Annotated in this window: 52 protein-coding genes and 1 pseudogene (1 of these 53 only partly in view); 35 read left to right on the top strand and 18 right to left on the bottom strand. The window is 46.5% G+C overall.

The annotated features are described in order from the left end of the window. Positions 1-111: 111 nt before the first annotated feature. Positions 112-1,191 (top strand): galactokinase, encoded by a 1,080-nt coding sequence (galK, locus tag QUA62_RS05505; RefSeq protein WP_333402854.1) that lies wholly within the window; start codon positions 112-114, stop codon positions 1,189-1,191. Here galK and QUA62_RS05500 read toward each other — a convergent pair. The 3 genes from QUA62_RS05500 to QUA62_RS05490 form a co-directional block, all read right to left on the bottom strand. Continuing rightward, the gene (locus QUA62_RS05500; protein WP_333402852.1) at positions 1,181-1,555 is read right to left on the bottom strand and encodes a signal peptidase I; all 375 of its coding nucleotides are present in this window, start codon (positions 1,553-1,555) and stop codon (positions 1,181-1,183) included. The two genes, galK and QUA62_RS05500, sit on opposite strands and share 11 nt — an antisense overlap. Before the next feature lie 185 nt (positions 1,556-1,740). Further along, positions 1,741-2,433 (bottom strand): SRPBCC family protein, encoded by a 693-nt coding sequence (locus QUA62_RS05495; RefSeq protein ID WP_333402850.1) that lies wholly within the window; start codon positions 2,431-2,433, stop codon positions 1,741-1,743. 18 nt (positions 2,434-2,451) lie between these two features. Next, a complete protein-coding gene (locus QUA62_RS05490; RefSeq protein ID WP_333402848.1) occupies positions 2,452-3,615 on the bottom strand; it encodes a baeRF3 domain-containing protein in 1,164 nt (387 codons plus the stop codon). 255 nt (positions 3,616-3,870) lie between these two features. On the opposite strand from QUA62_RS05490, the gene QUA62_RS05485 reads away from it, so the two are divergent. Beyond that, the gene (locus QUA62_RS05485) at positions 3,871-4,548 is read left to right on the top strand and encodes a DUF2834 domain-containing protein (RefSeq protein ID WP_333402846.1); all 678 of its coding nucleotides are present in this window, start codon (positions 3,871-3,873) and stop codon (positions 4,546-4,548) included. 177 nt (positions 4,549-4,725) lie between these two features. Then, positions 4,726-5,325: a class I SAM-dependent methyltransferase gene (locus QUA62_RS05480; protein ID WP_333402845.1), complete on the top strand. Its 600-nt coding sequence runs from the start codon at positions 4,726-4,728 to the stop codon at positions 5,323-5,325. Positions 5,326-5,341: 16 nt separating this feature from the next. Here QUA62_RS05480 and QUA62_RS05475 read toward each other — a convergent pair whose 3' ends face one another. Then, on the bottom strand, positions 5,342-5,581 hold the full coding sequence (locus QUA62_RS05475; protein ID WP_333402843.1) for a hypothetical protein: 240 nt from the start codon (positions 5,579-5,581) through the stop codon (positions 5,342-5,344). Positions 5,582-6,026: 445 nt separating this feature from the next. Here QUA62_RS05475 and QUA62_RS05470 point away from each other — a divergent pair, with 445 nt between their 5' ends. Beyond that, a complete protein-coding gene (locus QUA62_RS05470) occupies positions 6,027-6,608 on the top strand; it encodes an antibiotic biosynthesis monooxygenase (protein WP_333402841.1) in 582 nt (193 codons plus the stop codon). Positions 6,609-6,715: 107 nt separating this feature from the next. Next, entirely contained in the window at positions 6,716-7,066 is a 351-nt protein-coding gene (locus tag QUA62_RS05465) for a hypothetical protein (RefSeq protein ID WP_333283183.1), read from the top strand. A 598-nt stretch (positions 7,067-7,664) separates the two neighbouring features. Here the strand turns inward: QUA62_RS05465 and QUA62_RS05460 are convergent. From QUA62_RS05460 to QUA62_RS05450, 3 genes are all read right to left on the bottom strand, one after another. Further along, entirely contained in the window at positions 7,665-7,943 is a 279-nt protein-coding gene (locus QUA62_RS05460) for a Photosystem I reaction center subunit PsaK (protein WP_333216098.1), read from the bottom strand. A gap of 298 nt (positions 7,944-8,241) precedes the next feature. Next, the gene (locus QUA62_RS05455) at positions 8,242-8,454 is read right to left on the bottom strand and encodes a chlorophyll a/b-binding protein (RefSeq protein ID WP_190656884.1); all 213 of its coding nucleotides are present in this window, start codon (positions 8,452-8,454) and stop codon (positions 8,242-8,244) included. A gap of 403 nt (positions 8,455-8,857) precedes the next feature. Continuing rightward, positions 8,858-8,983 carry a hypothetical protein gene (locus QUA62_RS05450; protein ID WP_263053573.1) on the bottom strand — a complete coding sequence of 42 codons (126 nt, stop codon included), beginning with the start codon at positions 8,981-8,983 and terminating at the stop codon, positions 8,858-8,860. A 49-nt stretch (positions 8,984-9,032) separates the two neighbouring features. Here QUA62_RS05450 and hflX point away from each other — a divergent pair, with 49 nt between their 5' ends. Further along, positions 9,033-10,625, top strand: a complete 1,593-nt coding sequence (gene hflX, locus QUA62_RS05445; protein ID WP_333402839.1) for a GTPase HflX — start codon at positions 9,033-9,035, stop codon at positions 10,623-10,625. Between the two features lie 586 nt (positions 10,626-11,211). Here hflX and QUA62_RS05440 read toward each other — a convergent pair. Beyond that, complete coding sequence (locus tag QUA62_RS05440; protein WP_333402837.1) at positions 11,212-11,382, bottom strand: hypothetical protein; 171 nt, start codon at positions 11,380-11,382, stop codon at positions 11,212-11,214. Positions 11,383-11,911: 529 nt separating this feature from the next. On the opposite strand from QUA62_RS05440, the gene grxC reads away from it, so the two are divergent. From grxC to QUA62_RS05375, 13 genes and pseudogenes are all read left to right on the top strand, one after another. After that, complete coding sequence (gene grxC / locus QUA62_RS05435) at positions 11,912-12,175, top strand: glutaredoxin 3 (protein WP_333308809.1); 264 nt, start codon at positions 11,912-11,914, stop codon at positions 12,173-12,175. Positions 12,176-12,242: 67 nt separating this feature from the next. Then, a complete protein-coding gene (gene gshB, locus QUA62_RS05430) occupies positions 12,243-13,229 on the top strand; it encodes a glutathione synthase (RefSeq protein WP_333283189.1) in 987 nt (328 codons plus the stop codon). Between the two features lie 184 nt (positions 13,230-13,413). Beyond that, the gene (locus QUA62_RS05425; RefSeq protein WP_333402835.1) at positions 13,414-14,553 is read left to right on the top strand and encodes a Gfo/Idh/MocA family oxidoreductase; all 1,140 of its coding nucleotides are present in this window, start codon (positions 13,414-13,416) and stop codon (positions 14,551-14,553) included. Between the two features lie 108 nt (positions 14,554-14,661). Then, a complete protein-coding gene (locus tag QUA62_RS05420) occupies positions 14,662-16,500 on the top strand; it encodes a CHAT domain-containing protein (RefSeq protein ID WP_333402833.1) in 1,839 nt (612 codons plus the stop codon). Between the two features lie 162 nt (positions 16,501-16,662). After that, positions 16,663-17,244 (top strand): hypothetical protein, encoded by a 582-nt coding sequence (locus QUA62_RS05415; protein WP_333402832.1) that lies wholly within the window; start codon positions 16,663-16,665, stop codon positions 17,242-17,244. 709 nt (positions 17,245-17,953) lie between these two features. Beyond that, the gene (locus QUA62_RS05410; protein ID WP_333402830.1) at positions 17,954-20,455 is read left to right on the top strand and encodes a glycosyltransferase family 2 protein; all 2,502 of its coding nucleotides are present in this window, start codon (positions 17,954-17,956) and stop codon (positions 20,453-20,455) included. Between the two features lie 148 nt (positions 20,456-20,603). After that, a pseudogene (locus QUA62_RS05405) lies at positions 20,604-20,954 on the top strand (AAA-like domain-containing protein). After that, positions 20,941-21,447, top strand: coding sequence for an AAA-like domain-containing protein (locus QUA62_RS05400; RefSeq protein WP_333402863.1), 507 nt, complete (start codon positions 20,941-20,943; stop codon positions 21,445-21,447). The pseudogene QUA62_RS05405 and the gene QUA62_RS05400 overlap by 14 nt, the downstream one beginning before the upstream one ends. 237 nt (positions 21,448-21,684) lie before the next feature. Continuing rightward, complete coding sequence (locus tag QUA62_RS05395; RefSeq protein WP_333402828.1) at positions 21,685-22,473, top strand: SAM-dependent methyltransferase; 789 nt, start codon at positions 21,685-21,687, stop codon at positions 22,471-22,473. Positions 22,474-22,560: 87 nt separating this feature from the next. After that, on the top strand, positions 22,561-23,418 hold the full coding sequence (locus QUA62_RS05390; protein ID WP_333402827.1) for a tetratricopeptide repeat protein: 858 nt from the start codon (positions 22,561-22,563) through the stop codon (positions 23,416-23,418). 59 nt (positions 23,419-23,477) lie between these two features. Then, on the top strand, positions 23,478-24,881 hold the full coding sequence (locus tag QUA62_RS05385) for a tetratricopeptide repeat protein (RefSeq protein ID WP_333402825.1): 1,404 nt from the start codon (positions 23,478-23,480) through the stop codon (positions 24,879-24,881). A 97-nt stretch (positions 24,882-24,978) separates the two neighbouring features. Then, complete coding sequence (locus QUA62_RS05380) at positions 24,979-25,257, top strand: hypothetical protein (protein ID WP_333402824.1); 279 nt, start codon at positions 24,979-24,981, stop codon at positions 25,255-25,257. A 112-nt stretch (positions 25,258-25,369) separates the two neighbouring features. Then, positions 25,370-30,712, top strand: coding sequence for an AAA family ATPase (locus QUA62_RS05375; protein WP_333402823.1), 5,343 nt, complete (start codon positions 25,370-25,372; stop codon positions 30,710-30,712). 502 nt (positions 30,713-31,214) lie between these two features. On the opposite strand, the gene QUA62_RS05370 is transcribed toward QUA62_RS05375, so the two are convergent. The 3 genes from QUA62_RS05370 to QUA62_RS05360 all read right to left on the bottom strand — a co-directional run bounded on the left by QUA62_RS05370 (position 31,215) and on the right by QUA62_RS05360 (position 33,375). Next, a complete protein-coding gene (locus QUA62_RS05370; RefSeq protein ID WP_333402822.1) occupies positions 31,215-32,648 on the bottom strand; it encodes an ABC transporter substrate-binding protein in 1,434 nt (477 codons plus the stop codon). A 236-nt stretch (positions 32,649-32,884) separates the two neighbouring features. Further along, positions 32,885-33,016 carry a hypothetical protein gene (locus tag QUA62_RS05365; protein WP_333402821.1) on the bottom strand — a complete coding sequence of 44 codons (132 nt, stop codon included), beginning with the start codon at positions 33,014-33,016 and terminating at the stop codon, positions 32,885-32,887. A 20-nt stretch (positions 33,017-33,036) separates the two neighbouring features. Next, the gene (locus QUA62_RS05360) at positions 33,037-33,375 is read right to left on the bottom strand and encodes a hypothetical protein (RefSeq protein ID WP_333402820.1); all 339 of its coding nucleotides are present in this window, start codon (positions 33,373-33,375) and stop codon (positions 33,037-33,039) included. Between the two features lie 527 nt (positions 33,376-33,902). Between QUA62_RS05360 and QUA62_RS05355 the strand changes: the two genes are divergently transcribed. The 3 genes from QUA62_RS05355 (at position 33,903) to QUA62_RS05345 (ending at position 36,408) form a co-directional block, all read left to right on the top strand. After that, positions 33,903-34,817 (top strand): heme A synthase, encoded by a 915-nt coding sequence (locus QUA62_RS05355; RefSeq protein WP_333290222.1) that lies wholly within the window; start codon positions 33,903-33,905, stop codon positions 34,815-34,817. Between the two features lie 211 nt (positions 34,818-35,028). Next, positions 35,029-36,006, top strand: a complete 978-nt coding sequence (locus QUA62_RS05350; RefSeq protein WP_333290236.1) for a heme o synthase — start codon at positions 35,029-35,031, stop codon at positions 36,004-36,006. A 162-nt stretch (positions 36,007-36,168) separates the two neighbouring features. Next, positions 36,169-36,408, top strand: coding sequence for a DUF4926 domain-containing protein (locus QUA62_RS05345; protein ID WP_333402819.1), 240 nt, complete (start codon positions 36,169-36,171; stop codon positions 36,406-36,408). 123 nt (positions 36,409-36,531) lie between these two features. On the opposite strand, the gene QUA62_RS05340 is transcribed toward QUA62_RS05345, so the two are convergent. Beyond that, positions 36,532-37,371: an ATP-grasp domain-containing protein gene (locus tag QUA62_RS05340; protein WP_333402818.1), complete on the bottom strand. Its 840-nt coding sequence runs from the start codon at positions 37,369-37,371 to the stop codon at positions 36,532-36,534. 135 nt (positions 37,372-37,506) lie between these two features. On the opposite strand from QUA62_RS05340, the gene QUA62_RS05335 reads away from it, so the two are divergent. From QUA62_RS05335 to QUA62_RS05320, 4 genes are all read left to right on the top strand, one after another. After that, complete coding sequence (locus tag QUA62_RS05335; protein WP_333402816.1) at positions 37,507-37,644, top strand: hypothetical protein; 138 nt, start codon at positions 37,507-37,509, stop codon at positions 37,642-37,644. Between the two features lie 5 nt (positions 37,645-37,649). Continuing rightward, positions 37,650-37,844, top strand: coding sequence for a hypothetical protein (locus QUA62_RS05330; protein ID WP_333402815.1), 195 nt, complete (start codon positions 37,650-37,652; stop codon positions 37,842-37,844). An 87-nt stretch (positions 37,845-37,931) separates the two neighbouring features. Continuing rightward, the gene (locus tag QUA62_RS05325) at positions 37,932-38,345 is read left to right on the top strand and encodes a hypothetical protein (RefSeq protein WP_333402814.1); all 414 of its coding nucleotides are present in this window, start codon (positions 37,932-37,934) and stop codon (positions 38,343-38,345) included. Beyond that, on the top strand, positions 38,338-38,772 hold the full coding sequence (locus QUA62_RS05320) for an HNH endonuclease (RefSeq protein WP_333402813.1): 435 nt from the start codon (positions 38,338-38,340) through the stop codon (positions 38,770-38,772). The genes QUA62_RS05325 and QUA62_RS05320 overlap by 8 nt, the downstream gene beginning before the upstream one ends. A 253-nt stretch (positions 38,773-39,025) precedes the next feature. On the opposite strand, the gene QUA62_RS05315 is transcribed toward QUA62_RS05320, so the two are convergent. Both QUA62_RS05315 and QUA62_RS05310 read right to left on the bottom strand, forming a co-directional pair. Further along, positions 39,026-39,574 (bottom strand): DUF1349 domain-containing protein, encoded by a 549-nt coding sequence (locus QUA62_RS05315; protein WP_333402812.1) that lies wholly within the window; start codon positions 39,572-39,574, stop codon positions 39,026-39,028. A 6-nt stretch (positions 39,575-39,580) separates the two neighbouring features. Then, positions 39,581-40,351, bottom strand: coding sequence for a CPBP family intramembrane glutamic endopeptidase (locus QUA62_RS05310; protein WP_333402811.1), 771 nt, complete (start codon positions 40,349-40,351; stop codon positions 39,581-39,583). A gap of 90 nt (positions 40,352-40,441) precedes the next feature. Between QUA62_RS05310 and QUA62_RS05305 the strand changes: the two genes are divergently transcribed. Continuing rightward, positions 40,442-40,927: a hypothetical protein gene (locus QUA62_RS05305; protein ID WP_333402809.1), complete on the top strand. Its 486-nt coding sequence runs from the start codon at positions 40,442-40,444 to the stop codon at positions 40,925-40,927. A gap of 18 nt (positions 40,928-40,945) precedes the next feature. Next, positions 40,946-41,509, top strand: a complete 564-nt coding sequence (locus QUA62_RS05300; protein WP_333402808.1) for a GNAT family N-acetyltransferase — start codon at positions 40,946-40,948, stop codon at positions 41,507-41,509. A 126-nt stretch (positions 41,510-41,635) separates the two neighbouring features. Here the strand turns inward: QUA62_RS05300 and QUA62_RS05295 are convergent, their stop codons facing one another. After that, positions 41,636-41,947: a DUF433 domain-containing protein gene (locus QUA62_RS05295; protein ID WP_333402807.1), complete on the bottom strand. Its 312-nt coding sequence runs from the start codon at positions 41,945-41,947 to the stop codon at positions 41,636-41,638. Positions 41,948-42,007: 60 nt separating this feature from the next. Here QUA62_RS05295 and QUA62_RS05290 point away from each other — a divergent pair, with 60 nt between their 5' ends. The 4 genes from QUA62_RS05290 (at position 42,008) to QUA62_RS05275 (ending at position 44,926) form a co-directional block, all read left to right on the top strand. Beyond that, entirely contained in the window at positions 42,008-42,244 is a 237-nt protein-coding gene (locus tag QUA62_RS05290; protein WP_333402806.1) for a DUF433 domain-containing protein, read from the top strand. Continuing rightward, entirely contained in the window at positions 42,237-42,482 is a 246-nt protein-coding gene (locus tag QUA62_RS05285) for a DUF5615 family PIN-like protein (protein ID WP_333402805.1), read from the top strand. Before QUA62_RS05290 ends, QUA62_RS05285 begins: the two co-directional genes overlap by 8 nt. A 526-nt stretch (positions 42,483-43,008) precedes the next feature. Then, positions 43,009-44,532: an AAA family ATPase gene (locus QUA62_RS05280; RefSeq protein ID WP_333402804.1), complete on the top strand. Its 1,524-nt coding sequence runs from the start codon at positions 43,009-43,011 to the stop codon at positions 44,530-44,532. Positions 44,533-44,734: 202 nt separating this feature from the next. After that, entirely contained in the window at positions 44,735-44,926 is a 192-nt protein-coding gene (locus tag QUA62_RS05275) for a hypothetical protein (RefSeq protein WP_333402803.1), read from the top strand. A gap of 173 nt (positions 44,927-45,099) precedes the next feature. Here QUA62_RS05275 and QUA62_RS05270 read toward each other — a convergent pair whose 3' ends face one another. Together QUA62_RS05270 and QUA62_RS05265 are read right to left on the bottom strand one after the other, a co-directional pair. Further along, the gene (locus tag QUA62_RS05270; protein WP_333402802.1) at positions 45,100-47,973 is read right to left on the bottom strand and encodes a zinc-dependent metalloprotease; all 2,874 of its coding nucleotides are present in this window, start codon (positions 47,971-47,973) and stop codon (positions 45,100-45,102) included. 106 nt (positions 47,974-48,079) lie between these two features. Beyond that, positions 48,080-51,604: a hypothetical protein gene (locus QUA62_RS05265; RefSeq protein ID WP_333402801.1), complete on the bottom strand. Its 3,525-nt coding sequence runs from the start codon at positions 51,602-51,604 to the stop codon at positions 48,080-48,082. A 617-nt stretch (positions 51,605-52,221) separates the two neighbouring features. Here QUA62_RS05265 and QUA62_RS05260 point away from each other — a divergent pair. From QUA62_RS05260 to QUA62_RS05250, 3 genes are all read left to right on the top strand, one after another. Continuing rightward, positions 52,222-52,464, top strand: a complete 243-nt coding sequence (locus QUA62_RS05260; RefSeq protein ID WP_333402800.1) for a hypothetical protein — start codon at positions 52,222-52,224, stop codon at positions 52,462-52,464. 421 nt (positions 52,465-52,885) lie between these two features. After that, positions 52,886-56,011 (top strand): phosphoenolpyruvate carboxylase, encoded by a 3,126-nt coding sequence (gene ppc / locus QUA62_RS05255; RefSeq protein WP_333402799.1) that lies wholly within the window; start codon positions 52,886-52,888, stop codon positions 56,009-56,011. Between the two features lie 136 nt (positions 56,012-56,147). Then, entirely contained in the window at positions 56,148-57,302 is a 1,155-nt protein-coding gene (locus QUA62_RS05250) for a phosphodiester glycosidase family protein (RefSeq protein WP_333402798.1), read from the top strand. A gap of 144 nt (positions 57,303-57,446) precedes the next feature. Here the strand turns inward: QUA62_RS05250 and QUA62_RS05245 are convergent, their stop codons facing one another. Next, positions 57,447-57,671: the final stretch of an HPP family protein gene (locus QUA62_RS05245; RefSeq protein ID WP_445301640.1), read on the bottom strand. It continues 333 nt past the right edge of the window; the window shows 225 of its 558 coding nt (coding positions 334-558); its start codon lies off the right edge, out of view — the gene reads right to left on this strand; the stop codon is at positions 57,447-57,449.

Genomic DNA, 57,671 nt, shown 5'->3' with positions numbered 1-57,671 from the left:
TCATGTTGATTTTTGTTAACAGGGGTTGAATTAAGCAAAAAACATGGGCACTATAAAAGGATAAACGATAAAAAATAAATTAATTTGTTCCCAATTACCAATTCCCCAAAAATGCAATTCCAACGAGTATTTGGTACATTACCCCACACCACAGCCAGTGCGCCCGGAAGAGTAAACCTGCTGGGCGAACACACAGACTACAACGATGGATTTGTACTTCCAACTGCGATTCCCCAGTGCACAACAGTAGAAATCGGCTTCAGCAGCGACGCTCTACACCATTTTTATTCAGCAGAATATGACGAACTCATAAATTATTCAGACGACGATACAATACCGCAAAACTTCGTCAGTTATATCTGTGGCTGCCTCAGACTTTTAGAAAAAGAAGGATACAAAGTACCGCCAATAAATCTCTACATTACCTCCAATGTGCCGATCGGCTCCGGTTTGTCCAGCAGCGCCGCTTTAGAAATAGCAACCCTCAGAGGACTGCGCGCGCTGCTGAATCTCCCCCTAGATGACGTGCGGCTAGCTCAAATCGGACAGCAAGCCGAAATCCAGTATGCAGGCTTGAACTGCGGCATCATGGATCAAATGGCGTCGAGTTTAGCAGACACCAACACCATGCTATTTATCGACACCCGCAGCCTCGAATGCCGCCCGGTACCTTTTCCCGCAGGCACAGAAATTTTAATAATTGACAGCGGCGAAAGCCACAAACTAGCAGCAGGAAGCGGCTACAACGAGCGCCGCGCCGAGTGCGAGGAATCCGCGCGGATATTGGGAGTTAAGGCTCTCAGGGATATCGCCGATCCCCAAGCAGTCGAAGTATTGCCAGAACCCCTCAAAAGGCGATCGCGCCACGTCGTTACCGAAAACAACCGCGTGCTCGAAGCGGTAAAATCTTTGCCTGCAGAGCGTTTTGGTGAGTTAATGAATGCTTCCCACGCCAGCCAGCGCGACGACTACGAAGTTTCGGTGGCGGCAGTAGACGCGCTGGCGGCCATCTTGCAGTCAATCCCCGGAGTCTTCGGCGCAAGGCTGACGGGCGGAGGTTTTGGCGGTGCTTGCGTAGCGCTGGTTGAGAGCGGGAAAGCGGGTGTTATCGCATCAGAGGCGATCGATCGCTACCAGCGCGCGGGTTATAAAGGCCGCGTTTTAGTTCCCGATATGAAAGTTAATTCTTAACTCCCGAACTATCTCCCGACAGCGAAGGCCACCGCACAGTCACGATCACCGAATCCTCCTCGGCAGACCAATAATGAGGCACTCCCGGCAGCCAGAGAGCATAATCTCCTTCGCGAGAAAGCAAAATTTCTTGTTCGGGAAATTGCAGGCGAAACCGCCCTTTTACCAGGATAGAAAGCGTCGTGGCTTCCGCATTTACCGCCCACTGAGTCCTACAATCTCCGGCGGGGTGAGTGCCCCATTTTACCTCTAAAACAGAAGTCGATCGCGGGTCATCTTCAGGCGTCATAAAGTGACCCGCAAACCAACCGCCCCGACTTGCACCTTCAACGCCCGCATTTCCGAAAACCACTTGAGAGGACATCAGCTAATCAGGTAAACAACAAAGATGGTTATATCTGACATCTTGCCCCATTTTCAATAAGCTTTTTATGGGCGGGCAGGATGCCCACCCCACAAGAAATTCACTCTTTGTGGAACAGGCATCTTGCCTGTTCTTGAGAATAGTGCTCTGGGCGTGAGTTAAATCGGGGGGAGCAATCTAACTTATTACTTGCGGCCCGAAGGTTGACCTTCCGTAGTCGCTATTTCCCCAGCTTCCATCAACTGCTTAAAGCGGCGTAAATCATTGGCAATTTGCTGTTCGGGAGCTTCGCCAAATAGTTTAGCAGCGCCAGCACCAATTGCACCGCCCGGAGGGTTGTATTCGATGACAACTTTTACCTCTGTACCCCGTCCCGCTGATGCCGGTTGAAAGCGCACAAAACCAGAATTTTCAACATCAGATCCTTCAACAGACGCCCAAGCAATTAAGCGATTTTCTTCTTCGCGGACAATCTCTGCATCCCATTCCACACTATTGCCCATCGGCGCGCTGGCAATCCAGTGAGAACGTTTTTCATCGATGACAGTAACGTGTTTGAGATGCTTCATAAACCGAGGCAAATTTTCAAAATTGCGCCATAAACGGTACAATTCATCAGCCGGTTTGTCGATCGTCACCGTCTTTTCAACTTTAATGCTTTGATTCGGATCTGCAGCAGACTGCAAACCCTCCACAACCCCCAAACCGCGCGCCGCTAAACCGCCGCCCGCAACCGCCAGCAAAGCACCTCGCAAAGAACGCTGCGACAAACCAAAAAGCACCAGCGCCCCGCCACCAATTAAAGATGCCCAGCGTTCGGTATCGCCGCTGCTACTTTGGTTTTGTTTGTCGGAATTTGTCATTGAAGTAGATTCCATTGGTTTAAACCTGGTAAATTAATAGCGGAAAATAGCAGCTAAAGGTGCCTCGTCCGGCACTTTTTCTGGCGGCACTGCGTAAACAGTTCCGCCGTTGAGAATAGTTTGAATTGCTGCGGCATTCAACAAATCTTCGTCGCCCAATTCTGCCTCGGGGTGGATTTGCACCGCGTTCGTCTCGGGATTAAAAGTACCCCACTGCTGAACGCCAAGAGCAACAAACAGTCGATCGACTCGTCCAAAATAAGCAGCCGAAACAGCTTCTTTCAAATCAGCAGAAATTTTATCGCTTCCTGTCAAATCGTGGTATTGTGCGATCGCCTCCGACTGAGCCTGCAAAAACAAAGGTTCCACAAGCGGCAAAGCTTCTGCCCGCAACTCTTCCGGCTTGAGAAGTTTCTGATTGCCTGTAATTCCTTCTTCAACTAAATGCGGGTAGGTATTGGCCTCTCGGTAAAGCGGGAGCAAATACTCAACTCCAGCTAACACTAAAGGAGCTTTTTTATTGTGCAAATATTTGTGCAGCGCCCCATCGATTATGTGGAAATACTGCAATATTTCCTGCTGGGGCTCATCTCGATCCGGACTTCCTTGGCCGTGAAAACTTCCCGGCTGCTGAAAAGAATTATTAGTGCCTCCTTTGGAAGTAGCAATCCGAAACTGACCATCTTTAGCTGTCGGGTCATATTGCAGAGCCTCCTCAAGGCTTTTCGGCAAGTTTTCAACTTCAACTTCCCGAGCACTGTAAGCCGTACACTCAATCAGCCTCACTTCCTTTTTACTGAGAGCTAAAACATAAAATAAATTATCTCCTGTCAGCAGAGGCATCAGCGGTTTGACGTGAAAATTGTCGCTCACAACCACTAATTCATCAAAATTCACCGGACAGGTATAGTAGCGGAAAAATCCCGAACCGACAAAAATCGCCAGCAGGTTGCTTTGATTTTCCCAAAAGTTTTCCTGGTCAATTTCTGCTCGGACTGGCTCTAGCAATTGGGCAGCTTCTTTTTTGTCAAATCCGTACTCTACTATTTTGTCTTCAGCCTCTCTGATTAAATTTTTGAACCGAATCGGATTTTGTTGAATTTCTGTTCCTTGAGCGACTGGCATATAAATAGAGACGCACAATCCAGCAGATTGTTGTACCAGCGCTTTGAGTTCCTCTACAGATATTAAGTTCATCGCTGAAACTCCTTTTCTAATAAAGGGTTGTGTAATGAAAACAACCGATTCTTTAAAATGTATCTCCCCTGGCGGGGCTCCTGCGTCTGCCTAAAGTAATGCTCGGCTGCTGTAGAGCATTTCATCCCCGAACTAAAACGGGGTTTGCAGCCGCTGTTCCAATCGAACTGCTTATCACCTAAGATAGACGGCGCTAACTCGGCCGCTACTTTACCATAATTTAGTTTAGTCGGGTTCCACCACTCGTTATATCTGATGAAAACAAAAATGTTTCTGGGGTTGCTGTGGGCAACATTTATTGCCTACACCTTGCTGCTAGCTCCTCTCGATCGGCCCGGAACGCTAACAGTTATGGAAAAAATGCTCAAATTCCAGCTAGAAGGAATTAACCCCTACCTTGTAACGGTATTCGCTCTCATGGGAGTGTGGCCGATGGTTTACGCTTGCCTCCTATTCATTGATGAGAGAACCCAAAATATATCCGCTGGGCCTGCTTTTATCGCTTCCAACGGCGCCGGCATCATCGGCTTAATTCCCTACTTACTCCTGCGCCAGCCCCAGCCACAATTTTCCGGCCGCAAAGATATGTTGATCAAAATATCAGACTCCCGCTGGACAGGGATTGTACTTTTACTAACTACTATCTGGCTGTTAGCTTGGGCTTGGTTAAATGGAGATTGGGGAGATTATGTCAGGCAGTGGCAATCAATTCCTTTTGTACATTTAATAACTTGGGATTGTTGCTTGATGGCTGTAATATTTCCCTCACTTCTGGGAGACGACATGGCACGCCGCGGACTCTCGGACGATCGCATTTTTTGGGCAGTCTCTCTAGTTCCGCTGTTAGGGCCGCTAGTTTATCTTTGTCTGCGCCCCCCTCTGCCAGAATCTGCAACAGAAATCGCCACTTTCCCACTGACAGCCAGAAATTGAAACATTGAAAAATTTGGTAGTGTTCAAGATGTAATGAATATTCAAGCCGCAACGGGATTAACAAACGCTCAAAAAGCGACAATGAAAGCGTTAGGGGCGATCGCGTAGTCTGGGTGTACCGTGGAGAAAGATTTTAATTGTCCTGAAAATCTCGATCGCCACTTATGAGGTCACTCTATGGAGCCAAATGATACATCGGCCCGCTACGACCGAATTGCCCAATGGTGGCAAACTGAGCATCAAGATTCAACCTACGGGATTGCCCAATTAGAACGGGCGATCGAATTTACTTCTAAGCAGCACGCAGCACTTGATGTCGGGTGTGGAAGCAGCGGACGTTTTATCAACAGCTTATCCAAGCATGGATTTCAGCCTGAAGGACTTGATATTTCTAGGGAAATGATCGATTTAGCCCAGCGGCTACATCCAGAAATCACGTTTTACCGGGAAGACATTTGTGATTGGCAGCCGCCGAAACTTTACAGCCTGATTGCAGCGTGGGATAGCACGTTTCATCTACCAATCAACAAGCAAGCGCCTGTGATACAAAAGCTATGCGATGCGCTTGAACCCAATGGAGTGATCCTGTTCACTTGTGGCGGCGGACATACAAGCAGCGAGGTTTCGGGAGCATTTCAAGGTCAAGACTTTGATTACAGCACTTTGGGTGTAGATACTTTCCTGCAAATTTTGGTTGACCATCATTGCACCTGCCGCCATCTCGAATATGACCAGTATCCTGAAAATCATGTTTATATCATTGCCCAAAAGACCTAATCTATCATTGGCACCATTAAAGTGTGGGATGTCGCAAGTGGTCGCTGTAACCGGACGTTGATGGGCGATCGGCTGTATGAAGGTATGAATATTCAAGGGGCAACGGGATTGAGGAATGCTCAGAAATCGACATTGAAAGCGTTAGGGGCGTTGGTGTAACGTGTGCCGAGATTAGGGCGATCGCGTTTAAAGTGTGGGATGTCGCAACTGCTCGCTGTATTAAGACTTTGATGGGCGATCGACGGTATGAAGGCATGAATATTCGAGGGGCAACGGGATTGACGAATGCTCAGAAATCGACATTGAAAGCGTTAGGGGCGTTGGTGTAACGTGTGTCGAGATTAGGGCGATCGCGTTAACTTAGCGCTTAACTTGCGGATCTTGAGTGGTGAAATTTGGTAAGATTTTGCAAACTGAGTTCATGCCGCAACAGGTTACGCCATAAGCCATTTAGAGGAAATAGACGTTTCGCTTTTAATAAAAAAGCACATTATTAACACGTAGAGGGTATTTTTAATAGCTATTGTCAATGATTGTAAGTCTTTTTTTAAGTCATTTTATCTCATGCAAAACCCTCTCGATCGCATTCGTTAATCTCCCTTCTGTTTCAAGACGTGCTGCCGAAAATTGCCGAGCAATTTGGTGTCTATAGGGTGGTTGTTCAGAATAAAACTTTTCTGTCAGTTAATTCTCTAAATTATATGTTGGAAGAACCGTTGGCAAGCAATAGCAGTGAAGACAACTCTCTAGTCACCACTGTGATCTCTCATGTAGTGAAACCGGGGCGCGAGGAAGGTTACGAAGCATGGTTTCATGGCATCGCCGCAGATGCACGAAAATTCAAGGGACATCTGGGTGTCAGCACTATTCGACCCCAACATCACGCCCATCCTGAGTACGTGGTCATTCTCAAGTTCGATTGCTACGACAATCTCAAGGCCTGGCTAGAATCTGATGTTCGGCGAGAGTGGATTGAGCGATTGCAGCCTTTGATTGAAAAGCCAGAAGATATTCAAACCCTGACCGGATTGGAAACCTGGTTTACGCTGCCCAATAAATCGATGAAGGTTCCACCCCCTCGCTACAAAATGGCGTTAGTTACATGGTTGGGAGTGTTTGTTACCATTTCTATTCTCAATCGTTTGCTGGTACCGCTACTATCACGGCTTCCTGCGTTGCTCACATCTCTGATGATCTCAGGTCTGACTGTTATCCTGCTCACCTATTTGATCATGCCGCGCTTAACACAAATATTTCGCAAATGGCTATATCCCATTCCCTAAAATCATATGAATTTGTGGCGATCGCTAGCAGCGACGGGGACAATCGGTTTGGCTGGATAATTTTGAGCGAAGTTGGATTACCCACAGTAAGTTGCAGCACTACATGGATGACCATAGACTACGATGAAGCAGCAAAGTATTTACTAGATGAGACATGGGCTGGTCAATGGACTCGTAATCTCATGGAACCCCAAAATTTAACGCTCATTGAAATAACGGCTCTTCTTTCACGGATGCTCGATTACCCAATCAACTATGTCCAGATAACGATCGAATCGATACAGAACCAGCTTGCACTAGCGGGAGCGACACCAAATGTACAACAAGAGTTAGGAAAGCTGCTGCGTGCGCTTGCCAACCCTGACGGAATTTATGCCACAGCACGAACCCCTGAGAGCCTCACTCCAACAACATTTGAGCAGTTTGCTGTATACAAACTACTGCCCAAATTGACCTGATGAATAGTTATATATTTTGTGTTGCTTTCAGCATAAGGCATTGCTGGTTTGGTAATCCAGCTATCTCTAAAGCTGATTTCTTTGTAGAAGAATCATCACTCTTGAGCAACAACCTACTTCCAAGGTAATTGGCTAGAGTTATTCTATCGTGATTCTCAGAAATTGTTAGGATTATGCCTAGTATCCCGTCAGAGGAATGAGCCGTCTTTATGGGCATTGAATATTAGTATTTTGGGTCTACCGTTTGGTAATTTGGTATCAGTTGAAGGGTGAATTGCGTCCTTGCTAAGGGCATCGCAATTTTTAACTACTTTTACGGAGATATTAAAAGCTTTGACAACAGCTATATCTTATAGATTTGTGGGTGCGCTATAAGCCAACAGTGACCTATTTCCTGTCGAGCAAGCTAGTTTGGGCTTGAAATTTGTTTAAGCCCCGTTAGTTGTAGGTGCATGGTAAAAAAACCGATTTCTGCGTCATTTTATAAAGAAAATTAAAATTAGGGGTGAGTGCTTTTCACTTACCCCTGCCATTTTTTGTCAGCCGCTTAACCAACAAATTGCAGCAAGAAATCGCCCAAACAGCGGCGCAATTGCTACTAGATAGCCTTGTCGATACTCAGCGTCAAAATCGCCAATACTCCCAGCAAATGACCTGCGCTCATGCAAGCCAGAAATGCCGGCACGCTAACATTGTTGAACAAAGACGGGAAGGGCAAAGGCATTTTCGGCCCGACGTGGGGATACCAAATTCGGCGGCTGAGAACTAGCAAGGCTAAGATATTGCAAATAAACATCACCAGAGGCTTTTGCCAATTTCCTGAGGCTGTGTCAGTCACAGTCGATGCTACTACTGCCAGTAAATTTGAGTTAATCATGGTTGATGCTCCTATTTTTCATAAACTATCAGAAATGCTCGATGAGATTTCTTTCCACCAATATAGCAGGAGCGATCGCCTTTACGTAATAAATATCTGTTGCTGTCAATATTCACCGCGCCAGCGACATCGCCCCCACCCGTAATCATCGAATCACAGCAAGAAGTCTCTTAATGCCATTCAAAAGTAACGAAAGATACAAAGGGACAAAACCATACTCGCTGCCATTTGTAACTTTTAGCCTGTCTGGCAGTGGCGGCATTTACTCACGCTGCCAGACAGGACAGACAGCTACTCATTACTGAGCAATGTAGGTAGGCAGAAAGTGAAGGATGTCACGCAGAACGCTATATCCAGCGGCGTCCCACAGCAAATAAGCTAAGAAACCAATCATCGCTAAGCGACCGTTCCAAAGTTCTGCTTGCGGGTTGAAGCCAAACAGAAAGGCATTCCGATCTTTACCGTTGTAAGCATTAGCCGTAGGAGGCACGTTAGTAGGACGAGTTTCCATGTTTTTACATTCCTTAACAATGTTCGCTTCTCATGGTAGCGACCTAATTTCTGCTTGGCTATCTGTCTCTAGGCCCAAGATACACACAAGTCTAAAGGAGGATTTTGAAACAAAAAATAAAGTGTTAAGTTTTGTTGCGCGAGATTTTTCAGCGATCGCCTGTATCTATAAATACTAAATACAACTGCAAGCTGAGGTGGCCGCTGTGAAAGGCTCGATCGCCCCGTAGCGACAAACAACGGCGCTGGTGACTCGACAAGACTGAATCCGCGCTCTGCTAGAGGCAAGAAAATTTAGTAAATTTCAACTTAAAACCCGAACACGATCGCCCTTGAGTTTACTAAAATAGGAGATAAACAGATCGATCGGGAGAAACAGTTATCGAAACCATCTACGGCCATCTTCAAGGTTTAAAGTCCAGCCAGCTCAAGCAACTCGAAAAGCTGTACCACCAGCGACTACCGGGCGATCGCATCACCACGGCAGAATTCGCCCAGCGCGTCGCCGCCATCAGCACGGAAATAGACAAACCAATCTGCACCTACATCAACCGCCGCGGACAAGTAATTCGCGTCGGCGTGGGTTCACCCCGCCAAACGCAGATTGCGCCCTTAGAATTACCCCGCTACGGGGGAGGTCGCCTCAGCGGCATTCGCTGCATCGCCACCCATCTGAAGCCAGAAACCCCAAGCGAAGCAGCTCTCACAGCAATGGCAATTCAGCGCCTCGACGCCCTCGTTTGGCTGACACTGACCGGCGGAGGATTTCAGCGCCGCGGCGGCGGTGCGACTGGTTACATCCAAGAAACTTATCTCGCTCACTTGATACCCCAGGGAGACCAACCAAATTTTGAGTTCTCTGTTTTGAGCGCTCAGTTAGAACCAGATTCAACTGATGAAATAGAAGAGCCTTCAATTCAAAAGTCACTAATCAAAACTCAACACTTTCCCTGGAAAATCTCAGAACCGCTAAATTTGGACGAACTCGCCAACCAAGACTTTCTGGATTTGGTGGAAGGACTCGAAGCAGAGTTTGAAGCAGAGTTTGTCGCTAAGCAGGTCGATGCAGACCAAGATAAAGTGCTGTTGGTAGGTGTAATGACTCAGCACATGACTCAGTTGGAGTTTGAGGACGGGCTCGCAGAAATCACGCGGCTGGTTGAAAGCGCGGGGGGTCAGGTGCTGCAAACAGTGCGCCAAAAACGATCGCGCCCCCATCCGCAGACAGTCGTCGGCGAAGGCAAAGTTCAGGAAATTTCCCTCGCGGCTCAGACGGTTAGCGCTAACCTCGTGGTATTCGATCGCGACCTGGCCCCCGCACAAATACGGAACTTGGAAACTCAGATAGGTATCCGCGTAGTCGATCGCACAGAGGTAATTCTCGACATCTTTGCCCAAAGAGCTCGAACGAGCGAGGGTAAATTACAAGTCGAACTCGCTCAGCTAGAGTACGCCCTGCCCCGGCTCAGAGGTCGCGGTCAGGCAATGTCGAGACAGGGTGGCGGCATCGGTACCAGAGGTCCCGGGGAAACCAAACTAGAAACCGAACGGCGGACGATCGCCAAACGCATTTCTCGATTGCAGCAAGAAGTAAATCAACTCCTGGCGCACCGATTCCGGCTGCGGCAGAACCGCCATCATCACGACGTACCCTCAGTGGCGATCGTCGGCTACACCAACGCCGGTAAATCGACTCTGCTCAACCTGCTCACGAATTCCGAGGTCTATGCCGCCGACCAGTTATTTGCCACCCTCGACCCCACAACTCGACGGTTGACCATTCCCGGCGTCACCGGGGAACCCCTGTCGCTCGTCCTCACAGATACAGTGGGCTTTATTCGCGAACTGCCCCCCGCCTTGATCGACGCTTTCCGGGCTACCCTCGAAGAAGTCACTGACGCCGATGCTTTGCTGCACCTTGTCGATCTCTCCCATCCGGCGTGGCAGAGCCAAATTCGATCCGTCATGAATATTTTGACAGATATGCCCGTCACTCCCGGGCCAGCCCTTGTAGTTTTTAACAAAATAGATGCCGTAGATGGAGATACTCTCGCCCTCGCCCGGGAAGAATTTCCTCAAGCAGTATTTATTTCTGCCGCCAAAGGTTTGGGGATGGAAACTCTCCGCGACAGATTAGCTCAGCTCATTCAATACGCCCTCTACCCTCGGTAAATACTGAAATATTTCTTTTGGGTAGTTGACATGGGGGAATATACGTACATATACTGAGGACAGATCTAGTCGAACTATGAGATTATAAAAGAGTAGTCAGATTGTGCATTGCAAAGTACAATACAGCATCTCTATTTTGCGATCGGTTAAATAAATAATTTCCGGAGGCCCCGGTCAAGGTAAAAACACTCTTTGTTAATGGCTGTAACGGCTATTGGTTCAGAGGTTGCAAAAAGATGTTGCTTCACTCTGGCCCAACCACGGTACGCGACGTAAAGGTGAAAGAGAATAATATTATTATTAAAGTGTTTGGGCACTCACCTCAAGCGCTATACTATCTTTTACAGACGTCCGCCAGAGAATACATCCATTTATTGTAAGAACTCTAAAATCCTTGCCCGTCGTACAGCGCTAATCTCTAGGACTATTTCTATTTTTCGATTTTACCACTGTTTAACTAAATAGTTATGTGTACGCCACTGGCAAAACTAGCAATTGGACTCTCTGCCACAATGGCAACAGCGTTTTACTATCTAGCTGCCGCCCCTCCGGCTTCAGCACAAGTAGATGTGTGTGGCCCTGGAAATTATTCTAGTGCCTGTACCCCCAGCCAGGGATCAACACCAACGGAACCGGACCCGCCATTGGCGACCCAGCCGAGCTTGCCCGAAATATACCCAAGCACACCTTCGAGAGACTCAACTTCTATTCCTGAACCCGGTACTGCGATCGCAGTCCTACTGACAGGTGCAGGCATGATCTGTTCGTGCAGAAAGCGAAACAAGCAGGTTGGTCCGCAGCGCTAGGCAGGCTGAGGACCAACCTGTTTGCCTTCCCAATGTCTCCGTTTATTTAAGCATGGGTATTTGTTTACTTAATATATAAAATAATAAAAACTTGTATACAAAATAACTTCACACCTAGCTTGTGCGCTGCAAATAGAGCCGGATGTTGAAGGAAGAAAGCTATAGCGACTTCAGTCAGGGTAAAAACAAGGAAGAAGGCAAATGCACTTCCCGGCAAGGGTTTCAGCAATGAATAACCTCCGGTGCAACGCCGAGAAGGTTGCTATATGTAATAAAAATTAAAATATAAAAATTAAAATAAGATTGGTTAAGATCAATCCCTCGGACAGTTTTTGAGAGTCAACCGTATAATAAGGGTTTCAAGGCTCCAAGGCAAGTTCGCTACCAACGAAAAATCAAGGGTTTCAGCCTAGGAACTAAAAACAGTCCGCACTAGGGTTAAGATTACAATTAAAAAATATTGTTATTGCTTGAGCGTCCATGACCCCTAAAGTAGAAATTTACACTTGGAGAACCTGCCCGTTTTGCATTCGTGCCAAAGCACTGCTAAAGCGAAAAGGGATTGATTTTACAGAGTACGCGATCGACGGAGATGAAGCAGCACGGGCTCAAATGAGCGATCGAGCCAACGGAGGCCGTACCCTGCCACAAATATTCATTAACGACCAACACATAGGTGGCTGCGACGACATCCACAAACTTGATGCTCTAGGCCAGCTAGACCCGCTGCTAGCAGCAAAATGAGGCATTCCTTGTCGAATTTTCAGTTAGCCCTAATTTTCCTGCGACCAATTCTTAATTTTAACTGACAATGAAATTTGCATTCATCATCGATCCCCTCGCGCGACTAATTCCAGGACACGATACCAGCGTAGCGCTGATGGAGGCAGCTCAAGAGTTGGGCCACGAAGTCTGGGCGACTCAAGCCAACGAACTAAGCGTCATCGGCGGCAAAACCTGGGCAATGCTGAGTCGGGTAGCCCTCACCCCAGTCAAACTGGTAGATGGACGCTGGGAGGCTGCTGAGGCTTGGTATGAGGTGGAACAGCCTACTTTGCAGCCTCTGGAAGCAATGGACGCAGTATTTATGCGGACAGACCCCCCAGTCAACATTCCTTACCTCTACGCTACTTACCTTTTAGATGGCATCGATCCCACTAAAACTTTGGTAGTTAACAGTCCCAAAGGATTGCGGGCGGCGAATGAAAAGATGTATGCTTTGCAATTTGAGGGAGCGATCCCCGAGACAATTGTTTCTCAAAACAAGCAGGTAATTCGGCAATTTGTTGAGAAAAAAGGAGCAGCAGTTCTTAAACCATTGGGTGGCAAAGCTGGCGAGGGGATTTTGTTCTTGGAAGCCGACGATCGCAATCTCAACTCCCTGGTGGAAATTAGCACTCAACAAGGGCAAATTCCAGTGATGGTTCAGACTTATCTGCCGGAAGCAAAAGAGGGAGATAAACGGATTATATTGTTGAACGGCAAGCCCATTGGTGCTATCAACCGCATTCCCACTGGCAATGAATTTCGCGGCAACATGGCCGTCGGCGGCCGAGTCGCAAAAACCGAAATCACCGATCGCGAACTCCAAATTTGCGCTCAGTTAGAACCAGTGCTGCAACGGGACGGACTGTACTTTGTCGGCATTGATATCATTGGCGGTTATCTCACAGAAGTTAATGTCACCAGCCCTACAGGGATCAGAGAAATTGACTTGTTTGACGGCGTTAATTTGGGCAAACAAGTAATTGAATGGGTGGAGAAGGAAGAAGGCAGAAGGAAGAAGGAAGAAGGATGAGGGAAGAAGGAAAGCACGACACAGATTAGGACACGGATACACGGATTAATTATCGAGCGTCAGGCAGATGTTGCAGTCGTTAGTTATTTGTTAGTTGCTACCAATTCCCAATTCCCAATTCCCAATTCCCAATTCCCAATTCCCAATTCCCAATTCCCAATTCCCAATTCCCAATTATTAAATTATGTCAAAAATTGGCGTTGCAGTAGTCGGTACAGGTTTCGGTCAAAAAGTACACCTTCCCGGATTCCAGGCCCATCATCGGACAGAGGTTGTGGCTGTTTACCACCGGAATTTAGACAAAGCAAAGGATCTCGCCTCTACCCACAATATCCCCTACGCTTGCGACTCGATCGCCGATATAGTAGCGATCCCCGAAGTAGCGGGCGTCAGCATTTCCACGCCGCCATTTTTGCATTTTGAAATGGCAAAAACCGTCTTGGAAGCAGGCAAGAATTTATTATTAGAAAAGCCCACAGCCCTAACAGCAAATGAAGCCAGGGAACTATACCGATTGGCAAACAACGAATCTCAAACCGATTTTAAAAATGGTGGTTCGAGAGCAATTGCCACAATGGATTTTGAGTTTCGCTTCATCCCCGCATGGCAAATGCTAGCAGAATTATTGGCAGCAGAATATGTGGGAGAAAAGCGTTTAATTAAAATTGATTGGCTGGTGTCGAGCCGCGCTGATGCGAGTCGCCCCTGGAATTGGTACGCGCAAAAAGAGCGAGGCGGCGGAGTTTTGGGCGCGACAGGTTCTCATGTTTTTGATTATATTAGCTGGCTGTTCGGCCCGCCGCAGAGGCTTTCGGGGCAATTGATTACAGGAATTTCGCGGCGGCCCGATCCGAATGATTCGGGAAATTTAAAATTAGTTGATGCCGATGATTCGTGCACGTTGATGTTGGAATTAGCCGGGGGAACTCCTTGTCAAGTTTGTTTGAGTTCTGTTACTTATCAAGGGCGGGGACACTGGGTGGAAATATACGGGAGTAAGGGTACGTTGGTGTTGGGAAGCGACAACCAGCAAGATTACGTCCACGGATTTCGCTTGTGGGGTTCCCAAGGTGGAGAACCTTTAGCTGAAATCAAAATTCCTCAAAGATTGGAGTTTCCTCAAGTTTATCCAGACGGGAGAATTGCACCGTTTATTCGAGTAGTAGATAGGTGGGTAGAAGCAATAGATGCAGGTAAATCGTTGATACCGTCCCTCAGAGAAGGGGTTTACTCGCAGTTGTTGATGGATTTGACCCAGGAGTCGAATGCTACGGGAACTTGGGTAGATTTACCGAAGATAGATAAATTTTTGGATACTAAGTAAAAGTAAAAACTGCCAAAGCAATCTCACGCACTCGATCGCACCCCAAACCCGATAAACTACAAATAGAGAAACTCAATCCAACCCTATATCCAGAGTCGGTAGTTGTGAATGGCGCGCCCTGAAAGTCCTTGCCTCAGTATAGCGATCGCTCGCCTGAGAACCGCTGGGGCAAACCATTTTGCCACTTGGGTTCTACAAGCTCCCTATCCCAGCGGGTACGTTCACCACGACTGTATGTGGCCCGATACCCTATCTCAATCTTGGAAAGCTTGGCAGGAAATGTTTTCGCCCTCCGGGACAATTCACGAATTGCCCCTAAATCCTGATGGCAGTTTCGTCTCGCCGGAAAACAACCAGAATATACTGGCAGAAACTGAACAACGAAGTCCTCAGTCGCTAGACCTCGCTCCAGCGACGCCCTCTGTGCCGCTGCACCTCGGCCAGCGGGGGTGGGGCGACAAAGGGGATCAGCATCCGCCTCGGCCACCGGCAAGCTACAGCAGCCGCCTGATGCAGCATTTGGGGATTAATCTTTGGCAGTGGCTGTTTGAAGGGCCGATTCAGGGTAGTCTCCAGGAAAGTAAAGGTATCGCGATCGGGCAAAATCTACCCCTGCGAGTGCGCGTAGACTTGCGCGAACCGTATTTAATTGCTTTACCTTGGGAAATCATGCAGCCTCAAGCCGGTCAACCGGCAATTTCTCTGTCGCAGCAACTGCTGTTCAGCCGCACTACCAGCAATGTTGAACCTTTGCCACCCCTGCAGCCTGCGGAGTCGCTCAACATTTTGCTAGTTTTGGGACAAGCAGAACCCGGCGGCGGTGCTAATTCCCAATTTTCCAACAGCAAGAACGGTCATTTGCAGTTGGGAGAAGAAGCACTCGCCCTAGCTGGCGTTCTGGAAAGTGCTTTTCAAACCGACGACAGCGGCAAATATTTTGACATCAGCGTTCCGACTCGCGTCGATACTCTGATCGAACCTACTCCGGCGGAACTAATTTCTCGGCTGGAAACGCAAGCTTACAACATTCTGTTTTACGCCGGCCACGGAATCCCGGGCCCCGACGGCGGTTTGCTATTTTTGGGGCCGGAAACGGCGATTAATGGGACTGAACTGGCTCAGGTTTTAGTTCGGTGCCGCGTGACTCTGGCGGTGTTTAATGCCTGCTGGGGAGCTCAGCCGGCGGTGGAGAGGCTGCACTCAACTAACGGCCAGCAACAGGCGATCGCCCGCAGCAGTTTGGCTGAGGTACTGATCCATCACGGCGTGCCTGCGGTGTTGGGGATGCGGGACTCGATCGCCGATCGCGAGGCCCTGAGTTTTATTCAAACTTTTGCCCAAGCTTTGGCCGGACGGATGTCGATCGATCGCGCAGTCGCCGTCGCCAGACAGCAGTTACTGACGCTCTACAAGTTCAATCAACCGGCTTGGACGCTGCCTGTGCTGTATATGCACCCTGAGTTTGACGGTCAGCTAACTGAGCCGGTAGATGACCTAAAAACTGAATTGCCTTTAAATTCTTCTACTTGGCTGGGACGCTTGCCGTCTTGTGCTTATTTGCGGGGGCGCGATCGACCAAATGCCAAATCCACCGAATCGACCAATCAGGTTTGGCCGATTCGCGCAGGTATGGTTCGAGTCGGACGCTGGGAAGAAAACGACGTAGTGATTCGAGAACAGTGGGTTTCTCAAAAACACGCCGAGATTTTCTGCCGAAACACTATCGGAGATAGCCGGGGCGAACCTAGCTACTTCCTGCGCGATTTTTCTCGTTATGGGACTCTAGTTTTGGGGCCTGAGGGATGGCAGAGAGTTCACCACCAAGAATTACTGCTGCGATCGGGCACTCAGCTAAAATTTGGCAGTTCTCAAGGTCAGATTTTTGAGTTCACTATTGAGGTTGCTAAAACTTCGGGCTACAGTGAGACTGATTGCGGAACGAATTAAGATGCGGGTGTAGCTAATGAAGGCAAGCGGCGAGTAGCACACCAAAGTTCTGTTGAGTCTCCAATCTGAATTTAAAAGAGTTACTTACCACTGATAGCTCCCAACTAGCTCTTGGCACAGTCCCCCTTCTATATTTTCCTTTTCCCCCTGAGGTATTACATCATGGCTACCCAATCTCCTGATTCTGAATATTTTCGCGACTCACAAACTCAGGCCCAGATGGAACTTCTCGCCACAATAGTTCAGACTGATGTTGCTTATCCCTGGAATCCTGCACAGCTTGAATCAGAATCTTATTTGGCTGCCCTAGAGCAGGAATTTGCGCTATCTGATTCCTTCAGCGACAGCGATATTGCCCTGAAGTCGCAAGTTTTATTCTCGCAATTAGAACAAGTTTGGCTGACGACTGCTCTGCAAAAGTCTTTGCGCGAAAAATTTGCTCGCGTTCCTCAAGATTTTCTGGCCAGCATCGCTCAAAGCGTGCAAAACGCAACTGTTAAGTATCAATCTTTAGCTGACCAAATGGTAGAGTGTGTCTTAGATATTTTGCCTCAGTGGGCTGAGGAAGATTTGCAGGTGTTGGCACGTCCTTTGGCTTATGCGATGCGAGATGTTGATTCGGAAGGGGCGGAATTAGTCATGGCTACTAAAAGACCTTGGGCCCAATTGTCGGAAATAGAACAAGCCAGAGTTAGTTTGGCTGTTGCCCGCTATGCAATCTCGCAATTAGAAATTGCTGATTAGTTTTTTGATGGCTGGGTTTTTGGGCTGCGATAGCGGTAATTTTTTTAAAATTAATATAAAATTAATCTACCTTTAGTTAGATGTCAAATTCGTCTAATTGTTAATTCCTATGGATTGCTATAGTTTTATATAGCAATCCTATTTGATTTGTAGACAAGATAATTTTTTTTGAACTATAGCAAGCGCGCCCGACGGTTAGGACTCAGATGTGGCAGCATTTTCAATAAGCTTTTTAGGGGTGGCGTCCGAGAAACGGCCCACAATAAAAATTTTTTATCGTGGAACAGGCCCGAAAGCCTTTTGCAGCAATGTCAGCAAAAGGTAAGTTAGGAGGTTCTTAATTGCTGAAATCCTTGCCGAAGATTGCTTCTGAGCGAAAGCATCCAGGATACAAGCCCCCGAATTTATCCGTGGGGTCAATGCTTCAATCTAAAATCTAAAATCTAAAATCTAAAATCGATTGACTTCTCTCGCGACGATAACTAAAGCCTTTTTCCTTCTTCCTTCTTGCTTCTGCTATATTTTGCCAGGTTTGGACTCGCTAAGAAGTTTGGCAACACCAAGCAAGATGAATTATCATACAATGGTCAGAATGTTAAAAAATGTAAATATAATAATTGGGGTGTGTCGGAATTTTCAACTGAATTAAAAAGTGGACAGCAGGAAACCGTTACTGTTGTATGCACGATCGGGACTTTAAAATTATTTTATGACAACTTCAAGATTTGATCTTCAAGACTTGAAACGCCGCTTTTGGCGGATTTCGCGGGTGCCGACGGCAACGCTAGTCGTGTTGGGGGCGGTTGCTTTCGCAGGTGCGATCGCCGGAGCCTGGTTTGCCCGTGAAGGTACAGTCAGCGGTATTTTTGCCACAATCAACACTTGGCAGCAAAACCCGCCTGTGTGGCTGCAAGTGCCTGCTACGAGCAAGATGTATTTGTTAGTGCCGACTATCGCGCTTGTCTCCGTTGCTTTAGCTGCAATTAAAATTTCGCCTCAACCGCAGAAATGGTCGCGCGCTGTAGTAGTTGCAATAGTTCTGGCTTTAACAATTCGCTACGTTTTATGGCGATCGCTCGCTACTCTAAATTTAACCGATCCCCTCAACGGTATCTTTAGTTTGGGGCTGTTTTTCCTAGAAATGCTACTGGTTTTCAACACCAGTATTCAACTGTATTTAATGCTGAGAATGAAAGACCGGCGTCGAGAAGCCGATCGCATGGCAGTTGCAGTTGAAGCTGGAAACTTCACCCCGTCCGTAGATATTTTTATCCCAACTTACAACGAACCGGCTTTTATTTTACGGCGCACTGTAATCGGCTGTCAAGCTTTAGATTATGCCAACAAAAAAGTATATTTGCTCGACGATACTAAGCGCCCTGAAATCAAGTTGCTGGCAAAAGAACTGGGATGCGAGTATATAACCAGACCCGATAATATTCACGCCAAAGCTGGAAACATTAACCATGCCACAGGCTTAACTAATGGAGAACTAATTGTAGTTTTCGATGCAGATTTTATCCCAACTAAAAACTTTTTAACTCGAACAGTTGGATTTTTTCAAAATCCCGAAATCGCCCTCGTTCAAACACCGCAAAGCTTTTACAACCACGACCCCATCTCCCGTAATTTAGGTTTAGAAAATGTACTCGCGCCGGAAGAAGAAATATTTTACCGGCAAATTGAAATCATCAAAGACAGCGCCGACAGCGTGGTTTGTTGCGGTACATCTTTTGTAGTTAGGCGGAGTGCTTTAGAAGCAGCGGGAGGCTTGGTCACCGATTCAATCTGCGAAGATTATTTTACCGGAATTCGGCTGTCAGCAACCGGATATCGCTTAGTTTATTTAGATGAAAAATTGAGTGCTGGTTTGGCGGCTGAAAATATAGAGGCTCATCTAAATCAAAGGCTACGCTGGGCGCGAGGCACGCTTCAGGCATTTTTTATTGATTCCAATCCTTTAACAATTCGCGGTCTCACATTCGTACAAAGGCTGTCTCATTTGGAAGGATTGCTGCACTGGTTTACCAGTTTAACCAAGGTTTTATATCTGTTGATACCTTTAGGTTATTCGTTTTTCGACATAATTCCTTTGCGAGCAAGTGCGCGGGAATTGCTGTACTTTTTCCTGCCTTACTATTTGGTGCAACTTACTGTGTTTTCTTGGCTGAACTGCAGATCGGGATCGGCTTTGCTTTCCGATATTTATTCGTTCGTCCAGTGTATTCCTTTAGGGGTGACGGTAGTGAGTTCCATGCTGAATCCCTTTGGGAAAGGGTTTCAGGTGACGCCAAAAGGAATTGCGAGCGATCGCTTTAGTTTTAACTGGAATTTGGGATGGCCTTTGATTGTCTTGTTCGCAGCTACAGCAGTCAGTTTGTGGCACAATTTAAACATTAATTTAGTTAAAAATGTTGGTACCGTACAGTCAATATCAGAAAATGCACATTTGTCAAAAGGAATGAGTTTGGGATGGATTTGGAGCGCTTACAACCTGCTGATGATCGGGATTGCATTACTGATTTTGGTGGATATTCCTAAGCCGGACATTTACGAATGGTTCAATTTACGCAGGGTTGTACAATTGAATATTGGCGGTCAAAATTTTTGGGGTGTAACCACTGTAATTTCGGAAAGTGGCGCTGAAGTTGCTCTGACGCAGTGGCCAAGTTTTGCGGTGAAAAATAAAGGCAGTAAAGAGAGTTTTACAGCAGCAGAAAATTTGCCAAAATATGCCTTTGAGACAAGTTTATCGCAGGGTAAAATAAAAGCGGTTCCTCGAAGTGCGGCAGTCAAAGCGAGGAACTCGCTAGCGCCGTCTGTTCTTGAGTTGGGTACTAAGGGGAGTTTGGCCAAAAGTTTGATTGATTGCGATTCGGCGACTCTGGAAATTATGGAAGAGAAATGTTTTATTCCTGTAGCTAAGATTGAGTTGGTGAGCGATAAATCTCAGTTGGAGTCGAGTTTTCGGGATGGGAAAGAGTGCAGTTTTGGGGAATTTCCCACTGTGCGAATTGCCTTCGATCGCCTGAACATTAGCCAGCACCGCTGTTTGATCGAAATGCTGTACTGTCGCCCGGGCCAGTGGAAGCGGCAGGAAACTCCCGGAGAATGGCGATCGCTGTGGCTGTTGTTGAGAATCGCTTTGAAACCGAGGGCTGTTTTTGAGAGGAATAGGCCAGTTAGACCGATCGGAGTTTCGCAACTTTAGAGTCAATTTTTCCTAGTTGGGAATTTTGCACCGCTGATCTAGCAATCCTCGCATTATTTGTGAAATTCTTACCGACTCAGAGCGGGTTCGGGGAGGGTTGGGGTGGGGTAAAAATTTACGACTCCTGCAAGGATTGCTATATCAGCAGATGAAGGCTGAGGAATTTTTAGATTACCTTACCTCATATCTTTTAAGTAATCGTGCAAAAATATTTATACATTTTCAGTTAGCAAATAGAGAAATTTTTCAAGATTTGGAGAGATTCTTGCGGTGGTTCTGCGCCAATGTCGGTTTGGGTTTGCAACTGGGCAATCAAATAGCAGAATATGGGGAGGATCTATTTGGCAGCCCGGTTAGCTGCAAGATGTAGTTCGAGCAGTATTTGCTACTCTCAACAACCAAACCCTTAGTGTTAGCTTTAGACGATATCGATCGCTTGTTTGCCTATCCCAATTTGACGATCGACTTTTGCGGACTTTTGCCAACTGGGCACTCCTGAAGCCAAAAATCGGGGAATTGGGCGAAAACTCCGGTTAGTCGTGGTACACTCCACTAAGCTGTATATCCCGCTGAGCGCAAATAAATCGCCGTTTGATCCGGAACTACCGCCCTTTAACAGCGACCAAGTGCAGGATTGGGTGAAACGGCAAGGACTGGATTGGTCAGGGGAAGATGCCCAGCAACTGACGGGTTTTGTAAACAGGAATACCTATTTAGTACGGGTAGGTCTTGATCGTATCGGGCGTGGGGATGTCACTCCAGAGCAAGTATTGCAAAACTCTCCCATCTCTGCCGGAATTTATAGCGATCGCCTAAAACGACAACTGTGGAACTTACAACAGCAGCCAGAGTTGCTGGCAGCCTTCGTGGGAGTTGTCAAAAGCAGCACACCTGTGGAGTTGTATTTAGTGGAGGAATTTAAGTTGGAAAGTATGGGGTTGGTAAATTTACAAGGCAATCTGGCGACGGTAAGTTGCGAGTTATTTAGGTAGTATTTTGGCGATCGGTTTGAAGTAGCAGTCGATCAGATTTTTCAGGAAGACCGAGCAACACTAAGTTGTCATTTGTATCATGCTACGTTGTTTTGCTTGCTTTGCTTTTATCCGAGCTGCAATAACAGCTAAAAGAGCTTAACAACTTACCTGTTAGCAGCTTTAATTATATAACTAGCAATTTGCGTTACTACCATAACTGAAACAGATTTTGCGATCGCTTGGAGGAAGTTACATTTGAAAACGGGATCTTTAACTGTTGTCGGGACGGGAATTCAATTAGTTGGTCATCTGACCTTAGCAGCGAAGGCGTGGATCGAGCAAGCTGACAAAGTTCTGTTCGCCGTAGCCGATCCTGTTACTGCTAAATGGCTACAGACACTCAATCCCACCGCAGAAGCCTTACCTTACAATACTAACAATCAGCGGCGTAGAGAAACTTATCGAGAAATGGTCGATCGCATTTTGGCTGAAGTTCGTCAGGAGTTGAATGTTTGTGCTGTTTTTTACGGTCATCCCGGTGTCTTTGCTTACCCTACCCATGAAGCAATTAAACAGGCGCGTCACGAAGGCTTTCGGGCGCAAATGTTGCCAGGAATTTCAGCCGAAGATTGCTTGTTTGCAGACCTCGGTCTTGACCCAGGACGCAATGGATGTCAAAGTTTTGAAGCGACAGATTTTCTGATTCGGCGGCGGAAATTTGACCCGACCAGTGCTTTAATTTTGTGGCAAATTGCGACGATCGGCAATCTGGGTTTTTATCAAGAAGGGATTCAATTGCGCGGTCTAACTGTGTTAGCTGAAGTGTTAGAAACATACTATGGTTCTGACCACGAAGTAATTGTTTACGAAGCAGCGGTTTATTATCCGGTTTGCGAGCCAGTTATCCAGCATATTCCTCTGTCCAAACTGGCTGAAACTCGTGTTACTCTAGTTTCGACACTTTATGTTCCGCCTCAAGCGCCTGCACCTGTAAACAGTGAAATGATGGCACGGTTGGGTATGTCTTTTGTTAAAGAAACTTAAGGTATTTTGCAAAGAGAATGTAGTAAAAACTACAGTTTTTGTTCAGCAGATAAAAAATGTATGTGTTAGAGGAGAAAAAATGTGGTAATGTCGCTTTATATAGAACAAAACCCCGACGATGCTAGGGCTCTGGCTCATCATGGTGAACACCATCGGCTGACGGGACATTTTGAAGCAGCTTTAGACGATTTCAACCGATCGCTCGACTTGGAACCTAACAATGCTTGGGCGATCGCACACCGGGGCGAAACTTATTATCTGATGAAACGCTATCAGGAGGCTTTTGCAGATTTTCACCGAGCAATCGAGTTGCAGCCTGATTATACTTGGGCGATCGCTCACCGAGGCGTAACTTACCGCTTTCTGGGAGAAGCATATTACCCAAAGGCGCTGGCTGACTTGGATCGAGCTATTGAGCGTCAGCCGGATTACGTTTGGGCGATCGCTTATCGCAGTCGCCTCTATGAGTTGATGAAGTGCTACAAGAAAGCCTTGATTGACTTCCATCGAGCGATCGCCCTTGACAAAACCATATTTGCGGGGAAAAATTGGCAAATTGAGAAAGGGTTGATTCTTTGCTATGACGGTCAATATTCTGAGGCGATCGCCTGTTGCGAACAGAGGTTGCAACAGGTTTCCGATGACACTACAGCTTTGTACTGCATCGCGGTATCTAAGGCGCGCTGGCAGGGAGTAGACAAAGCCGCAAGCGAAATCGAGCGATCGCGGACAGCATTGCTTTCTCAATGGGAAACGGGCGATCGGGGAGATATTCTCTACCGACTCAGCGGTTTAGCAATTTTGACAGGTAACTGCGAACCAGCATGGCAATATTTGCGAGAAGCTATTCCGATCAATGATGAAGCCATTGAGTTAGTCGGTCACGATCCAGCTTGGTTGGATTGGCGGGACGACGCGAGAACTCAGGCATTACTCGCTAGTTAAGTGTTTGAGAAAACAAATTTCAAGTAATTAAACATCAAGTGTCTTTTCAGGATAATTTTATGCAGATGGATATCAGCGATATGATGATGGCTCAACAAGCAGAAACTCTTCGCTTGTCAGGGGCTTACGAACAGGCGATCGAGATCTTTGAACAACTCCAAATGTATCCTGACAATGCTTGGGTTAATGCTCACTTAGGAGCAAGCTATTACCATGTGATGGATTATGGGAAAGCAGAACATTATTTACAGAAAGCGATTGACAAAAACGATAGGTATTTCTGGGCTCACGCACAGCTAGGTGAAACCTATCGTCTTCGAGCAATTACGGAAAATAACAAAAGGCCAGAATATATTAAATCAGCTATAGAGCATTTCCAAAAAGCGCTTGATAATAAACAACCAGAAAATAGCAACTATGCGTGGGCCTTAGCTCACTTGGGAGCAACCCATCGCCTGTATATAACTAAGGGTATCAGCCAATTCCTGAAGGAGCCGATATCTCAGCAACCTAATCCAGAGAATTCTTGCGGAAAAGAAAAGATCGAACAACACGCAGAAGACGCTTTGAAATGCCTTAACAGAGCGATTGAACTCATGCCTACATACGCTTGGGCATGGGGTATGATATCGACAGTTTACAGATTGACTCAACACTACGAAAATTCATTCTGGGATGTAGAAGTTGAAGCTGTAATAGCTCCGAGTATCGAGATTATGCAACAGTCTTCTTCTCCCGTTCCATTCTTGAAAAGTGGCCGAGTAAGTCTTTACGAACACGCTTTCTTGTCTTTTTATTTGACCAAGAAAGAATCAAAGCCAGAGGATAAAAAAAGACACTACGTTAGGGCGATCGCTTTTCTCCAACAAGCTTTGATACTTAGTCCAGGTGACTTGATGGCTAAGCTAATTCTCACCATAATTGAAGCTAACCAAAAGAAGGAAGAAAGGGGGTCATTAAAACCCAATGACATTAAAAATATTCAAAGAAAATTAGAGCAGTTTTTGGGAGATACAGAAGTGGAGTTTTGCCAAAAATGTAAAAAGCTATTGCGACATCTAATTAATGTTCCCAAACCTTCAGTTAGTATCGAGCAGTTGAAATGGATAAATAGTCATGCTGAGGAGGGACATAAATTAAAGAAGCTTATTTTGGAAGAGGTGATAAAGAACCCGACATCAGGTCTTGAAAAAGAGCCTCAATTATGGCTATGGAAACACTTTGAGCTGACAGAGATGTGGAGTTATATTCTTTTCTTTCTTTGTGAAGCAAGCCATCTTCTGGGAAACAAAAGTAATATTGGTACAGAAACGGCTTATTTAGAGCTTGCATTCCTTATCAATCCTTACTACGTTACAGAAAGGCTTTATCAAACTCCAGTGTTTTCACATGAAGACAGAGCAAAGATATTTAAAAAGTTGCACGATGATGGAATAATGTTAAAATTTTCTGAACCCAATTAATGAAACCCTTAATTGCCAGAAAATCAACTGAAAAAATTAATGACGATTAGTTTAGTTCTTCACTGTTCGCGACCTTAGAGATTTAGGAGAATATCCCATGAGCAACCTATTGGATTTATTAACAGATTTAGCACTTGACACGAAGAAACAAAGTGCTTTCATCAATAACCCTAGTTCCTTAATGGACGAAGTGGGTTTAACTGAAGCAGAACAGACTGCAATGATGAGTAATGAAAATGCTAAAATTGCAGCACTTTTTGCACAGGAACGAGTGCCGCTCGCCTATACTTTAGCCGATCCCGGCCCCGATCCCTTGCCAGATCCAGACCCTTTTCCTCCTTCTCCACCGCCAGACCCCAAACCTGACTCTGACTAGGATGTGGATTTGAAGTCAAACCACTAATAATTTTCTACACTTGGGAAAGTAGATTGATATTTCCTCATCTCAAACCGCACTTGTTGCGGTTTTTTATCCTCAAAACCTAACTATGCAAAATTACCAAATTACTGAAAAACTCCATGAGAGCAGTAACTCCTTAGTCTATCGCGGATATCGGCAAACAGACAATCTGCCTGTTATCCTCAAAATGCTCAAAGAATCCTATCCTTCACCTGAAAAAATTGCCTGGTTTAAGCGAGAGTATGAAATAACCCAAAACATTAATTTATCAGGCGTAATAGATGTTTACAGCTTCCAAAACCTAGAAAATCAGTGGGTAATTGCGTTAGAAGATTTTGGTGGCGAATCCCTCAATTATATAATCGTTAAGAAACAATTTACAATTGCTGAATTTCTCCATCTGGCTATTGAAATTGTTGACATTCTCGGTCAGGTTCACCAGCAGCACATCATTCATAAAGATATTAACCCATCAAATATTGTTTTAAATCAGCAGACAGGTAAGCTGAAACTAATTGATTTTGGAATTTCCACAACACGGTCGCGAGAAAACCCAAGTTTTCTTAACCCGAACGTATTAGAAGGAACGCTAGCTTATATCTCGCCAGAACAAACAGGTCGCATGAATCGAACAATCGATTACCGGACTGATTTTTACTCGCTGGGGATAACTTTTTATGAATTACTAACGGGACAGTTACCCTTCCCCACGAATGATGTTTTGGAATTGGTGCATTGTCATATTGCTAAACAACCTACCCCACCCCACGAAATTTCACCAGAAGTTCCACCTATTATTTCAACTATCCTGTTAAAATTAATGGCCAAAAATGCTGAGGAACGCTACTTATCAGCATATCAGCTAAAGGCAGATTTACAAGAATGTCTCAGACAGTGGGAGACTAAAGAGCAAATCGATCCTTTCCCAATCGATCGGCACGAGATTTCCGATCGATTTCAAATTCCGCAAAAACTGTACGGGCGAGAGCGGGAAATTTCTGCCTTATTAGCTGCTTTCGAGCGAGTCAGCCAAGGAACCAGCGAAATGATGCTGGTTTCAGGATATTCTGGGATGGGAAAAACTGTATTAATACAAGAAATATATAAGCCGCTGACTCGTCAACGCGGTTATTTTATTGCTGGTAAATTTGACCAGTTTCAACGAGATACTCCTTACGCATCCTTAATTAAGGCATTTCGTTCGTTAGTGCGGCAGTTACTAACAGAAAGCGATACCCAAATTAGCAAGTGGCGAGAGAAACTCCAAGCAGAATTAGGGGAAGCTGGAGGGGTAATCGTTGAAGTTATTCCTGAAGTAGAACTAATTATTGGTTCGCAACCACCCCTACCAGATCTCCCGCCAGCAGAACAGAGAAATCGCTTTAATCGGGTTTTGCAAAAATTTATTAATATATTCACACAACTCGAACATCCATTAGTAATTTTCTTGGACGACTTACAGTGGGCAGATATAGCATCGCTGGAATTAATTCAACTCCTCATGACAGTAGCAGATAATAAATATCTATTTCTCATGGGCGCTTATCGCGATAATGAAGTAACCGAGGCGCATCCGCTAACTCAAATTCTGGAAAATATTGCCAAAGCAAAAGTAACAACCATTAATAAAATATTTTTGACACCTTTAGCCTTAACCGATATTACGCAAATTTTAGTTGATACGCTTTTTGCGGAATCAAAAAATGCTAAGCCACTTGCCAAATTGCTCCAGCAAAAAACTGGTGGTAATCCGTTTTTTATCAATGAATTCTTAAAATCCCTGCATTCTGAAGCATGGTTATATTTTAACTACGAATCTCAGAAATGGCAGTGGGACTTAGAACAAATAAAAGCGCAACCAATTACAGATAACGTTTTAGATCTGACGAGCAAAAATGTCAAAAAACTCCCGACAGCAACTCAGGCAGTCTTAAAATTAGCAGCTTGCGTAGGAAATCAGTTTGACTTGAAAACACTGGCAATTATCTACGAAAAATCTATACAAGAAACAGCAACAGATTTACGGTCAGCACTTCAATCCGGTCTAATTATACCCCTCAGCCATGCCTATCAGTTGGCGGAACTTGATGTAGCAGGTTTGTCCGAGCGGTTGGTTGCAGAATACAAATTTGCCCACGATCGCATTCAACAAGCAGTTTACTCTCTCATCTCGGAAGCAGATAGACAGTCAGTACATCTGCGCGTGGGCAGGTTGTTACTGGAAAATACACCATCTGAAGAATTGGCACAGAACCTATTTGATATTGTCAATCAGTTGAACAAAGGCCGAGCGCTGATCGATCGACAAATAGAGCGATACGAGTTAGCCCAATTCAACTTACAGGCAGGTAAAAAAGCCAAATCTTCAGCGGCTAGTCAACCAGCTTTCAATTACCTTGAGATTGGCTTAAGTTTGTTAAATAAAAAGAGTTGGTCGCAGCAGTACAACCTTACCTTAGATTTGTATTTAGAAGCAGCAGAAACAGCTTATACAATTGCTAACTACGATGAAATGGAGCGCTTATCTGGGGTAGTTTTGCAAAAAGCAAAAACGCTGTTAGACAAAGTAAAAGTCTATGAAATCAAAATGCAAGCTTATTGCGCTCAAATTAAATTCCTAGAGGCGATCGACATTGGGCTAGAAGTTCTGAAATTATTAGGGGTAGAATTACCGCAACGACCGAACCAATCCGATCTGGCACAAGAGATGGAGCAGATAAAATCTGCTTTAGCGGGCAGGCAAGCCCAGAATCTAATCGACTTACCGCAAATGACCGACCCGTATAAACTAGCAGCTATGCGGGTGATGAACTACTTATTTGGCCCTGCGTTCATAGCAATTAATCAACTGAGCTTGCTAAATTGGTGCCGACAGGTAAATTTATCGATTCAGTATGGTAATTCTGCTGGCTCTGCTTTTCCGTATGTAGGTTACGGAATGATCCTCTGCTCGTCAGGAGAGCTTGACACTGGCTATCAGTTTAGTCAACTTGCTTTGAAGCTACTGGATCGATTCAAAGATAGAACATTTAAAGCAAGAATTTATGCAATATATAAGACATTTATCAAGCATTGGAATGAACCGCTCAAAGACACATCTTCTTTGTGCATGGAAGCTTATCAATGTGCGATAGAAACAGGAGATCTTGAATATGCTGCTAGTATTACCCTTAGCTATGCTTACGCTTTGTACCTCAGCGGTGTGGAGCTGATCGATGCCAAGAAAGAAATGGCGAAAGCCCTTGAATTTACTTATCAAACTCAACAGGAAGCATACATTTATTGGGGTCAAATCTTTATGCAGGCGATCCTAAACTTGGGGGAACAAGTAGAAAATCCCTGCTGTTTGATTGGTGAAGTATACGACGAACAAAAGATGATACCCGTTCATCAAGCAGGTGGCGATCGCACTGCGCTCATGCAGGTTTATTCACTTAAAGTTATCCTCTGTTATCTTTTCGAGGAATTTCAGCAAGCTGTGGAGAATGCAGACCGCTTTGAAGAATACTCAGCTAATGCAGGCTCCTTTTTTATTCTCCCTGTTGTCTATTTGTATGATATGTTAGCCCGACTAGCGCTCTATCCTAATTCCTCAGAAACAGAAAGAGCAGAAATCCTGACAAAGGTGGCTGCTAAACAAGAAAAAATGGAAACATGGGCAAAGCAGGCTCCCATGAATTACCTGCACAAATTCTATCTAGTCGAAGCGGAACGCGATCGCGTATTAGGCAACGATAAAGATGCCAGAGAATATTACGATAAGGCTATCATCTTAGCCCGCGAAAACGAATATCTCAACGAAGAAGCCCTCGCCTACGAACTAGCAGGCAGGTTTTATTTAGCCAGAAATCAAAATCATGTTGCCCGTCACTACCTGCAAGATGCCCACTATGCTTATCAGCGCTGGGGGGCTATAGCTAAGGTAAAAGATTTAGAAGGGCGATACCCGCAGTTTTTAGCCATTCAGTCGCTTGGTTCAACCCGAACAGATACTGAAAATAATATCATCAATCCAGTCAGGACAACTGGTAGCAATTCCGGCGAAGCACTGGATTTTGCCGCAGTAATGAAAGCATCCCAAGCTATTTCCGGTGAAATTGTTCTCGAACAATTGTTAAACCAGGTGATGAAAACTGTGATCGAAAACGCAGGCGCCCAAAAAGGTTTTCTGATTCTGCATCAAGGCGGCAATTGGGCGATTGAAGCCGAAGCAGCAGTAGAATCCGAGATCATTACCATTATGCAATCCATTCCCGTAGATTCCGTAGATCCTGCAACTGGAATTCCCCTGCTATCAACCGCCATAGTTAACTACGTCGCTCGCAGCCACGAAAATGTAGTATTAAATAACGCCACCGATGAAGGACTATTTACTGGGGATTCTTACATTACCGCAACTGGGCCCAAATCGATCCTCTGCACCCCCCTACTCAATCAAGGCAAACTAGGTGGAATTCTCTATTTAGAAAATAATTTGGCGCTCGGCGCATTTACCTCGGAAAGAGTGGAAACTTTAAAAATCATTGCGGCTCAAGCTGCGATCTCGATTGAAAATGCAAGTCTCTACGAAAAATTAGAAGATTACAACCGAACTTTAGAGCAAAAAGTAGAAGATCGCACCGCACAATTAGCCCAAGCTAATGCAGAAATATTGGCTTTGAACGAACGGCTCAAAGTAGAAAACCTTCGCATGAGTGCCGAACTAGATGTAACTCGCCGCCTGCAACAAATGATTTTGCCTCAACAGCAGGAATTAGAGTCAATTGATGGGCTAGAAATTGCTGCATTCATGGAACCGGCTGATGAAGTTGGCGGCGACTACTACGACGTACTAAATCACGGCGGTAAAGGCACAATAGGCATCGGCGACGTGACAGGACACGGTTTAGAAAGCGGCGTGTTAATGATTATGGCTCAAACAGCAATTCGCACTTTGTTGGTTCGCAATGAAACCGACCCAGTTAAATTATTGCAGACAGTCAACCAAACGCTTTTTGACAACGTAGAACGCATGAATTCCGGTAAAAATATGAGCCTTTCGTTGCTGGAATATCGGGACAACACCCTGCGTTTGAGCGGACAGCACGAAGAGGTGATTGTCGTGCGTTCCAGTGGCGAAGTAGAGCGGATTGATACCATGGACTTAGGCTTCCCGATCGCCTTGGAAGCAGATATTGCCGATTTCATTGCTTCTACTGAAATACAGTTAAATTCGGGGGATGTTGTCGTACTCTATAGTGATGGAATTACGGAAGCTTTTAATATGAAGGACTCTCAGTACGGTATCGAGCCATTGATTGAAGTTATTGCCCTTCACAGGGGACAGTCAGCAGCAGAAATCAAGCAAGCTGTTATTGACGACCTGCGGCGATACATCGGGGAACAAAAAGTATTTGATGACATTACTTTGGTAGTAATTAAACAGAAGTAAGTATGGAAGAATTTAGTTGAGGAATGATACCGAGAACACGGCACTGCCTTTGGTCGTGTCAACTTAAGCTTTTAGTTTATCAGTCCTCCCGCCTATCCGGCAGTCCGCCAGGGGTTGAAACCCCTGTCTAATAGCTAAAGTCCTCTTCAGAGGACTCATGAGTTTAAAAAATTTTCTTCTCAGTCCTCTGGAGAGGACTTTAGCTTTGAGACAGGGAATTCATTCCCTGTCGGACTGTCGGACTACCTGTTTAACGTTAAGTTGACACCCATGGGCACTCGCGGTGTCTCTACGGTCAAATAATCAAGAACACTTAATGAGAGATGTAATTCTCACCCGATTAATTGTAGGCAAATGGCACGGCCGTGTCCTGATTGGGGGTAATATTAATTCCGATGCAAGCGGATTTGATATAATTACTCATCTTGTTAGCATTTCTGCTGGATAATTCAGAGAACTTATTACTGAATGTTATCACCTAAATTTCGCGATCGCAAATAGTTTACAAACCGGATATCGGCACAAACTCGTAACCGTAACTCGTGCGATTTCCGGGTTTAACACTTACTAATTGGACTGCTCGATTGCGATCGCCCGAAGGTAAAAACCGAATCGTGCCGGATGCTCCTTTTGCCGAAAAATCGGACGCCGATAAAGCTTGTTGAATGCCTGTACGAGTCGGATTGCGCCCTAAACCGGCAATTAACGCGATCGCCCCATCGTAGGCTAAAGCTGTGCGCCAACTTACTTCCGCATCCCAAAGTTGTTTGGATGTTTGGGGAAAGTTTGACTGCGGATCTGCGAGAATGTGCCAAGGAACAGCCAGCACCATATCTGTTGCTCCTGCGCCACCGATTTGCAGTGTTTTAGCAGTATAAGCACCGTCTCCTGCTAGTAATGGCAGCCGCTTGGCGTTTACTTGCACTACTTGCAAAGCTTGGTCGAGCGTGGCTGAATTGGATGCTAACAAAATCACTTCGGCTCCTTGGGCGATCGCACTTTTAACGCTCTCGGCAGCATTAAAATTGCCCTTAGCAAAGTCAAATTCCGATACTATTTGTCCTCCATCTCCGTAAATAGCAGTGGTGAATTCATCTTTTAAAGATTTGCTGTAACTGCTGGCAGAATTGAAAAATACAGCAGCTTTTTGCTTTTGCAATTTTCCCACCATATAGCGGGAAAGAGCATTAGCCGCAAACCTATCGCTCGGCACTGTCCGAAATATATTGTTGCCAACTCCAGAAAGCTGCACAGAGGTACTTGTCGGAGAAATTGCTACTAATTGTTTTTGCTGGTTAATCTTGCTGGCTGCTAGGGTTGTATCTGAACCAAAATGCCCGATTACTCCTAAAATTTCCGAGTTATTTGCTAAAGCACTGGCAATTTGGGCCGCCATTTCTGGCTTGTTGTCATCGTTAGCAATTAACACTTTTAATGGAGTACCCCTAATGCCTCCGCTTTGGTTGATTTCATTTTGAGCTTGAGCTACGCCCCGCATAATTTCTAGAGCAGCATTCATATCGCCGCCAATGGGAACCGCAGTGGCAATTGTGTAGGATTTTCGAGATCCGATGCGGGCGTTGTTGAGGTAAATTAGTGCTTCTGGATCGTTGCGATTGGTTTTTAGCGAAGCTTGTAAGTCGGAAATAGCTGCGTTATAGTTGCCAGATGCGATCGCCTGTACTGCTGCTTGTTTGGTTGTTGTGGCTTGCTCTGGAAGTAACAGTTTTTCGCCAGCACTCAGACGCTGCCCTATTGCCTCCTCTGATTGCGGCGAATTCCCCGTCGCAGAGTTGGGAAATGTCTGATTTTGGGGTGATAAACCTCCGAGATTGATGCCGCCTCGGCTTGTGAGCCACCAAATACCTGCACCGGCTAGCCCGATCGTAATTAGGAGCGATAATACCAGAACAGCGGTTTCGTTTTTTTGGGACATGGCGGCAGAATTTTAGATTTTAGGTTTTAGATTCAAAGAAGGAAGGAAGTTCGGCAACGAGCAATGTACGGGATGTAGCGCATTTAATAACAAGTTTTCCTTCCTTCAACAATTTATATAGCAATTATTCTACTTGTACTACTGGAGATAGATGATTTTTGGCTGACATATACATACATTTTAGCGCGTGGTAATTTATTTTATCTTGATATTCTAGAATCTAGCAGCGTAGCAGCTTAGCTCCCAGTGAAGTTGACTCTGATACCTGCAAATTGTCCCGTCTCAGAGGGTTTGGCTTCTTCGTCGTATTGGGCGCTGCTGGGGGTGGGAGGCATTTCTGGCGTGATTTCTGGTGCGGTTTGAGGCACCGCGTCTCCTGAGTCTGGGCTCAGCAGGGGTGCGATCGGGGTGTTGTACAATTTGAGGATGATTCTTGTGGAAAATAGGGGTTAGCGTCCAGCCTGCTGTGAAAATACACGCCTTCGGGCGACGAGAGCCCATCCCACAAAACAATCAAAATCCCCCCGCTATTATGCAACGCCATAAATAGGGCTGTGGCAAGTGCGATCGTCACGTTATAAAAGCCTCTACCATCGGTGCTTATTCTGAGGCTTGCTGTGGCATCAGGTGGTTGTTTTGACCGTACCACAAGCTGATTGCTGCGATCGCTATGCAGCCAACTAGGGTCAACAGCGAAGCTGGCATTTCTCCTGTTTTTTTTTTCCATCCTTTAACTCCTTGCTCGCGCCTATGACGCCTGGAGTAAAGAGTCGCTGGCTTATAGCTTGCTTAACTTGTTGACTGCCGTTTTATTTGCGGTCATACTTCCTACTAGGGTAGAACAATCAGCTAAATATAGTTTGTTGGGAATCTACTTTATAGGTTTTTTTATATTGCTTAGTTTTTTGTAAAAATTTTTGAGCGTTTCATATCACAATTATTTGATAAATGGTTTTTCTTAATTAAATCTTTATTTTTCCGTGCAATCTCGACAGTGGGGGAGTTCTTAACGATCCAGGGGCGGGGAAAGATTAAAGTTTTTTTAAGTTTGACAAAATAAAGGACATCTTTTGTAATATAAAGAAGAAAGTTGAAAAAAATATAAAGACAAACTAATTGGATAAAAGTGTCGCTAAGGTAGTAAAAATGACGGTTGGTCAGAGAAAAAGAGTGTTAAGCTCGGCTAAGCTCAGTCAAAGCAAAACCTCGATATTTAATTAAGTTCGATCGATAACAAAGGCTAAGGTAAATTCCATGGCAAACTCAGTTTTAAATCAGCCAAACGCAGCAGCAGGAGTGCAGTGGCAGCCAAAAGATATTATCCGCGGCCTAGTGTGGAAAATTGCGATCGCAACCTGGCTGTTAATGGCTGTAGGCAGCGCCACGCGAGTCATGAATGCGGGGCTCGCTTGCCCCGACTGGCCGCTGTGCTACGGTCAATTAATACCTGCAGCGCAAATGAATTTGCAGGTATTTCTGGAATGGTTTCACCGGTTGGACGCAGCAGCGATCGGTTTAAGCGCGATCGCACTTTTAGGACTATCTTTGTTTTACCGCAGCCGCCTGCCAAAATGGCTGCCTTGGGCGAGCGCCGGGGCAGTATTTCTAATCGTTTTTCAAGGCGTATTGGGCGGCTTGACAGTAACACAACTGCTCAGATTTGACATCGTTACCGCTCACTTGGGAACAGCTTTACTGTTTTTTGGCGCCCTGCTAGTCATCGGTTTCATGCTGACTCCCTACGAAGCTACAGGAAATGTCGGCAAATTGGCTTGGGTAAGTTCGATCGCAGTATTGTTAGTTTACCTGCAAAGTTTGCTAGGAGCATTAGTAGGCTCTAGATGGGCACTGCACCAATGTTTGGACTCCTCAGAATTGTGCTCGGTAATGAACAGCCACATCGCCGGTATCGTACCAGCTACAGCAGCGACTTTAGCCGTAGCAGTCATGGCTTGGCGGCAGCCTGCACTCAGTCCAAAATTGCGAAAACTGGCTAACTGGGCAAGTGTTTGCCTCATTGCTCAATTAGTTCTGGGATTAGCAACTTTCCGGCTGCACCTTCAGGTAGAACCGCTGACAGTCGCCCACCAAGCAGTCGGTGCTGCTTTGCTGGGAACCCTGATAGCTTTTAGTGTTTTAGCTTGGCGCGATCGAGTTTTATCAGCTTGAGAGATAAGACTAAAGCCAAGTAGGGTGCGTCAGACATTGATTATTTCGACTTCAACAGGTTTTCCTGTTCTGACGCACCCTACCTCTTGAGAGTAAGATGGGGCGGGTTTATTAATCCTTGTAGCTACAGCAAATATTTATCGTAAAGCCCGCCCCTACAACCTAATGACTAATGACGAATTCGCAAATAATTACTAACAGCTTACAACCGATGCAAGAAATCCTTACCAACGACAGGCCCCGCCTCCACGAAAACTTTTCGCAAGTCGTGAAAAGTTACTATCAACTAACAAAACCCAGAATTATTTTACTGCTGCTAATCACTACCTCAGCAGGAATGTGGATGGCGGCAAAAGGAGAAGTAGACCCGCTATTGCTGGTATCAACTATTACCGGAGGCGCTTTAGCTTCTGCGTCGGCGAATACGATTAATTGTGTTTACGACAGTGACATCGATTATATTATGGAGCGCACCCGGTGGCGGCCGATTCCTTCCGGGCGAGTCAAGAAGCGCGATGCTTTGATATTTGCGATCGCCCTAGCTACAATATCCTTTACATTGCTCACAGTTGTTGCCAACTTATTAGCCGCATTGCTAGCGATGTCAGGCATCGTTTTCTACGTCCTAATTTACACCCACTGGCTGAAGCGTCACAGCGTGCAAAACATCGTCATCGGCGGTGCAGCAGGGGCGATTCCCCCGCTAGTTGGGTGGGCTGCGGTTACGGGAGATTTGAGTTGGGGTGCGTGGCTGCTGTTTGGGATTATATTCCTGTGGACACCGCCGCATTTTTGGGCATTAGCAATGATGATTCGCGACGAATACAAGGAAGTAGGCGTCCCGATGTTGCCGGTAATTGAGGGCGACGAAGCCACAGCCCGCCAAATTTGGATTTACACGCTATTGATGATTCCTGCAACTTTGCTGCTAGTTTATCCCCTGCATTTAGCGGGCGCGGTGTATGCGGGAACAGCTATTTTCCTCGGTGCTATTTTTGCCCAAAAAGCTTGGTTGCTGTTGCAGACTCCTGAGGATAAGATTGTTGCGCGATCGCTCTTTAAATACTCTATTCTGTACCTGATGCTATTGTGCGCTGGCATAGTGGTTGACAGTTTGCCTGTGACTCATAATTTTACTACTGCTGTTGTACAAAATGTGCAAACTTTGATTAGTGCAGTTGTGATGTAGTAATTAGTTAAATAGCAGTTATTAAAATGAAACCCGCATCTAGCGGGTTTTGTTTGTTTAGGGTAAAATAGCGAACGCCATTCTCCTATCTGCGTTAATCTGCGTTAATCAGCGGTTAAAAAAGAGCGAATACCTATCCTGTCAATAATTGAGGAGGTTGTGATGACGTTACACGAGTATGATGTTGTTGCCTTGACCGCAGAAATTCAGGCAATCCATAAAGCAACCTCTCAGCCAATTTTGCTCAGACCGGGACAAGTTGGCACTATTCTGATGAGCTTTGACGATCGCGCTTATCTAGTAGATTTTGCCGATGCTCAAGGTAATACCTATGCAATGGAAACCGTTCCTTCAGAAAAACTCATGCAACTCGTTTATGAGCCACTTCCTGCCTGCGCCTAACCTACAAATAATACTTTACAGAGTATTGAGTTGGAAGTGGCGATCGAGGAATTATATCGCGGTGTGAGTTTCGATCGATTGAGCAACGGGTAATTTTGACGTTCGATCGCAAGGTGCAAAATATTATATCCCTTGCTGCTTCTGGACCCACCGCTTCCATGCCGCCTCTGATGCTTCTCTCACAACTAAGCTCAAATCACACTGATACAAGGCTGAACACGATAGAAAATTAATCTCTAGAACGTAAGCCCAATTACCAGAACAACAGAGATCTAGAACCCAAATTGGGTCAGGCTGCCATTGTTGTTGCGCCACCGCTTCGGCTACTTGTCGCACAATCTCAGGCATTCCGGATTGATAGTAAGGTTTCTCAATCTGCCGATATTGAGAAGCACACAAGATTTGCCCTTGGGCAATAATCACTCTCCATTCTGCTTCAATGGACTGTTCCGCTGCAACCACCACCAAAATGTTCGGGTCTTCGAGGTAATGGCGTTTCATAAAACTGTCTAAGTCCGTCACTTCTCTAGGAGAATACAGACTACCTGCAAAAGGTTTAAGTGGACTGTTGGGACGGATAAACAAACGTTTGCTCTCCTCAAGATTGAAAAGTAATTTAGGCTTTTCAACCACAGAGGAAGACAACTCTGATAGTGGCAAAATATAACCCCCTGCATTCAACAGCCAAGGTTTAAGATGAGGATAATAGGCTGTGCAATGATAATGTTCAATAGTCCCGATAATTCCTGGTGTCCAAGACAAATCCCAACTGAGAATCTGTTCAGCTATATAGAGTGACCCATAGAAGATGACACACTCTGTTTGGGGAAAGAAGCGTTGATAGTCTGTTATGCCTCTGGTATAGTCAACAATCTTAACATTGTGTCCTTGCTTGCGAATCTCCGTTGCAAGTGGAGCCATAGAGCAGCCAAATACACCATCTTCTAGAATCCAGCTAACCATCTAGCTACCCTCGCCCAAGTCATATGGCAGATGAATTTATTGTTGTAGCGCAAATTTCGACTAAAAACCAGGAGCGATCGCCCACACCAGTCTTGTTATCATTAAAATCAATGGCTGCAACACGAAGCTTAGACTATGTTTGCCCTCGTCTCACCCGAAAAAATTCAATTGCCTGCCGGTTCTCTAGTGCACTTACCTGCAACCTGGCAAGATTATCAGAGTTTGTACGATCGCCGAGGAGACACCTCTATTTCGCCTATTAATGAAAGGTGAATGCCATGCAAGCCAAACTTCAAGAACAACTTTCTCCTGCTGATGCCGAAGTCATTTTGAGACGCTTGCCAAAACGAATTCAAGCGGCTCTAATTGCCCGTGCTGCGGAAATTGAAGATCCGATCGCAGCGGCGATCGCCAATTTTCTCGACACAGAAGCATTAGGTTTCGTAGATTGCAAACCAGGACGCGGGCAGTAAAATCGAGAAGTCCCAGGCGATGAAGTTCGAGATAAGGTGAAAGCCCGATCGCTAAAATGATGAATAGATGTTGCTGCCAAGATAACCATGACCCCCATCACCCTCAACCTCTCTCCCGAACTCGAACACCAGATCCGCACTGAAGCATCTCGACAGGGCGTTGAACCCGATCGCTACATCCTCAACGCCCTGCAAGAACGCCTCCAGCCTAAACTTCCAACCACCCCACCTACTGAAGCCGACTTGCTGCAACAAATTAACATCGGCTTTAGTGCACAAACCTGGGAAGAATACCATGCCCTCATCGCCAAGCGTCATGCCGAAACCCTGACTCCCGAAGAACACAAGCAACTGATCCAAATGAGCGATCGCCTTGAACAACTCAATGTTGCCCGCATTCAAGCCTTAATTCAACTCGCAACCTTCCGCAACCAACCTCTGACGGAGCTCATGCAAACCCTCGGCATCAATCCTCATCCCGAGATCGTTGATTATGCCTGAATCCCGCCTCACACAGCAGCAACGACTATTCATTAAACAACGCGCCAATGGTTGCTGCGAGTATTGTCTCAGTCAAGCTAAATTCTCTCCAGACCCCTTCTCCATTGAACACATTATCCCTCGCTCCAAAGGTGGCACCAGTGATTTGGATAATCTGGCGATCGCTTGTCAAGGGTGCAACAATTTCAAATACAGTCATAGTGAGGCGATCGACCCCGTTACAGGTGGCTCCGTCCCACTTTATCATCCTCGACGGGATAACTGGAGCGAACACTTTACTTGGAGCAGCGATTCGACTCAAATGTTGGGCTTAACACCAACTGGACGCGCTACCATCGATCGGCTGCAACTCAACAGAGAAGGAGTAGTCAATCTTCGAGGAGTCCTGCATTCTATCGCTCTACATCCACCTCACAATGATTCGTAATTGAATATCCGATCGCAGCGGCGATCATCGAAATGGCGATTGCCAATTTTCTCGACACAGAAGCATTAGGTTTAGTAGATTGCAAACCAGGACGCGGGCAGTAAAACCGAGAAGAGGTGTCAAAGTTTACGGTATACTTCGTTAACGTACCCTACAAGAGCAGCGATCTTATTTTGCGCTGATGTCAAGTACGTTTTTTACCCGATCACCTATGCTGAGCTTGTTTGATTGGTGAAGTTTATCTCATACCAAATTAGATCGGCTTACTATGCTTAAACCCTTCAAATTCGACTGCAAAGCCTTCACCTTGGGGAGCTGCACACATTAACCCAACTTGAACGATTGGTGACTCAGTTAGATATGCCAGTCGCATCATTGAATAGTCTTCCCCATTCAACGAGTATTGCACTTCCACCGTTTCAGCTCGGCGCTTTACCCGCAGCCACAGGGAAACAGGCGGCACTTCAAGCGGCATAACAGACCAATCGGAATAGTCTCGTGTCACAACCGCACTCACGTTTTGCACTCCCTCAACAAACTCAATGCCGCACTTGAGCCAGATATTTTCGCTCTCTCGAATCATCAATCCTGCTTGATCGTAGAGCGATTGATAGCAACCAGTAATTTTGACTTCGGCTGTAAAGTCGCCTGAAACTTGACGGTAGTAAAAGTTGCCGTTATCGCGAATGAATCCGTAATGAGTTTGCCGCCAAAAGTCAGTCTTTGCGCCAGCGGTAATATGGATAACATCGTTATCCTCATGCCATTGTAAAGGTTCGTTGTACCATTGCATTGTTTGCATATCCTGCTAACTTCCTCCTATTCCATGCAGTACCAAATCTGCCAAAAAATGAGATAACATAGCGTATTCTAATCCCCAACGCCAGTAAAGAAAACCAAAGGGAATCCCTAAGAGGGCATTGAGCAAAATCGTTCGGAAAATCACGATTGGGGTTAGTCCCCAGAGATTGGCAGCGGCAGGCAAATGACCCACACCAAACAATATTGCCGCCGCCACGATCGCCAGCCAAAAAATCAATGTAGAGGGTTGCGGTTTGTCTCGCTCAAAAATCTTCCAAAGTAGCCACGCAATCAATGTCATACCGAACAGTCGCAACAAGAGTTCTTCGGTGATGCCTCCGTAGAAGGAAGCTAATATGCGTTTCCAGAGATCAATTTCGAGCGTTGTTGGAGTTGCCATTGGCGGCATCCAAGGTTGGAAAGCTAAACTCAATCCAATCAGGACGATTCCACCAATGCAGCCTACAATTAGCGCCGTGTTAAGGGCAGATTTAGATATTGATCCGAAAGGCTGTCGATATACCAAAGCACGAGCTATGGGCGTATCAAGTCCGATCGAGTTACCGAGGCGAAGCCCAATCCAACAAAACAGAATTAGAAAAATTCCGGTTTGCAGGGCGGAGGCGATCGCCAAAACAGGTAGCGGTGCAGGCAATTGACTTACTGCCGGATTTAGAGACAGGGCATAAGGGAACACCGCCAAGCTTCCCAAACTACCCAGAAACGCCCAGAACAATGCCAATCGGAAGTAATTATTTTTTGCAGTGTTAGCAGACATAATTTTTGAGAAAAAAACGAATCAATTACACTAAATCAGTCTTGAATAGGGAGTGTAAACTAAAACGTTGCCCCCCGATAGGGACTGCTGATGACTCCAATTTCGCCGCCGTGGGCCGCGATAATTTGCCTACACATATACAGCCCCAAACCGAGACTGAGCGATATCCGCCGATCGCGCCCCCCAATGACTGTCAATGAAGAACTTCGCTATCTGTACGATATGGATCAAATCGAGCGCAATTCAGGACGTTTTGTGCTGGATTCTACCCGCGACAAAGCCCGATTGCAGCGCGTACTCGCCCTCGATCGTCAAGGAGCGATCGCCACACCAGACGCTCAATATCATGCTGCCATGCTGCTACAACACGGCACTTGTCCAGACCATTTTCGTCGAGCTTATGAACTCTCTCGTGCAGCATCTGTGGCGCTGATTCCGAATGCCGAGTGGCTGTCTCATGCCTCCTACGATCGCTGGATGCTCTCGATTGGTAAGGCGCAAAAGTATAATACGCAATGGGTGATTTCTCAAAATTATATCTGCGATACATCGGCTATTGAATCACATCAGAACTAAATTCACTAACAAACTGCCATGCTAAGCGCTAACTTACAACCAGAAATTACAACAGAAAGGTTGCTGCTAAGACAATTTACACAATCGGATGCTCTCTTAGTTCAGAAACTAGCAGGTGATGAGGCGATCGCCGCTACTGCTTTGAATATCCCTCACCCGTTTGAGGATGGGATGGCCGAGGAATGGATTGGCACGCATCAACCCGATTGGGAAGCAGGTAAAGCAGCAAACTTTGCGATCGTACTGCGACAAAACCCCATCTTGGTGGGTGCTGTAGGATTATCTCTCAACTCGGCTAATGAAGAGGCAGAATTGGGGTATTGGATTGGCAAACCTTACTGGGGACAAGGATATGCCTCGGAAGCTGCTTTGGCGGTGCTTGAGTTTGGATTTGAAACATTAAAGCTCGATCGCATTTATGCAACTTGTCTCAGGCGGAATATAGCCTCGGCTAAGGTGCTACAAAAGCTGGGAATGATGCAGGAAGGTAGCCACAAACAGCGTGTTTTTCACCGAGGGCAGTTTGAAGATCTCGAACTTTACGGTTTACTCAAGAAACACAAGTGTGGAATTTTGTTATAAAACTTTACTTCATTGCCGCGATTCCTCCTACACCCCCTAAATTTATCCGGTAAAAATCAGTTTCTCTTTCCCAGTTTGAGGATAGTGCTTATCTAGAAGATTTTTCTATGGGCGGTGTATTATTTATTATCTTAGCATTTCATATTTACCAAAGTTGCTGTGCAAAGCTTCAAGACGCTTCGCTTGTGCTGCTTGATGAAGCAAATCAGTTTCAATTTCTTGGGTGTTGGCATGATAGTAGGTGAGTGCGGCGTAGACTTCGGCGAGGGTGAGATGTCCGATGCGATCGCCAATCTCTTCAGCAGTCAATCCTCGCTTGTACCAGGTTACAATCCGGCGAACGGTAACGCCTTTACCGACGATGTGGGGACATCCACCATGCAGTCCGGGAGTGCGTGTAATGAGCGTACCAATGTCAATAGATACTGCTGCGGTCATAAATTTTATAATCTTAACTATGCTCATAATAGATGAAAACCCTATAGAGGCGCACTGGTTATGAACTGGAAAGCACACATTCACTCAAATCCTAAAATTCTGCTTGGCAAGCCTGTAATTAAGGGGACACGAATATCAGTGGAGTTCGTTCTAGGGCTATTTTCAAAAGGTTGGACGCAGCAACAAATTCTAGAAAACTACCCAACGCTTAATGCTGAATCTCTACAAGCTGTGTTTGCTTTCGCGGCGGAGTGCCTCAAAGAAGACGTATTTTACACACCTTTACTGTTTGCTTAGGCCAGTTAATGCGGATGAGCAACGGGTGATTTTGATGTTCGATCGCGATTACGGCGAACTCATTTATCGCTTGCGGCTGCGATCGCCAAGAGGTGTCATTTATTTGCGGTTTCGTCCTCACACGCCGGAAGAACCAGCATCAATATTGTTGAATTTATTACAGACTGAAGGATTGCAATTTGAGGAACGGTTGAGGGTGGTGGAGGGCGATCGAATTCGTCAACGCCCCCTACCGTAGTTATTGAAACAGCGATTGCTGTTGCAATTGTGTCGATTCAGGCAGGCTTTGGGTGACGATCTTTCAGAGTATCGAGCTTGAAGTGGCGATCGAGGAATTATATCGCGGTGTGAGTTTGGTGCGAGAAAAAAAGTAAGCTAGAGACAAAGGTTTCAAACAATTTTAACCAGTGCCGACATCCGTTCCTCATCTGTTTGACAGAATCACGAAAAGTTTCCGTGTATTCAAAGAAATCGCGGTGTTATACAGACAAGCTGTCCGTATATTTACTGAAACTGGGAAAATCACTCGCAACTTGTCAGTTCATCGGGTATAATTCCGTAGATACATAGAGAAAGTCGGTCTAATTAATAGTTATGCGGCTCAGGCTATCGGTTGGGGCAGAGTTCCACTACACCTGTTGATGTTGGGAGTTAAATCACTGCAAGCTTATCATTAGCAGAGTTGTAAGGTTAATGTTGGGCAATTGTGATTGGGTTAAGTTACTATTTGAGCAGTATCAAAAAGCATAGAGGTTTTTTTAACAGTGCCATTTCAAAGTGAAATTAGAGATTCCCAAGTCAATGATCTTCTTGAGAAAGTTCAGAAAAAAAGTTATGGTAAGTATTTACTTAAAATATCTCTTGAAAAAGCACGAGCTTTTAAAGATCAATCAATAACCTTTGATTTTCCTGTAACAGCTATTGTAGGAGTAAACGGTGGAGGCAAGACAACAGTATTAGGTGCAGCAGCCTGTGCGTATAAAACAGTTAAGCCATCATTATTTTTTGCAAAAAGTGGCCGATTTGACTCAAGTATGCAGAACTGGAAATTTGAGTATGAATTGATAGATAGAGAAATACGAAAATCAGATAGTATTCGACGTATTGCCAAATTTGCTCGTTCTAAATGGTCACGCGAATGGAAGGTTGAAGGAGATAAGGAAAGAGTAGTAGCCGTATTTGGCGTATCTCGAACTGTACCAGCAAATGAACGTCCAGAACTTAAGCAATGTGCATCCAATTCTTTTGATGTAGCTCCCGAATATATTGATGAAATTAGTTCAGGCGTTGCTAAAGCAGTAGCTAGTATCCTCGACAAGGACATATCCGCATTCTCATTTCTGCGTGTGGATACTCGCGGTCGAGTTACGCTGCTTGCGGGACAAACTTCAGCGGGAGACTCATATTCTGAGTTTCATTTTGGTGCTGGGGAATCCAGTATCATTCGTATGGCAATCAAATTAGAGACTATACCAGAAAATTCACTCGTACTTATTGAAGAGATAGAAAATGGGCTCCATCCTGTTGCAACTGTCCGCATGGTTGAATACTTAATTGATTTAGCTAGACGCAGAAAAATTCAGGTCATTTTTACTACGCATTCAAATGATGCGCTCAAACCATTGCCCGACCAAGCAATATGGGCAGCCGCAAATGGTAGTTTATATCAGGGTAAGTTAGACATTGGCTCTCTTCGTGCAATCAGCGGTCAAATAGACTCTCTGCTTGTTGTATTTGTTGAAGACAGTTTTGCCCGAACATGGGTAGAAGAAATTTTGCGTTCTTTACCTGGAGTAGCCATGGAGGGTGTCACCGTCCATGCAATGGAAGGCGATGGAACGGCTGTAACAGTTCATCGAGGTCGTAAACTTGATCCTAGTGTGTCTCAACCTTCAGTTTGTTTAATCGATGGTGATTCTAAACAGCATGAGTCTGTAACAGACTCTATACATCGTCTTCCAGGACAAAGCCCAGAATCTTACATCTACGGTAAGGTCATTGAAAAACTTGATGACATATCAGGAGAACTAGCTGTTGCTTTATTGCGTCCCTATGAAGAACACGTAAAAGTTGTAGATATTGTTCGGAGTGTTCATAACACAAACCGAGATCCTCATGTACTCTATTCCCAGGTAGGCAAACAACTTGGGTTGATTCCAGAAGCACGGGTGAGAGAGGCATTCATTAGTCTCTGGGCGCGTACATTTCCCGATGAAGTTCAAGCTATTATACAACCTTTTTTGGATAAAATTCCCCTAGAAAATAGTCAGCGAAGAATCGCCAGGTAAATCTGCCCAGATTTATCCTGTTGAAATGTAAATAGGCACAGGTTACTCGTCGCTGCTGAACACGAACGTTACATTTTTTCTATTCCGTGACCCTGTGTGGAGCAATAGATAAAACTCAATCGCGCCCTTCGATGGGTCGCATTATCGCTTTGGAGAAGTCACAGGCAGATCGCCCACACCACTCTTGTTATCATTAAAATCAATGGCTGCAAAAGCCAGCTTAGACAATGCTTGCCCTCATCTCACCATAAAAAATTCAATGGTTTGCGGGTTCTGTAATACGCTTACCTGCGACTTGGCAAGATTATCGGAGTTTGTACGATCGCGCCCCGAAGACGGCTCAATTCCGCGTCGGAAGTATCGCAACCGAGAAGTGCGATCGCCCGCTGTGTAGAAATTGCTCAGCAACCCAACACCAGCGTTACTATCCGCGATTTGAAGCAACAACTAGCTAAGCGATAAGCGACGAAAGCGCATTGGCGATCGTGAATTTGCGCTACCAAGCTGATGCTGACTTGAATTAGGAACTCGTCACAAAGTTACTGCGACGAGAACCTAACTATAAGATTAATTCGACTGAATTTGCGAATTCAAAACCTTAGAAATACGATCGCGCGTTTCCTCCAAATGAGCCCGCGTATAAGCATCAGCATTCCGATCCAAATTCCGAATACTCTTGCTCAAACCCTCCCGCAACTGCCGCAACTCGTACCAAGCCAAACTCCGCGCATCCTCTGGGACATTCGTTTTTCGCAGCACCATTCCGATCAAAATCGCCAAATGTTCCCGCTGCAAAGAACGCCGAAAAGTTGGAATTTGCATCTTCTTTTCCGGCTGCAAAACCTCTTTCCAAATATCCTTTTGCACAGTATCCAACACTTCCGGCAACCTCAAAGCAGTTTCCGGCGTCGATTTTAACTCGGCATCCCGCAGCCTCGCCAAGCGCATCGGAGATAGCAAAACTCGCAACACAAACCGCTGCAAAAAAGTAATTCGATCGCCGATCGGGTAATCTAGAGGAAACACCAAAGCCGGACTTCCCCAGTGCTCCCAGCGCGAAGGCGCCAATTTGTTGAGCAACTCCGGCGCAAAACTAAACGCATCCGGGGCAAAAACGTACTTCTCTAATGTTGCTAAAGCTTCTCGCTGCTGAGAAAGTTCGATCGGCACAAACGGCAACTTCGCATTAGTATCTCCAGGGCGAATCCGATTAAACGACTGTCCCCCCACATACAAAGTCGCATTCATCACCTGCTGAACATAATAGCCGAACACCGAATCAAACATCACCCGCAGTTCGTTATAACCGTCTTCCCCAACCGGAGTTCGCTTTTCTAAACGCTTCCACATCGCCCTAGCATTATCCAATTGCCATTGCGAGTACCTCAGCATATTGGCGCTGAGATCAAAGCTATTTGCAGCGGGATCGAGAATATCAACAGAATCCTCATCCGGCGCGTAAGCTAATTGCTGTTCCGCAGCGCGGCTGGCAATTTGTTGCAGCGCTGGTAAGTCGCTGTTGGGGTTTGGGCCGCCAATCACCTTGTAACCATACTCGATCGCCCAATCGTCGTAAGGCCCTACAATCGTTGGAAAATAGTCGCCCTGCACAGTTCCCTGCGGTGCCAAATTAATCGGCACATAATCCATCACCGACGCCACCATACCTTGCGTGCGAGTTACCTGAGTATTGTTCAAATCCTCCGGTTGCAGCATCGTACTCCCGTGAAAATTGTGCCTCAAACCGAGAGTATGACCGACTTCGTGGGTAGTCAAAAATCGGATAAATTCATTCACATAATTGTCAATCGTCCCACTGCTAGGCGCTGCATTTTCCAACAGTGACCTCGACATTGCCCCGATCGCAAACTGCCGGCTCGATTCCAACCCAAAACACATATCCGAACTCGACATCAACCGCGATAAAGGCGAGCGTTTTTGCTCCTGGTATCTTTCTACCAAAGTCGGCAAATCATCAGCAATTCCACCTCGATCATTTTCCCCGCTGCTTTTTCCTAAATCCCCATTTTCTAACTGATTCAAATAGCGAGAATACATCCCGAACTGACAGGGATTAGTATTAGAACCGTTTCGCCCTTGAAAACTCTTAGATACCGAGCGATTTTGTTCCACCAAAGACCGATAGCCTTGTTTGATTTGCCAGACAATATTAGCATCCAACAGAATGTCAGCATCTAAAATTTGCCCCGTCAGCGGGTTAGTGCGAGACGGCCCAATGCCGGCAAACTGAGGCTCAAAAGAACTCGACCAGCGAATAGTATTGTAGCGAACGTCAGCCGGGTCCCATTTAGCATTGTCCGGCATTTGTTTGACCTGAATGGCCTCAGTAAAACCTGCCTTTTCAAAAGCTTTGTTCCACTCCAAAACGCCCTCGCGAATTGCGTTTCGGTATTCGGGAGGCACATTATTTTCAATCCAAAAGACGATCGGCTGCACCGGAGGCGACATCGGCGCCGTCGGGATTTGCTTTTGCAAATGCCAGCGGTTGATATAGCGCACAAAAGGCTCGCGGCCGCTCTTGTCAGAAAAGTCCTTATATGCTGTGAGGAAATAGCCCACTCGCTCATCCGCAAGTCTGGGGCGGTAGCCGTTATTTAGCGGCACTTCCGAGAAACTGTAGTGAATGCGGAGGTTAAAAGCCCGACTGTCAGGAACCGAAGGTAAATAGTTAACCGCACTGTCATCATCGCTAGAAAAACCGTAAATAGAAGCAATTTCCACATTCAGCGGAAACGCTTTAACATCTTTAAAATAAGACTTGTCTTCATCGATCGAGTAAGAAGCGCCCAAAATCATCGGCAAAATCGCTTTTACCCCTGGTAAATCCCGCTTTTCGCTCATCAACAAATCGCCTAAATCGATCAGCAGAGTTTGTCTTTGCGAATGAATGCTTTTGAGCGGCAAAGAATAGAGAATCGACTCGCTAAATCCCCGTTCTACCGAACCTGCTTGCGGGTCGCCCGGACTTGTGCGAAAATTGATATTAGGAATCACAAACTGCACGTTATTTTGGACGCGCCGCAGTTGAAACAAGAAATCGCCGATCGGCATTCCGCTCAAAATGCCCGCTTCCCCCAAACCAGATGCCAATGTCACAAAGCACAGGAACTTTTTGTCGAGTTGTTGCGGTTTAATTTCCAGATATACTTTATCAGTTGCTTGATTGCGGTAAAGAGTAAATAGTCCCTCTAACTTTTGTGCGCCTTGGACAACCTGTTCAAAGGGTGCCAGAGTTTGCTGTTCGCTACTTTGTTCGTTGCTGGGCGGCCCAGAGGATAAAGCTAAAGGTAACCAGAAACCTTTATACAAACTGAAACAGAAAAATGCTAAAGATAAGATAAAAAATATCAAAGGCAGATTTTTTCTCGGAATTTTTATCTGTTGATTTTGGCTATTTTCAGGAAATATCAATCTTTTCATTTTCAGTATTTAGCCGCCGGAAAGAATAGTTTTGAGATAGTCGCGCCGCACTCGCAACGCTGGGAGCATCTAACTTCTAAAATAGCTCAAAACTCAAAAGTCAAAACTACTGTTTCGCCGGCCAGGGAATCATGGGATCTTGAGCCAACCGCTTAGAAACTGCAATAGCACCGTAACGGTTGAGGTGGCTGGGGTCGGAAAAAGATTCCCGCGCCTGGGGCCACAGTAAACTATTATCTAGGAAAATTAGTCCGCTTTGGGCTGCTAATTCTTGCATATATTGCCGGAATTCTTGTTCGTAACCTGTCCGCACCGGGTCTAAATAATCTTCAGTCAGAGGCATATTCACAAACACGAGATTGATGTTGCGAACCTTGGTAAATTCGATCAAATTTTTGAGTGCTAGAGCTTGTTCGCCTATCAATTTAAAATTTTGATAGTCGGAGTCGTAATAACCAGATACTTTCGGGTGCTTCTGAAAGTAAGTCTCGGGATTGAAGCGGATATCGATCGGCAAAAAGCCATTTGGTTGAAACTCGCTGACGGGTTTACTCGCAGCAGTTGGCTGGGCATTTTCCGTTGTTTGTTCACCCAGGGCTGCAGTTTGGGGGCTGTCGGTTGCAGCAGGGGCTGATGGATTGACGAGCGATCGCAAAAACCCTTTGAGTCGATCGCGCTTTTTGTAAATTGCAGAACCCTCAACCAACTTTTTACTCACCAATTGCTGAACGTTAGCTTGAGTTTGTCCCAAATTGTTCACCAATTCAGTGGCAGTCGCCACCGGATTGTTGGCGCTTGCGTTCGATGTTTCGGCTTCTAATTGATTGGTGCGGATCAGAAAACTACCCCGGCTCAATTGCCTGTAACCTTCCGAAGAAGCGATCGCACTAAAAGTCAAATCCGGCCGCCCGCTGTTGAGAGCCCTCGCCCCGTCCGCCAACACCAGCAATTTCGGCAGTTGTTGCGGCGGCAAAATCCGGCGGATGAGCGAATCTACAACCTGGAGAGTAGCTCCATTAACCCCAAAATTGTAAGCCCTCAGCCCCGGGTAGCCCGAAGCTGCCAAAGCTGTTTCCAAAACCGCCGGGTCGATGCCCCGCAGCGCCCTCGAACTACCCACAATTAAAATATCCGGCGGTTTTTTGTGCAGGTGGATGTACTCTTGATAGCGCGCTATCTGCTCGTCAAGCTGCTGGCTCCTCAAAGTCGGGAACACCGCAGGAGCAGAAACATCAGCTACAGGAACGCTAGTATTTCCCGGTTTCGTAAACCCAGAGCCATTGAAAGCCTCTTGCTGGTTCGCCGACGGCGACGGCTGCAACGGAATTTGAGGCAAATTTACCTCATCAGCAGGGGGAACGGGGTTCGGGGTTTCCTTCGGAAGTGGGGCTGTAACGTCGTCCACATCCTTGGGAGAGGGATTTTGACAATTTGGGCCCTTACAAACTTCCGAGGCGCTAGGAGCTTGACTGACAGTCGCAGATTGCAGAAATAGACCGAGGAGCCAATCGGTATTGAAAGTCAGCAGACAGCCGGCGATCGCCCAAATCAAAGCCATGCCGGCCGCGCGATCGGCTCTCACGCCTCCCGGCGCAGCAGCATTCGTTGACAAACCATCGTTGGGAACAAACAAACCCGAAGCGACAAGCGGTTGCACCGCAGCTTGAACTAACTGCTCGCCCAGATTGTATCCGGGGAGTCTGATTTTGAAGCGGGGCCGCCAGGAGTTGGGCGCCGGAGCATCGAACACCAAATTGTCGCCCAAACCCGAAAAACTCCCATCCTCCGCCGGCGCAAACTCCGGTACCGGTTCCTTTTCCAACACAGCCAGTTGCGAGGGAGCAGGTGCGGGTGCCGCTGCTGATTCCTCGTCAACAGCCGTTCTGAGGTCAATTGCGTAGCGCCACAGCGGCACTTTCTGGCCCGCGCGGCGTCCGTAGACTCGCACCCCTGACACTCCCGGAATTTGTAACTGCCGCAAGAATTTAGCCACCGGCGGCCCGACCTTCGACTGAGAAGGACAAGTCAGAGCTTCAGTCATGACGTGCAGCACGTCGGCTTTTTGCAGCACGACCGCCCGAATCCCTCCTGTTTCCAGCTTGCGCCTGAGACTAGGGTTGAGCAACCTGTTCAATAAAAAAGTCAAAGCCAATTGGTCGCCCTCAGCAGCCAGCGTTCTGGTGCTGGCAGCCAAGTCGGGATGGTGGGCAGCAGGCAAGTCCACCCAGTCTATCCAGACCGGCGACTCGGGCGCTGCCTGAGAGTCCTTGGCTGGTTCTACGCCGTAGATAGTAGCTGCGCGGAGGCCTTGGGGCGCGAAGGAGGCTAACAAAGGGGCGATCGTGTCGGTGGTTTGCTGCTTGTCGGGGTATTCTTGCCGTTTAGTCTTTTGTCCTTTTTTGGCAGTTTTGCTGCAAAACAGGTGGAGGGTTGCTTCTTTGAGGGTGGCCCGCACTTCGACTCTCGATGCTGCCAAGTGTTGGTTTAGCAGTTTGGCGATCGCAGGTACGTCTCCCCACCTGGCCCATTCCTTGAGAATTTTGTCCGGCGAAGTCAAATCCACCCGCAGCACCCAGTCCGGCTTCGCTTCGCCGCTGACTTGGCTGCCGATTAATGCTTCCCCGAAATCCTCTAGTTGCAGTTTCCGCAGCCTGGCGGCGATAGGTTCTGCCAGCAAGGAAGGGTCGGGGCTGTAAGCTGACTCGCACAGCACCAGCAGCCGGCGTTCCTTGGGCTTGATATTTTCCGGCGCCTGAGCCGGCAGGTTTTCCCGGCTGCTTTTGAGTTCTTTTTCGCGAATGCTTACTTTCACCGAAACTCCCATCGGCCCGAGGATTTCGCTGAGATAGCTGGCGATCGCCTCTGGATAGCCCCGGCGCGCCAAAGTTTCCGGCGAAACCGTCAATGTTCCACCGCCATCGCCCTCGCCTGAGTCAGCTTCGGGGGATTGAATCAAAGCCACCGCGCCACGGTTCGCTTTCTGCTGCGGGGGAACGGCGGAACGGAAAACTTCCCGCGTCGCAGCACCCGAAGTGTCGATCGTCACGGCGGAAGTTTCAAAAACTTCTGGGTATGGAATCCGGGAGGCGACGGGCAGACTTTCGGCGTCAAAATCCAGTTCTTCCCGTACTTGCGGCGGGTGGGTCGATGTTTTTACAGCCTCTGGTGTCTGTTTGAGTTTGTGATTTTGATTCTTAAATTGGTCGAAAAATCCGCCTCTTTTAGGGCTGGCTGGCGGTTCGTCGGGGGAACTCGCTGGCGGCGGCACTTCGGCAACTTTTGGTTCCGGTTGCTGTGGCTGTGGCTGCTGCTGTCGCTGCGGACTGCTGCAATCGAGCCGGACTGTCCAGTCATTTTGTCGGGAACCGATTTTGCGACCGCACAGAAACAACTGGTAAATTTTAGGTCGATCGGGCAGCAGTCGCGTTAAATCAGTGTGTTCGAGCGCGTTGGTAAATCTCGCCGTCACCAATTCTTGAGACGGGCACTGCGCTGCTTCGCACAAAATGTGCAGGTGATTTCCCCGCAAACGCGCTTGTACTTGAACTTCGGGAAGCCCTAAAGCTTCCCCGGCCCACTGCGACGCGCTCGATCGATTGTCTGCCAATATGCTCCCGTTCGCATTCAACATGAAACTCTAAATTTTGCCAAAGCTGGTTTTGTTTTCTAGAAATAGCACAGTTACAGATTTTACAGACAATTATTTGATTTGCCGAGCCTAACCGTTTTGTCTGGTTTAAGCCATGCTGGACTTAGTGTCTTGCCTTGTATCCCCTCGGCTTCGGGCCGTTGGGGAATATTTTTTTGATAATACCTCGACATTTTGGCACAGATAGGTCCAACTTAAGCCAAGTAACAAGTTATTCGTCATTAGTCATATCGTTTCCGTTTGCATCCGAATAATAATTAGACCTCTCTCATAATTCTTGTGGAACAGGCATCCTGCCCGTTCAAGACAGGCTTTTGTGGAAATGTCTATTATTTTCCGACTGTAGTGCTGTGGTTTCGTCATGCTCCGCGGAGAGAGTCGCAGGATCGATATAATTCGGGGAGCATCCCGATTTTATACAAAGCGTTTTTTCCGAGTGCGAGCTTATGCTCTCGCGAGAAGATATTTATAGACTTGGCTGCGCGGGGACGATCGCTTGCAGGATATCATTCGGATATCACCGGATTTGATATCAGAAGTCATTAGTCAGAAAGCAGCGGTCAAGATGATTATTTGCCTTGTAAACTGAGGATTACGGATTGACACAGGAGGAATTTATGCCGTCGGAAAACCAAGACTTGCTCAAAACTAAAACACCTAACAGTCCAAAGTTGCCAGTTCCCTCAGACATTTTATTGAGCTTGGTCGCCTTACCCATGCTGGGCGGGTTGGTGGTGGCTAAAGCTGCTGCTGAGTTTGTTGCGTCGATCGGCGTTGAAAGCGAAGAAGTCTTTCGGGGTTCGCGCCTCCCCGTACTCAACTTTCCTCAATCACACGACTAGAAAGCCCAAGGAAGGATGCTGCAGCTAGAAGTTTAATTTTTTGACCCCGCCTAAAAACGGATACGGTGCCACGTACTCCTGTCGTGGAGAGATAAAAATTTTCCACTCTAGTGCAACTTCCCAGATTCATCTTTGGAGTAAATCTAAAATTGTTCGACTGAGCGCGACTCAACTGACCGCTCGCCGAACCTCTCAGGCTGAGCGTCTAAAATCTAAAATCGCAAGTCAACAGATATGAAAGCTTGACAATAGGTACAATCTGTGGCCTAAGAATTAATCTTTCCTTATACTTTGTACATAAGTGCCTTCTACTTTCTACGTTGCAAGAAGTTGTCTCAAATTTGACTGCAAACAAAAGTGTTTTAGGCGAAACTAAACCATACAATTTTCTTGACACCCGCAGCTATTGAGGAACAGCCCGATGAGTTCAGTCCTCCAGTCTTCAGAACAGGCTATTGATGCAACATCTATTTCCCATTCTCCCGCTTACTCAAAATCAGACCTGTTTCTGCGCAATCGCCTCAAAGTAGTAGAGGACTTGTGGGAATCGGTGCTGCGACAGGAGTGCGGGCAGGAATTGGTGGATTTGCTCCAACAAATGCGATCGGTCAATTCCGCTGAGGGACAAGCCACTCACTTTCGTGACTCGAATGTCGTACAGCTAATCGAAAAGCTCGACCTTAACGCCGCCATCCGCGCGGCTCGGGCTTTTGCACTGTATTTCCAGTTAATCAACATTGTCGAACAGCACTACGAACAGCGAGACCAACAGCTAGCTTACGCTAGCAGCAACGACGCTGGGGGGCGGATGTTTTCTAAGCTGCCAGGACAAGCAACGGATGCCCCCGATCGCCCGCGGCACAGGGAAGGCCCAAGCCCCACCCAAACAGCTCTGAGCAATGCAGACAGCAGCGAGACGATCGCCCGAGATGCCGGCACTTTTCACCAACTGTTCCCGATGCTGCTGCGCTTGAACGTGCCGAGCCAGCAAATTCAGCGCTTGATCGATCAGTTGGACATCCGCTTGGTATTTACCGCTCACCCGACGGAAATTGTCCGCCACACGATCCGCACCAAGCAGCGGCGGATGGCGAAGATTCTCCAACAGCTAGACCAAGTTGACGAGAAATTTCAGGTGATCGGGGCCGACTCTCCAAGCCCCTATCCGGTGTCTTGCTGGGAAGCGGCGGCTCTCCAAGAGCAACTGATGGAAGAAATTCGCCTCTGGTGGCGCACTGACGAACTGCACCAGTTCAAGCCGACTGTGCTTGACGAGGTGGAGTACACTCTGCACTACTTTGATGAAGTCTTGTTTGATGCAATTCCAGAACTCTACCACCGACTCAAGCAAGCGCTGCACGCTTCTTATCCTTACCTGAAACCGCCGAGTTACAATTTTTGCAAATTCGGTTCTTGGGTAGGTTCCGACAGAGACGGCAATCCTTCTGTGACTCCGAAAGTTACTTGGCAAACCGCTTGCTATCAGCGCCATTTGGTGCTGTGTAAGTACATCAACGCCGTGAAGCGGCTGAACGAACTTTTGAGTTTGTCGCTGCACTGGAGCGACGTGCTGCCGGAATTGCTGGAATCTCTCGATCGCGACAAATCGGAATTCCCGGAGGTTTACGAACAATGGGCAATCCGCTACCGCCAAGAACCTTATCGGTTGAAGCTGGCCTACGTGCTGCAGCGACTGGAAAATACGCGCGATCGCAATTGGCGGCTCTACAAAGGAGACGAGTTGCAGCGGGAGCGCGAAGCTTTGTCAGAAAATCCCGGAATGACCGGCCTTTATCGATCGGGCGCTGAGTTTTTGACCGAGCTGAAGCTCATCGAACGCAATTTAGTGGAAACAGGTTTGAGCTGTCGGGATTTGGAAAATCTGCTCTGCCAAGTAGAAATTTACGGATTTAATTTGGCTTACCTAGATATCCGCCAAGAGTCAACAGTACACTCCGACGCTTTGAGCGAAATTGCTGAATACTTGCAAATTTTGCCCAAGCCTTACAATCAAATGTCGGAAGGCGATCGAATTATTTGGCTGGCAACGGAACTGCAAACTCGCCGCCCTTTAATTCCAGCAGAATTGCCCTTTTCTCCCAAAACTTGCGAGACGATCAATACCTTCCGGATATTGCGGCAAATGCACCAGGAGTTTGGCCCGGAAATTTGCCAAACTTACGTCATCAGCATGAGCCACGATGTCAGCGATTTACTGGCGGTTTTGCTGTTAGCAAAAGAAGCCGGACTTTACGATCCGGCGACAGGAATTAGCAGCATTCAAGTAGTTCCCCTGTTTGAAACTGTGGAAGATTTGAAAAAAGCGCCGGAAGTAATGCAAAAAATCTTTGATCTGCCGCTTTATCGAGCTTTGCTAATAGGAGGATACGCGCAGGAAGTAGCGGAAAAAAGCGAAGAAAATATCCAATGTCCAATCGACACTCTCAAATTGCAAGAGGTGATGCTGGGCTATTCGGACAGCAATAAAGATTCTGGTTTCCTCAGCAGCAATTGGGAAATCCACAAAGCTCAAAAGGCTTTGCAAGTGGTTGCGGAAAAATACAATGTAGAGTTGCGGATTTTTCACGGCAGAGGCGGTTCTGTAGGACGCGGCGGCGGGCCTGCTTACAAGGCAATTTTGGCTCAGCCTGGAAAGAGTATTAGCGGGCGAATTAAGATTACCGAACAAGGCGAGGTTTTGGCTTCTAAATATTCTTTGCCCGAGTTGGCGCTTTACAATTTGGAAACTGTGGCGGCGGCGGTAATTCAAGCTAGTTTGCTGCACACTGGTTTCGATGGCATCGACCCTTGGAATGAGATTATGGAAGAGTTATCGGCGAGATCGCGATCGCACTACCGCCATTTAATCTACGAACAGCCGGATTTAGTTGATTTCTTCCACCAAGTTACCCCGATTCAAGAAATCAGCCAGTTGCAAATTAGTTCTCGCCCGGCCCGTCGCGGTGGCAAAAAAGACATCAGCGGTTTGCGAGCAATTCCGTGGGTGTTTAGCTGGACTCAAAGCCGCTTTTTGCTGCCTTCTTGGTACGGTGTCGGCACAGCTTTGCAAGAGTTTTTGCTGGAGGAACCGGAAGAACACATGAAACTTTTGCAGTATTTCTACTTGAAGTGGCCATTTTTTAGAATGGTAATTTCTAAGGTGGAAATGACTTTATCTAAGGTGGATTTGCAGATTGCAGAACATTACGTGCAGGAGTTAGCTTTGCCTGCTGATAAGGAGCGGTTTAAGGCTTTATTCGATCAAATTGCTGCCGAATTTCACTTGATTCGCGATTTGGTTTTAACGATTACTGGACACCAACGTTTGTTGGACGAAGATCCGGCATTGCAGCGATCGGTGCAGTTGCGAAATGCGACGATTGTGCCTTTGGGTTTGTTGCAGGTTTCGCTGCTGAAACGCTTGCGGCAGCACGGTAGTGGCGGGGTTCCGGGGGTGATTCACTCGCGTTACAGCAAGGGTGAATTGTTGCGGGGAGCTCTGCTGACGATTAATGGTATTGCTGCGGGGATGCGGAATACGGGCTAGGGAAATAGTTTTGAGTTTTGAATTCGTGGTGAGGTGCGCGTAGCGCACCTTGCTACTGGTAGTTTCAGAATTCAGGCGATCGCCCATTGTAGTCACAGCCATAGAAAACTGTTCGCTATCCTAGCTGAGATTTTTTATGTCTAAACGCAAACAGTCTGAAGGTTGTCGCCCGATGCTGCGGCGCACTTTTTTATTTTTAACGGGCATAGCTTTGGCGCGGGTTGCGGCTGACTATTTTGCGATCGCCCAAAACCGAGATATTTTCTTGACTCTCATGGGTCAACTGTGGCAAAAGTCACTCGCTTTTTTATCCAGTATACAATCCAATCAAACTCCTCAACCTCTGCCTAGTAATTCCATTCTAAAATCCGCGAAAACTCCTCAAACTCAGCCCAGCAATCCCATCGTTAAATCGCCGGAAACTCCTCAACCAAAGGCCGCGAATTCTCCTTTTGTGAAGTCTCAAACTCAAGTTATTAGACGTTCCGCTAATCAAGCAAAACCTGTACAACTCAGCAGTCAAAAGCTAGCTGGCGCAAGTTTTTATCTGACAACTATTGACCTCGCCGACCCAGAAATTTATATCACAATTGGGTTAGCTAATAATGCAGACTTTGCAAATACTTCAAAAGTAACGCGGGGTGACGAATCTTTTGAAAATATGGTGTCGCGTTACCGGGCTGCTGTTGTTGCTAACGGGACTTTTTTTGGTAAAGATGAGCAGAAATCTGTGCTGGGCAATATGGTGGCGGCGGGTAAGTTTCTCAAATACAGCCGATGGGAAAATTACGGCACGACTTTGGGGATTAAAGCGGGAAATCAATTGGAAATGGTGACGGCTAGAACTGAAGGTAAGCCGGATTGGAGTCAACATTGGTTTTCTCTGACTTGCGGGCCGAGATTGGTTAAAGGGGGGAAAGTTTGGCTGTCTCCTTTATCGGAAGGTTTTAAAGATTCTCATGTTTTGGGCGTGGGTTCGAGAACGGCGATCGGCTTTCCGGCTTCGAGAGATAAGTTATTTTTGGTGACTTTTTTTGACAGTTTGTCTTTGGAAGCAGAAGCTAAAGTTATGCAGGCGATCGGCTGTTTTGAAGCGATGAATTTGGACGGGGGCGCTTCGGTGGGTTTGGCTCATCAGGGGCAGATTTTATTGCCACCGGGCCGGAATTTGACGAATGTGCTGGTGGTTTACGATCGCGAAAATCCAGCGCCGGCTCAGTTAAAGGAGTCCTGGGAACGCTTTCAAAAGGGATCTCGACCTTCCCCCGATCCGTCCGTTTTTTTTGATTGATCTAGCAGAAGGAAGTTCGGCTTCCGTTGCACTGTACGGGATGTAACGGATGGAAGAAAGAAGTCCGATGGAAGTCGGAATCGAGGGAGCATGGCGATTTTGGGTAGTGCTCCCGAAGGAAGGATGAGAGAATTAGAGATAATGCTATAACCAGTGCTGGGGATACGTCCTTTCTGCCGCTAAATTATTAAAGATGACGGCGCACAAGACCAAGATTATTGAGCCCTCAAAAGCAGGTGTTAGCAAAAATTTCCAGTCTGGTTTGGTCATCATGACGACTAAGGCAACTGCTCCCGAAGGCGGATGTAGAGTTCTGGTAATCTGCATAATTCCGATCGCACTAGAAACAGCCATTCCCATCGCCCAGGG

This window comes from Microcoleus sp. MON1_C1, from assembly GCF_036701945.1.
Classification (GTDB): domain Bacteria; phylum Cyanobacteriota; class Cyanobacteriia; order Cyanobacteriales; family Microcoleaceae; genus Microcoleus.
Note: the sequence above shows the minus strand (reverse complement) of the source record. Positions and strands in the feature narration are given on the sequence as shown.

What these genes read in the sequence shown, in the direction of transcription:
- QUA62_RS05295 (WP_333402807.1), bottom strand. Translation starts at nt 41,947, where the DNA reads ATGACCGCAGCAGTATCTATTGACATTGGTACGCTCATTACACGCACT.
- QUA62_RS05335 (WP_333402816.1), top strand. Translation starts at nt 37,507, where the DNA reads ATGTTTGCCCTCGTCTCACCCGAAAAAATTCAATTGCCTGCCGGTTCT.
- QUA62_RS05265 (WP_333402801.1), bottom strand. Translation starts at nt 51,604, where the DNA reads ATGTTGAATGCGAACGGGAGCATATTGGCAGACAATCGATCGAGCGCG.
- QUA62_RS05270 (WP_333402802.1), bottom strand. Translation starts at nt 47,973, where the DNA reads ATGAAAAGATTGATATTTCCTGAAAATAGCCAAAATCAACAGATAAAA.
- grxC (WP_333308809.1), top strand. Translation starts at nt 11,912, where the DNA reads ATGACCCCTAAAGTAGAAATTTACACTTGGAGAACCTGCCCGTTTTGC.
- QUA62_RS05480 (WP_333402845.1), top strand. Translation starts at nt 4,726, where the DNA reads ATGGAGCCAAATGATACATCGGCCCGCTACGACCGAATTGCCCAATGG.
- QUA62_RS05350 (WP_333290236.1), top strand. Translation starts at nt 35,029, where the DNA reads ATGCAAGAAATCCTTACCAACGACAGGCCCCGCCTCCACGAAAACTTT.
- QUA62_RS05440 (WP_333402837.1), bottom strand. Translation starts at nt 11,382, where the DNA reads ATGCCTGCACCTGTCAGTAGGACTGCGATCGCAGTACCGGGTTCAGGA.
- QUA62_RS05475 (WP_333402843.1), bottom strand. Translation starts at nt 5,581, where the DNA reads ATGCCTTCATACCGTCGATCGCCCATCAAAGTCTTAATACAGCGAGCA.
- gshB (WP_333283189.1), top strand. Translation starts at nt 12,243, where the DNA reads ATGAAATTTGCATTCATCATCGATCCCCTCGCGCGACTAATTCCAGGA.
- QUA62_RS05315 (WP_333402812.1), bottom strand. Translation starts at nt 39,574, where the DNA reads ATGCAAACAATGCAATGGTACAACGAACCTTTACAATGGCATGAGGAT.
- QUA62_RS05410 (WP_333402830.1), top strand. Translation starts at nt 17,954, where the DNA reads ATGACAACTTCAAGATTTGATCTTCAAGACTTGAAACGCCGCTTTTGG.
- QUA62_RS05345 (WP_333402819.1), top strand. Translation starts at nt 36,169, where the DNA reads ATGACGTTACACGAGTATGATGTTGTTGCCTTGACCGCAGAAATTCAG.
- ppc (WP_333402799.1), top strand. Translation starts at nt 52,886, where the DNA reads ATGAGTTCAGTCCTCCAGTCTTCAGAACAGGCTATTGATGCAACATCT.
- QUA62_RS05460 (WP_333216098.1), bottom strand. Translation starts at nt 7,943, where the DNA reads ATGATTAACTCAAATTTACTGGCAGTAGTAGCATCGACTGTGACTGAC.
- QUA62_RS05425 (WP_333402835.1), top strand. Translation starts at nt 13,414, where the DNA reads ATGTCAAAAATTGGCGTTGCAGTAGTCGGTACAGGTTTCGGTCAAAAA.
- QUA62_RS05420 (WP_333402833.1), top strand. Translation starts at nt 14,662, where the DNA reads ATGGCGCGCCCTGAAAGTCCTTGCCTCAGTATAGCGATCGCTCGCCTG.
- QUA62_RS05385 (WP_333402825.1), top strand. Translation starts at nt 23,478, where the DNA reads ATGCAGATGGATATCAGCGATATGATGATGGCTCAACAAGCAGAAACT.
- QUA62_RS05380 (WP_333402824.1), top strand. Translation starts at nt 24,979, where the DNA reads ATGAGCAACCTATTGGATTTATTAACAGATTTAGCACTTGACACGAAG.
- QUA62_RS05320 (WP_333402813.1), top strand. Translation starts at nt 38,338, where the DNA reads ATGCCTGAATCCCGCCTCACACAGCAGCAACGACTATTCATTAAACAA.
- QUA62_RS05485 (WP_333402846.1), top strand. Translation starts at nt 3,871, where the DNA reads ATGAAAACAAAAATGTTTCTGGGGTTGCTGTGGGCAACATTTATTGCC.
- QUA62_RS05360 (WP_333402820.1), bottom strand. Translation starts at nt 33,375, where the DNA reads ATGGAAAAAAAAAACAGGAGAAATGCCAGCTTCGCTGTTGACCCTAGT.
- QUA62_RS05490 (WP_333402848.1), bottom strand. Translation starts at nt 3,615, where the DNA reads ATGAACTTAATATCTGTAGAGGAACTCAAAGCGCTGGTACAACAATCT.
- QUA62_RS05275 (WP_333402803.1), top strand. Translation starts at nt 44,735, where the DNA reads ATGGCTGCAAAAGCCAGCTTAGACAATGCTTGCCCTCATCTCACCATA.
- QUA62_RS05370 (WP_333402822.1), bottom strand. Translation starts at nt 32,648, where the DNA reads ATGTCCCAAAAAAACGAAACCGCTGTTCTGGTATTATCGCTCCTAATT.
- QUA62_RS05465 (WP_333283183.1), top strand. Translation starts at nt 6,716, where the DNA reads ATGACCATAGACTACGATGAAGCAGCAAAGTATTTACTAGATGAGACA.
- QUA62_RS05325 (WP_333402814.1), top strand. Translation starts at nt 37,932, where the DNA reads ATGACCCCCATCACCCTCAACCTCTCTCCCGAACTCGAACACCAGATC.
- QUA62_RS05390 (WP_333402827.1), top strand. Translation starts at nt 22,561, where the DNA reads ATGTCGCTTTATATAGAACAAAACCCCGACGATGCTAGGGCTCTGGCT.
- QUA62_RS05415 (WP_333402832.1), top strand. Translation starts at nt 16,663, where the DNA reads ATGGCTACCCAATCTCCTGATTCTGAATATTTTCGCGACTCACAAACT.
- QUA62_RS05500 (WP_333402852.1), bottom strand. Translation starts at nt 1,555, where the DNA reads ATGTCCTCTCAAGTGGTTTTCGGAAATGCGGGCGTTGAAGGTGCAAGT.
- QUA62_RS05300 (WP_333402808.1), top strand. Translation starts at nt 40,946, where the DNA reads ATGCTAAGCGCTAACTTACAACCAGAAATTACAACAGAAAGGTTGCTG.
- QUA62_RS05455 (WP_190656884.1), bottom strand. Translation starts at nt 8,454, where the DNA reads ATGGAAACTCGTCCTACTAACGTGCCTCCTACGGCTAATGCTTACAAC.
- QUA62_RS05305 (WP_333402809.1), top strand. Translation starts at nt 40,442, where the DNA reads ATGACTCCAATTTCGCCGCCGTGGGCCGCGATAATTTGCCTACACATA.
- QUA62_RS05310 (WP_333402811.1), bottom strand. Translation starts at nt 40,351, where the DNA reads ATGTCTGCTAACACTGCAAAAAATAATTACTTCCGATTGGCATTGTTC.
- QUA62_RS05355 (WP_333290222.1), top strand. Translation starts at nt 33,903, where the DNA reads ATGGCAAACTCAGTTTTAAATCAGCCAAACGCAGCAGCAGGAGTGCAG.
- QUA62_RS05470 (WP_333402841.1), top strand. Translation starts at nt 6,027, where the DNA reads ATGTTGGAAGAACCGTTGGCAAGCAATAGCAGTGAAGACAACTCTCTA.
- QUA62_RS05340 (WP_333402818.1), bottom strand. Translation starts at nt 37,371, where the DNA reads ATGGTTAGCTGGATTCTAGAAGATGGTGTATTTGGCTGCTCTATGGCT.
- QUA62_RS05290 (WP_333402806.1), top strand. Translation starts at nt 42,008, where the DNA reads ATGAACTGGAAAGCACACATTCACTCAAATCCTAAAATTCTGCTTGGC.
- galK (WP_333402854.1), top strand. Translation starts at nt 112, where the DNA reads ATGCAATTCCAACGAGTATTTGGTACATTACCCCACACCACAGCCAGT.
- QUA62_RS05495 (WP_333402850.1), bottom strand. Translation starts at nt 2,433, where the DNA reads ATGGAATCTACTTCAATGACAAATTCCGACAAACAAAACCAAAGTAGC.
- QUA62_RS05250 (WP_333402798.1), top strand. Translation starts at nt 56,148, where the DNA reads ATGTCTAAACGCAAACAGTCTGAAGGTTGTCGCCCGATGCTGCGGCGC.
- QUA62_RS05375 (WP_333402823.1), top strand. Translation starts at nt 25,370, where the DNA reads ATGCAAAATTACCAAATTACTGAAAAACTCCATGAGAGCAGTAACTCC.
- QUA62_RS05330 (WP_333402815.1), top strand. Translation starts at nt 37,650, where the DNA reads ATGCAAGCCAAACTTCAAGAACAACTTTCTCCTGCTGATGCCGAAGTC.